Genomic DNA, 57,671 nt, shown 5'->3' with positions numbered 1-57,671 from the left:
GGGCGTACTGCTCGACCTCCTCGACCGAATCCCGTTCGTCGACGTCGAGTCCGGGCTCACCCCGCGCCAGCAGACGATTCTGTGGGAAGTACGGATGCCGCGTGTGGCGCTGGGAGCGCTGGTCGGTGCGATGCTCGCGGTCGCGGGTGCCGCCTACCAGGGCGTCTTCCGCAACCCGCTCGCCGATCCGTACCTCCTCGGTGTCTCCAGCGGTGCGGGACTCGGCGCGACGGTCGCGATCGTCGCAGGCGGCGCGGCGGGCACGCTCGGCCTGCCGCCCGCGGCGTTCCTCGGCGGCATCCTGGCCGTCGCCGCGACCTACGCGTTGGGTCGCACCGTCGGCGGTGGCCGCACCGAGGTCGTCATCATCCTCGCCGGTGTCGCGGTCGCCGCGTTCGCCAACGCCATCCAGACCTTCCTCATGCAGCAGCACGACGACACACTGCGCCAGGTCTACAACTGGATGCTCGGCCGCCTGGCCACCGACGGCTGGTCGGAGGTCGTCACCGTGCTGCCGTACGTGCTCGCCTGCGTGGCCGTCATCGTGCTGTTCGGGCGCACACTCGACGTCATGGCGGTCGGCGACATCGAGGCGTCGAGTCTGGGGATTCGACCCGAGCGCGTGCGGTTGCTGCTGGTCTGCGTCGCGACGCTCGGCACTGCGGCCGTGGTCTCGGTGAGCGGTCTGATCGGCTTTGTCGGCATCGTGATCCCGCACGCGGTGCGGCTCCTCGTCGGCCCGGGGCATCGGTTGCTGTTGCCGTTGTCGTTGCTGGTGGGCGCGGCCTTCCTGGTCCTTGCGGATGTCGTGGCACGGACCGCGATGTCGCCTTCGGAGTTGCCGATCGGCGTGGTCACCGCGGCCATCGGTGCACCCTTCTTCCTCGTCGTCCTCCGACGCAGCGGACGGAGCGTCGCATGACCGCCTCGATCATCTGTCGCGGTGTCTGCGCGTCCCGTGGGGGAGTGGAGGTCCTCCACGACGTCGACCTCGAGATCGGGTCCGGCACCTGGGTTTCGCTCGTCGGGCCGAACGGTTCGGGGAAGACGACGCTCCTGCATGCCCTCGCCGGGCTGGTGGCCTCGACGGGGCAAGTCGATGTCGCGGGCGTCGACCCGGGGCGTGCGCGCCGTCGCGAGATCGCCCGCGCCGTGGCGCTGATGCCGCAGCGGCCGATCGTCCCGGAGGGCACGTCGGTGCGCGAGCTCATCGGCCTCGGCCGCACCCCGCACATCACCCGGTTCGGCAGCGAGACCCGCTCGGACCGTGAGGTCGTCGACGATGTCATCGAGCGGCTCGACCTAGAGGAGTTCGCCAACCGTTCCGCGTCGGCTCTGTCGGGTGGTGAGCTGCAGCGGGTGGTGCTCGCCCGTGCGCTGGCCCAACAGCCGCGCGTGTTGCTCCTCGACGAGCCGACCAGCGCCCTCGACATCGGCCATCAGCAGCAGGTGCTCGACCTCGTCGACTCCATGCGCCGCGCCAGCGAACTGACCGTGATCGCTGCGATGCACGACCTGACGTCGGCGGCACAGTACGGACAACGTCTCGTACTGCTCGACCGGGGACGCATCGTCGCCGACGGGCCGCCCGCCGAAGTGCTCACCGCCGAACGACTCCGGGACGTCTACGCCGCGAAGGTCGAGGTGCTCGACCGCCGTGACGGCCCGGCGGTGCTGCCGGTGCGAGATCCGGGGCCCGGCGAACGGTGAAGGTCACGCTGCTCGGCACCGGAGCCGCTGACGGTTGGCCGAATGCGTTCTGCCGCTGCACTTCATGTGCCGATGCGCGGCGCCTGCGCGACTTCCGTGCCCAGACGGCGGCGCTCGTCGATGACGGGTTGATGCTCGACTTCGGGCCTGATGTCATGAGTTCAGCCGTACGCCAGGGTGTTTCGCTCGCCGACGTGCGGCACGTCCTGATCACGCATGCACACGCCGATCATCTTGCACCGCAGTCGTTGCTGTTCCGGTCGTGGGTCGAGGGGGCTGGTGACCTCGAACTGATCGGTCCGGCCGATGCGCTCGATGCGTGCCGCCCGTGGGTGGGGCCCGACGCCGCGGTGCGGTTCACGCCGGTCGTCGCGGGCGAGTCGTTACGGGTCGGTGAGTACGACGTGCGTGTTCTTCCCGCGCAGCACAAGGTCTTCCGCGACGGTGACGCCGTGCTCTACGACGTCACCGGTGCCGACGGCACCCGACTGTTGTGGGCGACGGACACCGGTGTGTGGCCGTCTGATTGGTTTGATCGGCTCGAGGGAGCGGCGTTCGACGCGGTCTTCCTCGAGGAGACCTTCGGTGATCGCGGAGAGCTGTCCGCCGGCCATCTCGGGCTGGACGGTTTCGGGGCGATGGTCGAGCGGATGCGCGGCGTCGGTGCGATCGTCGACGCCACCGAGATCGTCGCTGTTCACCTGGGACACCACAATCCGCCGATCGGCGAACTGCGCCGGCGGCTCCGGACATTGCGCGCACGGCCGGGACGAGATGGGGAGGTGCTCGCCATGGGCGAGCCGGTCGGGCACCGGATCTTCATCACCGGCGGCGCGAGGTCGGGGAAATCGCGGTACGCCGAAGGCCTCCTGGGCGGAGTCGACGACGTCGTCTATGTCGCCGCGGGCGGTCCGCGAACCGGTGATCCCGACTGGGACCGTCGCGTCGAAGCCCACCGTGACCGTCGCCCCGCATCGTGGACGACGGTCGAGGACACCGACGTGGCGGGCATTCTGCGTTCGGCGCGCCGGCCGGTCCTCGTCGACTGTCTCGGCACCTGGCTGACCGCCCGGATCGATCACCACAATGCCTGGGAGAACGTCGAACTCGACGCTGTTCGGGCCGAGGTCGACGACCTGCTCAACGCCTGGCGAACATGCACCGTGCCCGTCATCGCCGTGAGCAACGAGGTCGGCAGCGGCGTCGTCCCGGCGACCGCGTCGGGCCGGATGTTCCGGGACGAACTCGGCCGGCTCAACGCCGCGGTCGCCGAACTCGCCGACGAGGTCGTGCTCATGGTCGCCGGGCAGCCACTGGCCGTGCGGTAGCCCGGCGCCTACTCGAGGTCACTGGATGACGAACGTCCTGGAATCCCGGGCGCCCATCCCGGACATGTTCTCGTAGGCGGTGATCGTGAAGGTGCCCGGCTTGTTGTAGAAGGGGTCGGTGAACGTGGCGCTGCCCTCGCAGACCGTTGCGTGGTACGTAGGAAGGCTCGTGCCCAGGAAGGTGATGTCGACCCGACAAGGGATGTCCCTACCCTGGCCGCCGAAGACGCGCGCCGACCACTTCACCCTGGGAGCGAACGGTCTGCTGTAACGATTCGGCCCGAGTGCGCTGCCGAGAGAATTCTCCACCGACATGCTGATACTCGGGAGCACCACGCCGAGGCCGGGCGCCGACAGGCTTCCGGAGTCGATGCCGTGCCACGACAATCCGGGGGCGGCGGAAGCGGGTGTCGTGATCATGGTGGCGGCGGCCGCCGCGGTCAGTGCGGCTATTCCCAACGTGCGTCTCATTTTCGTGCTCCTCCTCGAAGTGCATGGTGCGGCGAAACGCAAGTTGCGGCAGCAATGCCCTCGACCGACTGGAAATCACGGTACGTGGGACGGTGTCCGATTTGCGTCATCTGGTCGAAGGTATTTCACGTCTGGTAAAGATCTCCGGACCTTCTCGTGATCGGTGGCAGCTCAGTTCAGCCAGTCGTTACCGGCAAGGCCCAGCTGTCGGACATCGAGGGTGGGTGTGACCCCCGACGCAGGAGCGAGGTCATGAGCCTCGAGGACCGACCGAAGTGTCTCGGCCGCGTCGATGTTGAGCGGGCTCGACACCCACATCGCGTAGGGCAGGTTCACGAAGCGGTTCTCGCGCACCGCCTTCAGGTTGCGGCTGGCGGGATTGGTGCGCAATGCGTCGATCTTCTGATCAACGGACTGACCGGGGTAGTCGACGAAGACGATCAGATCGGGGTCGGCGGTGGTGATGCGTTCCCAGCTGACCGCGGTCCAGGTGTCCTGGACGTCCTCGGTTGCGTTGCGTGCGCCCGCCGCGTCGATGATGCCCTGTGGGCCACCGAAGGAGCCCGACGAGAAGATCGTGTCGGAGACGCTGTCGAACACGAAGACCGTCGGCTTGGTCGCCGGTTGCGGTGCAGCACGGAGCTTTTCGAGGCGGCCGGATATGTCGTCGGCGACCGCCGCACCCCGCTCGGGATTGCCGGTGATGGTGCCGATGTTCCGCAGGTCGGTGTCCAGCGCGACCCAGGGGTCCATCGTGCCGCGCTGTGCCTGTCCGTCGACCTGACGGCAGGCCTCGGACAGCTGGTAGACGTCGATCCCGTGGGAGGCCAGGATCTCGGGAGTGATCCCGCGGGATTCACTCATGCCGTAGTTGTAGCCGGCGTAGAGCACCTCGGGTTTGGCGCCGACGATGTTCTCGAGCGTCGGCTGTTCGGTGGCGACCTCGTTCAGGGTGTCGACCTGCGGCCCGTATTCGAGCCGGAGGACGTCCTTGTCGCGGGCGAGTGAGCTGACCGCGACCATCTTGTCGTGTGCACCCGTCGCCAGCGCGATCGCGATCATCCCGCCGTCGTTGACGAACAGGCGATCGAGAGGCTGATCGAAGGTGACGTCGGCGCCGCAGTTGGTGACGGTGACGCTGTCGGTTGCGACGGCGCCGGACTCGGCGCCGCAACCCGCCGCGGTGCCTAGGACGAGAGCGAGAGCGGCGGATCGGGTGATGGTGTGTCTCATCAATTTTCCTTGGTGGTGTAGGCCTGCGGTGCAGGTGAGGTGGGGGAGTCGAGGAGGAGATGCGCGAGGCCGGTCGCGGGATGCGGCACGACGGTGCCGGACACGTCGAAGACCGACGCCAGCAGATCGGGGGTCAGCACCTCGACCGGCGGGCCGTGTGCGGTGATGCCGCCGTCGGAGACAACCGCGACGGCGTCGAAATGGCGGAGGACGAGGTCGAGGTCGTGCATGGCGGCGATGACCGTCGCCTCGAGGTCGTCGAGGATCTGCATCAGCCGCAGCCGCCAGGCCGCGTCGAGGTGGTTCGTCGGCTCGTCGAGCACGAGAATCGGGGTCTGCTGTGCGATCGCGCGTGCGAGGACGACCCGGTGCCGCTCGCCGCCGGACAGCTGCGTGCACGAGCGGTGCTCCCAACCGCCCAGTCCCACCTGCGCCAGGACCGACCGGATGATCTCGTCGTCGTCGGAATTGCGCGTCGCCCATGCAGATCGGTACGGCGTGCGTCCCAGCCCCACGGCTTCTGCGACCGTGAGTTCGGCCGACGGGTGTTCATCCTGGCCGACGACGGCGATCGACAGCGCACGACGCCGCGCCGGTAGTCGACCGAGATCGTCGTCGCCCAACCGGATGTGCCCGCCCGCCGGTTGTTCGAGACCGCACAGGGTCCGGAGCAACGTGGTCTTACCCGCACCGTTGGGGCCGACGATGGCGAGCCGGGTTCCGGCCGGGACGGCGAGATCCACTTCGCGCAGTATGGATCGGCCACCTCGGCGACAGCTGATGGCGTTCGCGCGCAACGACATCGATCGCTTCACGGCGCCCATCAGGAACCGCCGCCGAACACATACTGGCGTCGTCCCATCAGGAACAGGAAGATCGGTGCGCCGATCAGTCCGGTGACGATGCCCAGTGGCATCTCGCGGGGGGACGCGGCCACTCGTGAGATGACATCGACCCACACGAGGAACAACGCACCGCCGCAGGCCGCGACGGGGATCATCGCCCGGTGGGTCGCACCGACGAGCAGGCGTGCAGCGTGGGGAACGATCAAGCCGACGAACCCGATCCCGCCCGCGACCGCGACCAGAACGCCGACCAGGACTCCCTGGACCGCGAACAACGCATTTCGCATGGCGCGCACCGGGACACCGAGGGACGTCGCGGTGTCGGTCCCGGCTGCGTAGGCGTCGAGCCAGGAGTGGATCGCGACCATGGCGAACACCGTGACCACGACGACGACCCCCGCGATCTGCACTTTCGCCCAGGTCGCGCCGGCGACGCTGCCCAGCATCCAGAACATCACGTTGTCGGCGGCATGCGGGTCGGCGGCGGTGAAGACCAGAAGTGAGGACATCGCCATGAACGCCGACGACAGCACCACTCCGGAGAGGATCAGGCGCAGGGCGGTCAGTCCGCCCTGCGCCCGGGCTACGGCGTAGACCGTGACCGAGGCCGCGAGCGCGCCGATCAGCGCGCCGCCGGACAGCGCCCAGACACCCAGCGCAGCAAACGATCCGAGGGTGATGACCGCCGTCGCGCCGACCGCGGCGCCGGCCGACACGCCCAGCAGGTACGGTTCGGCGAGTGGGTTGCGGACCAGGGCCTGCATGACGGCGCCGGCGAGGGCCAGACCGGCGCCGACGATGGCCGCGAGAATCGAACGCGGCAAACGGAGATCCCAGATGATCACCGAGTGCGCGGCGTCGAGCTCATCGCCGTGTAGGCGGCCGGCGACGGTTCGCCAGACGTCGCCGATGGGGATGGTCTCGGCGCCGAAAGCGGTGGCGATCGCGATGCTCACCAGGGTGAGTGCGAGAAGGATCAGGGCAAGAGGCAACGACGGAAGTCGCCGTACCGACATGGCGGTGGCGAGCATCGTCCTGCCGTCGGGAGGACGGGACACGTGTGGAACTGCCTTTGGTCTGGGCATCTGTGCGCGAGACGCCGGGTGGACTCGACGAGAACGGCAGGTATTCGGACTCGGGTTCGTCCGTACCCGACGCCTTCCCGGGTTGCCCCAGTGGCCTGATGTCGGGTCCGTCCCCCATACCGCTGCGCGCCAGTCCTGGATTCGCACCAGGTTCCCTGGCACCCGCGTTGTGCAGGTGCGACCGCTCTCATCGGTCAGGTTAGCAATTCGGGCACCGAGGACCACCGTCCCGTGCGCGCATCGTCGCGCGAGGGTTGCCCGGAGGTTCTAGGCTGGGCGCTGACAGGCAACGGACAGGTGCGAATCGAACCGAGGCGGACGGTGATCCGATGGACGGACGACCCACGAAACTGGCCATCATCGGGGCGGGCGCGGTCGGTACCGCGATCGCCTATTCGGCGCTGATCCGCGGAGTCGCGCGCACCGTCGCATTGCTGGACATCAAGGCCGCCAAGGTCACCGCCGAGGTGCTCGACCTCTCCCACGGTCTGGAGTTCGTGCCGCGCGCCGACGTCATCGGCTCCGACGACGTATCGGTGTGCGCCGACGCCGACGTCGTCGTCTTCACCGCCGGGGCGAAACAGAAGCCGGGACAGTCCCGACTCGAATTAGCCGATGCCACAATAGGTTTGACCCGTAACATCCTGCCGAGCGTGCTCGAGGTGGCACCGAACGCGATCTACCTGATGGTGACCAATCCGGTGGACATCGTCACCCACGCGGCCCAGAAGATCACCGGCCTGCCGTCGAATCAGCTGTTCGGATCGGGAACCGTGCTCGACTCGTCGCGGCTACGGTTCCTCGTCGCGCAGCACTGCGGGGTCGCGGTGCAGAGTGTCCACTCATATGTCGTCGGCGAACACGGCGACAGTGAGATCCCGCTGTGGTCGTCGGCGACGATCGGCGGGGTGCCCCTGACGTCGTGGAAACCGCTGCCGGGGCGGCCGGAGATGGATGCGGTTGCGCGCGAACGTATCCGGCACGAAGTCGTGCATGCCGCCTACGCCGTCATCGAAGGCAAGGGTGCCACGAACTACGCCATCGGACTCGCCGCCACCCGCATCGTCGAAGCCGTACTCAACGACGAACATCGGGTGCTGCCGGTCTCGACAGTCGCCCCCGGATTCCCCGGGCTCGACGACGTGTGCCTGTCCCTGCCGACCGTCGTCGCCCGCGGTGGTGCACAGACGCGTCTCGAGGTGCCGCTGTCGCCCGACGAAGAAGCCGGCCTGCTCGCCTCGGCCGAGACGCTTCGCCGGATGCAGGCGCGGTTCGGGTTGTGAGGCACGATCGCCGCTTTCGTGGAAGATTCGCCGGTTTCGAGCCAGTGCCTCTTCCCGGAGATGGCGATTCTGGTCTGGCCCTGTCCGCCAAGCGGACCAATTTCTCTCCTCGGTGCGGGTGCCGACGCCCCGCCGGGGTAGTTTCACCTGGTCACATCGGTGTGGGAGAAGGTTCGACGATGAGTGGTTCGCGCAAGGTTGTTCTGGGATTTGTCGCTGCGGCGTCGATGGCTATCGCGCCGCTGATGGTGGCGGCTCCTGCCTCGGCCGCGACCGACTACGCCAACTGCAAGGCACTCAACGCCGACTACCCGCACGGTGTGGGCCAGCCCGGCGCCGTCGACTCGACATCGGGCACCCCGGTCACCAACTTCACCGTCGACCAAGCCCTCTACGACGCCAACGACGAGAGCGATCGCGACGGCGACGGTATCGCCTGCGAGAAGCGCTGACCGCGAGTCACACTGGGTGACGTGTTCACCCCGCGCGAGGACGAGAATCGTCGACTCCTGCGTGCCCGCGACCTGATCGACCGGTCGTACGCCGAGCCGCTGGACACCGCGGCCCTCGCCCGCGTCGCCCACATGTCGCCGTCGCACTTCATCCGGCGATTCCGCGCAGTCTTCGGGGAGACGCCGCGTCACTACCTGCAACGACGCCGCGTCGAACGTGCCTGCGCGTTGCTGCGCACCACGACGACGCCGGTCACCGACATCGCGCGCGGCGTCGGATACGAGAGCCTGGGCACCTTCGGGCGCACCTTCACCGCGATCATCGGCTGCAGCCCGACCGCCTACCGCCGGCGCGTCTCCCCGGTCCCCGTGCCGGGATGCTTCGTGCGCCGCTGGACGAGGCCGATCGGGGCGGCCACCTTGATCAATTCCGGAGAAGCGCCGGCCGCCACCACGGTCGTATCGTCGGGCTCATGATCACCGGCATCGGCATCCACTCCGTCTACGTCCTGGACCAGGACGCCGCGCTCGACTTCTACGTCGGCAAGCTCGGCTTCACCGTCGACACCGACGTCGACATGGGTTTCATGCGGTGGCTCACCGTCGCCCCGCCCGGACAACCCGACCGTCTCATCCTCCTCGAGAAGCCCGGACCTCCAGCGCTTTCCGAGGAGGCCGCGGCCAAGGTTCGCGACCTGGTGACCCAGGGCGCGATGCCGGTCACGATCTTCGCGACCGACGACTGTCGCGGAACGCATGCCGCTCTCGTCGCGAAGGGCGTCGAGTTCAGCCAGGACCCCGAGGAACAGCCGTACGGCATCGACTGTGCCTTCCGCGACCCGTTCGGCAACAACCTCCGGATGACGCAGCGCGCCGCACAGGAGCGGCCGGTCGACGCCGACGACATCGCCCGCTGGGCGCCCGAGAGCTGATTCGTCCGCGGGTTGAGTTGCTCCGACCTGCGTTTTCCGGCCGACCTGCGGTTCGATGGAACCGATCGGGCGCGCCGATAGTCTGAACTACATGCGCGACGACAAGCTGCTCACCCGGATCTCCGCCCTCCTGCGCCAGGCGGAGAACACCGACAACGAGCATGAGGCCGAGACGTTCATGCAGGCTGCCCAGCGCTTGGCGACGGCGTCGTCGATCGATCTCGCCGTGGCGCGCGCACATGATCCGGCTGCGCGCAAAAAGGTCACCCCGATCTCGCGGCAGATCAAGATCGGCGAGCCGGGCAAGCGTGGCCTGCGCACCTACGTGCAGTTGTTCGTGGCGATCACCATGGCCAACGACGTGACCGTCGACGTCGCGAGCAACTCGACCTTCGTCCTCGCCTACGGCTACGAGGCCGACATCGACGCCTGCGAGGCGCTGTACACGTCGCTGATCATCCAGATGGTCGCCGCGAGCGACGCCTACCTGCGGTCGGGGGCGTACAAGGGCGAGACGTTCGCGCGGGTCGTCACGAAGGGCAGCGGCTGGCGGGCGCGGCGGGTGATCGAGGAGAAGCCGCTGTCGCCGATCACCGCGCGACTCAACTTCCAGTCCGCCTTCGCCGAACGCATCGGCAAACGTCTCGCCGAGGCCCGCGACGCCGCTCGTGAAGAAGCGCTCGCCGCCGAACGGAAGTCGGGGGAACCGGAACGCTCGACGGCGCTCGCGCTGCGCAACAAGGAACTCGAGGTCACCGACTTCTACAAGACCGAGTCCACCGCGCGCGGCACATGGCGGGCGTCGAGCGCGTCGGCCGGCTACTCGGAGGCCGCCCGCAAGGCGGGGGACCGGGCGGGGCGTCGGGCCAAGATCGGCGCCGACCGTGAATTCGGCGGTGCCCGAGGCGCTCTCGAGGCCTGACCAGCGGTCGGTCGCTGGGCTCAGTCGGTCCGGTCGTACCAGGCGACCGACGGGGACGGGATGAACGGGGTCGGGGCCCCCGCCCACCGTCGAACCCGGGTGCCGACACGTCCGGGGTCGGTGGCCACACCATGTACGACGATGGCCGTGATCACCAGGATCGCGGCGAACACGAACAGCCAGCTGATCGCGACGAACACGATGCCGAGCGTGCCGAAATAACGGATCGTTCCCGACGCCAGCATGGGCAGTGCAATCCGGCTGCCTGCCAGCAGTGCGGTGATCAGCAGGCCCGTGACCACCCCGTTCAACGCGAGGAGCCGCAGCGGGACCTGGGTGGACACCAACAGTCGGGGGATCGCGGTGCAGGTCGCCGACCAGATCGTGACGGTCACGAGAAAGACCAGCACGATCCCGAGGAGACCACTGCCGCCGAGGTAGATGCCGAACAACGTCTCGGCGTGCAGGCCGGTCGACAACCCCTGGGCGGTGACCGCGGCCGGGATGAGGAACAGCACGATCACCCAACGCCAGAAGGCTCGCCACGGCAGTTTGGTGACGCCCCAGATCGCGACATACATTCGGCCCAGAGCACGTGACAGGGAGGTGGCGCCGGCGATGGTCATGAGTGCGCCGATGATCCCGAAGGTGGCGAACGACTGCGGGTTGTCGACCGAGTTGTGGTCGAGCTTGCTCACCGGGATGCCGAGCCCGCTCAGGGCGTCGTCGACGACGTCGCTGCCCGGGAGCGTGAGCAGCAGGATGACGATGGGCAGGATCGAGGTGAAGGCCTGCGCGGCGAGGGTCATCGCACGGTCGGTGATGTCACCGCGCGCGATGTCGGTGAGGATGCGCAGGCTCAGCGTGGCGCCGGGCAGTCGCAGCACGCGTTGGCCGAACGCGTGCAGGTCGGGACGGCGCATGAAGACTCCCATCGGCTACAGCGGACCCTCATCATCATTGGTGATGCCGTGAGTCCGCGTGACACCGGGCGTGCCCGGTACTACGACGCCGAGCGTCTCGTCTTCCGGCTCTTCGACACCGCGTCCTCCTCGCGCACCGTGCAGCTGGCCGGGACCGAGCTCACGCTGCCCGCCGAGGCCCGGTTCGCCTCGATCGACGCGGTGCGCGACTACGTGGGACGGGTGCTGGAGCTGCCGAGCGTGCGGTCGAGGTTCCCGCGCGCAGCCGAGCCGGTATCGGTGCGGGAGCGACGCGGCCAGAGTTCGGCGCACTACGCGCGGTCCACGACCGCAGCCGGTGACAGGTTGCTCAGTGCGGAGATCGCGATCCCGTCGTCTGCGGAGGGACGGTGGGCGCTTCGAGAGCTCGTGGTCCTGCACGAACTCGCCCACCACCTCGACGACTCCAAGGGGTCGGGTCACGGACGCGGCTTCGTGCTCACCCTCATCGAGCTCGTGGGTCTCGTCCTCGGGCCCGAGGCGGCGTTCGTGTTCCGTGTGGTGCTGGCCGATTCCGGGATCGGCTGAGAACCTCTCCGGGACGCAGAACTCAGTGCCCGGTGATCTTCTTCGCCGAGTGCCCGATCGTGGCCTCGCCGCCGGTCATGATCCTCATGAACTCGCGTTGTTCGGCGGCGCCGCGGAGCGCCGCGCGTTCGCGCCCGCCCGGGCGTTGCGCCTGAATCGATCGGATGATGTTCACCGGGAACCGGATCACCGGATACCAGGGTGGGACGAAGGGCAGGCCCAGTGTGCGCATCGCGGCCGGGCCCAGGAATCCGCTGGTGACCGAGAGGTGTTGTGCGCGAGCGATCTTGCGACGCACCTTCGGGAACCTCGAGTAGTTCCACTGCAACGGATCGTCGGCCATGGGCACCGAGAGCTGCCTGGTCGTCTCGTCGGGCGTGGAGAGGACGTACGAGGTCTGGAGCAGCACGCGGATCGCGTCGCGGAAGCTCGTGGGCAGGAACTCGTCCCGCACCCCGAGCAGCCATCCGGCGTACCGGGTGAGGTGCGCGACGGCGTCGTATTCGCTGGGGCGGTTGACGAGTCCCATCATGACGACGCCCAGGCTCGGGGAGACCAGTGCTCCGACGAGCGTGGCGGCCATGTCGGTCTGGTTGATGGGGAGTCCCCAGGCGTCGGCCTCCCAGTCGGGCAGAGCGGCGACGTGGCGCCGGACCATCGCGTGGATGAGGCGCACACGCAGCGTCGACTGGTAGCCGATGCCGTGTGGGCGCAAACCATTTTCGGTGATGACGTCGGTGGCCCACTGGGTGGTCTCGGCGAACCGGGTGTTCGATCCCTTCTCGAGGGCGCCGGTGCGCAGCAACGTCTGGTTGAAACCGGCGAACTGGTAACCGCCGAGCAGGGCGACGTCGCGCGCCACGTACAGGCCGTCGGCGCCACCGCTGCGCATGACCCGCGCGCCCTTCTCGATCAGGTCGGGGTCGACCCAGTCGGGGACGGTCTCCACCTCGGTGAAGAACTCGCGCAGCGGGGCCGGGGCGTCGTCGATCGAGTCGATGCCGTCGACGAGGGCACGCTCGAACAACGGGCGCGCCCGGGACATCCCGGCGGTGTGCATCCACTCGACGAGGCGGTCCGCCGGTTCGTCACCGACCGTCAGCAGTTCGCCGAGGTGACGAAAGAGTTCGCGGCCGGGTTTGCGCAGTCCCAGTAGGGGCGCGACGAGTCGCAGGCCGATCGGGATCGTGCACGGACCATCCGGGTGGCGCGACGGGATCTTCGGCGCGACAGTGGGCGGTGCGAGGGTGCCCGGGAGCGCCTGCGGCGGCGTCGTGGCGCCCCGTGCGGTGGTCATCGGTCGTGCACTCCGATCCGGAGGTTCTGGGTGACGGCTGTCCTCCAAAACGTAGGTCGGCGGTGCAACGGTGTCAATGGGACGAACAAAAAGAATCGTCCCAAAGTGCTGGTAGGCGCTGTGGCCGGCTAGATCCTTGCCGCCTCGGACGTGACGGCGCTCAAGCCCTCGCCCGCGAGCAGTGTGAGGTAGCTCGGATGGTCGGGGTCGAGGACAAGGCGCTGTTTACGGCCGCGGGCCTTGATCAGATCGGGCACCACGGTGAGGTAGCGGGGGAGGCTCGCCGCGTAGACGTCGACGCGCAGGCGGTGGCCAGGCTGCAGGACCGCGTCGGTCGGGACCAGGTCGACGTCGATGCGAACGGGCTCGTCGGCGGGCACGGGGAGCTTGCGCTTGCGGGACAGGTAGTGATGCGCCGAGAGCAGGCTGCCGTCGGACGCGTAGGTCGACTTGCTGCGGTCCAGCGCACGATTCGACGCCGAGAGGGCGCCGTTGGTGAGTACCGTCGACGTGCCGTCGGGCGCGACGTCGTTCACGGTCACCGCCCAGATCGCCTCATGGGCGGTGGTGGCCACGTTGAGTCGCAGGTTCATCGCGCCGCTGATCGGCGTGGCCTCGGTGACCGGTGCGGTGGTGAACGACAGTGCGCCACGCTCCTGGAAGCGTGCGTCCTTCGCGTAGTCGGCGCCGAGGATCATGGTGGCGCCGGCGGTCACCTGGGTCATGTCGCGGGATCGGAGTCCGCGGGTGTCGGATCGGACGTGGAGGGACGAGAGACCCTGTGCGGGAGCCGAACCCAACGTCCCGTCGTGTACGGCGTGGTCGGCGGTCGACGACGTGTCGGGCGTCAGGTACAGCCGCTTCGGCGCGACGCCCGGGCGCGGGAAGTTCTGTCCGGCGGTCCAGGCACCGCCCTGCTGCAGCATGGTGACCGGCCCGTAGAACTCGATGCCGTTGCGGTGTCCCTTGAGCCAGCGGTCGAACCAGGCGCGTTCGAGGACGTCGAGACGCGGCGGCGCGAACTTGCCGCCATACCCCGAACCGACGTCGAGGTGATAGCCGTCGCCGACGATCATCTGCTTGCGGCCGGGTTCCATGTTCAACCGCTCGTATACGCCGGTTGCGCTGCGGCCGAACAGATCGTGCCAGGCGCCGACGGTGAACGTGGGAGCCTCGATACGGTCGACGATCGGGTCGCGCTCGTCGAAGTACGGGTCGTCGAAGATGCGTGGATCGCGGGCGGTGAGGAAACCCCAGAGGAGCGAGGGGATCTCGGTGGCCGGCGACTTCACCCGGTCGACGGCCCATTTCAGTGCGTGACCCCTGGCGATGTCCCGAATGATGTTGGCGGGGTTGGGAACCCATTTGAGCATGTTCACCGCCGACAGCCATACGGGGATGAACGCCGACGGCATGCCGCCGGTGATGTAGATGTCGCGCACGATGTCGTCGCAACCCTCCACGGCGAACACGGCTTTGAGTTGCGGCGGGCGCTTGTCGGCGGCCTGCAGCGAGTTGATCGCCGAATACGACCAGCCGGCCAGGCCGACAGTACCGTCGCACCATTCCTGCTCACTGACCCAGTCGATGATCTCGACCGAGTCCTCTTGCTCGCGCGGGCCGAGGATCTGCCACTTGCCGTGGCTCGCACCGGTACCGCGGACGTCGACGACCACCTGCACGTAGCCGCTGCGTACGAGATTTCGGTTGATGCCGAAGACGTCGAAGACGCCGCCCGACAGCGTCTGGGTGAGGGTGGTGAGGCCCTCGAGTGCGGTGCCGGTCGCATCGATCGACGCCGACGCGGTGTGCAGCGCCTTGCCGAGCACGGGTGCGTGCAGCGCCTGGTCGATGAAGTCGATGGCCGCCCGGTTGTACGGGTTGATGTTGACGATCGCGGGGTAGGGGGTGAGGACCGTCTGCCCGAACCGGTTGGCGGGGCGGATCACGGTGGCGCGCAGAATCACCCCGTCGCTCATGGTGATCGAGACGTCGCGGTCGATGGCCACACGCGGGTACAACTGCTTGCCGTCGACCTGCTCGCGCCAGCGGATGCCGTCGGCACCTCCGGTCGGGTCGCCGAGGGGGAGGGTGCCGAAATGGGGTGCTTCCGTGGGGCGTCGCGACGGTGAAGGAACCGGCCGCGCACGGCGTTCCGCGGGATCCAGTTGATACGTCATGGTGCACCACCCTGCCTGGGGTGAGAGGTGTCGCACCGGGAGTGCTGCTGGTCGAGATGGCCGGGTGGACACCGACACCCCTTCGTGTCGGTCGTGGGCGACGGACCCGCTCCGCTGGCGGCGGAAATCAGTGTGTTCCAGGTCACCTCACGCGTTCGCTGAAGAATAGCTCAGCCCCGGTATCGGATGGCTAACCGGGCGGCGTCGGTTTGACCATCGGAGGTCTACGGCCGGTCACATTCCGGTAGCGACAGGTCGATCGCGGCGGCCGCCTCGAGGACCATCCACGCCGACAGTTGCACCGACAGGTCGCGTTCGGGGACCTCCGAGGGCATCACCGCACCCGCCACGAACTGGGCTTTCTTGCCTGCGGCGGTGGGTACGACGGCCTGGCTGCGCCAGTCGCTGGGAAATACGACGCGGCCGCGGACCTCGGTGCGGTTCGACCACGCCGCATCGGCGCTCGAGATCACGATCCGGGCTGCCCGGGCACGCAGTTCATCAGAACCGTCGACATCCGGGAGGTCGGTGGCGATGAGCCCGAGATAGCGGGCGAGCACCCCGTGGAACAGGCCGCCGTCGCCACCACCTCCGCCGTGGATCACCCCGTCGGTGCACGAATGCTTCTCGACGGCACCGAGCAGACGGGCCAGACGGTCCAGATGTCGCTGGTCACCGGTTGCGCGGAAGGCTTCCAGCTCGGCGCCGAGAACGACGCCCTGACAGTAGGTATAGGTACCGGTCTCGGCCTTCAGTGAACCGTCGGGCTGCTTCTTCAGGCCGTCGATGACCAGGTGCGTCTTAGGGTCGATGAGGTTGGCGTCCATCCAATCGCACATCGCCACAGCACGTTCGACGTGACCGGTACGGGCGACCAGGATCGCGGCGGGGCCGTTCGCCGGGGCGTTGAAGAACTGGTCGGTCGTGCGCCAGGGGATGCCGCCGCCGTCCTCGGGGACCCACGCGTCGAGCATCCGTCGCGTCAGGACCTCCAGGCCCCGCCGGTGGTCGAGGTCGAGGTGACGGTCGGCGCGTTCGATCGCCAACCCCAACCAGGCCATGTCGTCGTAGTAGTTGTTCGTCCACCGTCCGAGGTTGCGGACCTTGATCCCGCGCAACACCCGATTCGCGTCGTCGGCGACATCGGGATCGAAGGAACGGTCGCCGTACCCCGAGCCCTCGGGTCGGTGGATCGCGGCGTCGACGAGCAGGTCGACGAGATGCGCATGCCACCAGTAATGCCAGGATCCGAGATGCGCCGCGACGAACCCGATCGGCCACGCGACCGCCGCCGTGCGCGTCGCCGGCAACCAGAAGGCCCGCTGCAGGTGCCGCGCCGTGACAGCGTCCATGGCGGCCTGCGCCCGCTCGTTGGGGTCGTGCACGTCGGTCGATTTGGTTTGTTCCCCCACAAGGACGTAGCCTAGTCGTCGGTGTGATGCACAACCGTGCGTCGTATCGGTTCAACCAGAGACCGTTGGTCGTCGGGAACTCCCGAACGAAGGCGCGACAGAGTCGCCGGCCCACGCAGGATGAACGAGGAATGTGGTCCCACACATCAGTGTGCGTCTTCACGCCCCGTGCCTGCGTGCCGGGGCGTTTGTCATTTCCGCCGTCGATCGCCTCCACGGCCCGTCGCTCAGTTGAACCCGACCAACTCAAGTGACGAGGAGAGGAGGCGAAGTATGGCCAAGTCCGAAAAGGTCGCCGCTGTTGCGGAGATCGCAGAGCAGTTCAAGGGCTCCACGGCGGCAGTGGTCACGGAATACCGTGGACTCACCGTCACCCAGATCTCCCAGCTGCGACGTTCCCTCGGTGAGGGTGCAACCTACTCCGTCGCCAAGAACACCCTGGTGAAGCGTGCCGCAGCTGATGCGGGCGTGGAAGGGCTCGACGAGCTGTTCACCGGTCCGACCGCCATCGCCTTCATCGAAGGTGAGCCGGTTGTGGCCGCGAAGGCGATCAAGACGTTCGCCAAGGACAACAAGGCTCTGGTCATCAAGGGCGGGTACATGGACGGCCGCGCGCTGTCCGTTGCCGAGATCGAGCAGATCGCCGACCTTGAGACCCGTGAGGTCTTGCTGGCCAAGCTCGCCGGCGCCATGAAGGGCAACTTGGCTAAGGCAGCCGGTCTGTTCAACCAGCCGGCATCGCAGGTCGCGCGTCTCGCAGCGGCCCTGCAGGAGAAGAAGAACGAAGCCGGCGAATAACTCGCCGCACCACAGCCAGTCCCCGGACCGTACGGGGATGCACACCAACCCCGTACGGGGACTTACAGGAAGGACGCCACCATGGCGAAGCTCACCGCTGACGAGCTCATCGAGCAGTTCAAGGAACTGACCCTGCTGGAGCTCAGCGATTTCGTGAAGAAGTTCGAAGAGGTCTTCGAGGTCACCGCGGCCGCTCCGGTCGCCGTTGCCGCTGCAGGCGCACCGGCTGCCGGTGGCGCCGAGGCTGCTGCCGAGCAGGACGAGTTCGACGTCATCCTCGAAGGTGCCGGCGACAAGAAGATCCAGGTCATCAAGGTCGTCCGCGAGGTCGTCTCGGGTCTGGGCCTGAAGGAAGCCAAGGACCTCGTCGAGGGTGCTCCGAAGGCTCTCCTGGAGAAGGTCGACAAGGAGGCCGCCGAGGCTGCCAAGGCCAAGCTCGAAGAGGCCGGCGCCAAGGTTTCCGTCAAGTAAGACTCTTTTACTCGACTCCACGAGCCCGGGACAGCGTTTGCTGTCCCGGGTTCGTTGTCGTTCGGGGATCTGGATTGATGTCGCACGAGCGGGGCGAACATGGGTACCGCTCGTCGCGCTCTCGCCCTCGCCGACGCCCGGTCGGAGAGCGTCGGGGAATCGTGGAGTGGTGCGCAGATGATCGCGGCCGGGCTGCCGCTGCCTCGTCTCCAGCACACGTTCCAGATCCCCGGTGGGGAAGCGAGGTCGGACTTCGACTGGGACGGCCGAGTCGTCGGTGAGTTCGACGGCCTGCAGAAGTATGGTCGGCTGCTGCGCCCGGGAGGAGACTGCGGCCGCAGCGTTGATCCGCGAGAAGAAGCGAGAGGACGCGCTACGGGCGCAAGGAATCATGGTGATCCGCTGGACCTGGTCCACTCTGGAACGCGGAGAGTTGGTCGAATCAATTCGGCCTTGGTTGGTGACTGCCGGACTCCTCGCGGCCTGACCGGACCGTACTTCGGGGGATGGTTGGTGCGCTTCGTGGACGTCCGTCTCCCGACGTGAGTCGCGTGCGACTCCATTCCGGCCCAACGACTTCGGTCGATGTCGCACAGTCGAAACGGCGTCCACCCGAGTGACCTGCGACTCTGCGTCGGGCGTCACAGGGGGTGGTTATGTCCGACTTCCCTCACTTCGTTCCATCCGCTAATGTCATCGACGCGGCGGGGGTTACCGGTTGGTAGCTTCCTCGTCGTCAACGCTGAGTAGCTCCGGTCGCGTTGTGGGTGGACTCTGGTCGGTTACAGTGACCCCAACCACAAATGCCACCGGCTGGTGTGCGGCCACACCGTGGCCGCTCTCGGGGGCAGCGAACGTCTGGAGGAAGTTGTGGGTGTAGAGGTCAGTGTCGAGGGGCTCACCAAGTCGTTCGGATCTCAGAACATTTGGCGTGATGTCACTCTGACCCTTCCGGAGGGAGAGGTCTCCGCACTGCTCGGACCGTCGGGTACGGGTAAGTCGGTGTTCTTGAAGACCTTGATCGGTCTGCTGCATCCCGAGCAGGGCTCGGTGATCATCGACGGCACCGACATCACGCAGTGCTCGGCGAAGGAGCTCTACGAGATCCGCAAGCTGTTCGGCGTCCTGTTCCAGGACGGTGCGCTGTTCGGTTCGATGAGCCTGTTCGACAACATCGCGTTCCCCCTTCGTGAGCACACGAAGAAGAAGGAGAACGAGGTCCGCGACATCGTCATGGAGAAGATCGACCTGGTCGGTCTGACCGGTGCCGAGGACAAGCTCCCCGGCGAGATCTCCGGCGGTATGCGCAAGCGCGCAGGCCTGGCCCGCGCCCTCGTTCTCGATCCCCAGATCATTCTGTGCGACGAGCCGGACTCGGGTCTGGATCCGGTTCGTACCGCCTACATCTCGCAGCTGTTGATCGACATCAACGCGCAGATCGACGCGACGATCCTGATCGTGACGCACAACATCAACATCGCTCGTACGATCCCGGACAACATCGGCATGCTCTTCCGCAAGGAACTGGTGATGTTCGGTCCGCGCGAGCAGCTGCTGACCTCGGAGCAGCCGGTGGTCAAGCAGTTCCTCTCCGGTGACCGTTTCGGTCCGATCGGCATGTCCGAGGAGAAGGACGAGGCCGTCCAGAAGCAGGAAGAGGCCATGCAGGCCGCGGGTATCTCCGGTGGTGGCACCAAGGAGGACTTCACCGAGATCATCCCGCAGGTCCAGCCCAATCCGGGTATGCCCGAGCGCAAGGCCGTCGCCCGTCACCGTGAGCGCGTCCACGCGATGCTGCCCGACCTGCCGAAAAATGCGCAGGAGGCGATCCTGCGCAGCCAGGAGCAGGAAGACCAGATCCGCGCCGAGAGCCGCGCGCACGCCGAGGGCATGGCCAACGAGGGCGGCGGGCGCCACGGAAATTCGGGCGACAACGAATGGACCAAGGCCTCGGACGGGAACGTGGCCGTCGCCGACCCCAAGACCGACGTCATCGACTACGGCGGCAGCGATGCGCCGACCGAGCAGTGGCAGACGCCCGGTGGCGGCGACGCACTGACCAAGCCCAGTCATCGTGCTGCTGACGGGAACGAAGGGCGGACCATCTAGGGATGACGAATGCCACCACGCGTGGCGTCGACCGAATCGCGCAGGCCGGAACAGGTGCACTCGCCCAGACCGGCAATATTGTTCAGCTCTTCGTCGATGTTGCACGCCAGACCTTTGTGCGGCCGTTCCAGTGGCGGGAGTTCATCCAGCAGGCGTGGTTCATCGCCAGTGTGACGATCCTGCCCACCGCCCTGATCGCGATTCCCTTCGGCGCCATCGTCTCCTTGCAGACGGGCTCGCTGATCAAACAGCTCGGTGCCGAGTCGTACACCGGTGCGGCCAGCGTGCTGGTCGTCATCCAGCAGGGGTCGCCACTGGTGACCTCGCTGCTCATCGCGGGTGCGGCCGGATCGGCGGTCGCCGCCGACCTCGGTTCGCGCACCATCCGTGAGGAGATCGACGCCATGGAGGTGCTGGGCATCAACCCGATCCAGCGTCTCGTGGTCCCGCGTGTGCTGGCCATGGTCCTGGTCGCGATGCTGCTCAACGGCCTCGTCGCCGTCATCGGCATCGGTGGTGGTTACTTCTTCAACGTGGTGGTGCAGGGTGGCACCCCGGGCGCCTACCTGGCGTCGTTCGGTGCCCTCGCCCAGTTGCCCGACCTCTACGTCTCGACGCTGAAGGCAGCCATCTTCGGTGTGCTGGCCGGCGTCGTCGCCTCCTATAAGGGGCTCAACCCCAAGGGCGGGCCGAAGGGCGTGGGTGACGCCGTCAACCAGAGCGTCGTCATCACCTTCCTGCTGCTGTTCCTCGCCAACCTGATCATCACTGCGGTCTACCTGCAGATCGTTCCGCCGAAGGGGAGCTAGACGTGACCGATGGTGGCGGTGGCGTGACGATCGCCAAGAGCAGGCCCGAGTACTACATGTACGAGGCCCGCAAACAGCTGGGCAAACCACTCAAGGTGCTCGACGGTGCCGGCGAGCAGATGTCGTTCTACGGCCGCACCCTCGCGTGGATGCCGAAGACGCTGGTGCACTACACCCGTGAGGTCATGCGCCTGCTCGCCGAAGTCGCCTTCGGCTCGGGCGGACTCGCGGTCATCGGCGGCACCATCGGCGTGATGGTGCTGATGTCGGGTTTCACCGGCGTCGTCGTCGGCCTGCAGGGTTACGCCGCGCTCGACCAGATCGGGTCGCAGGCCCTGACCGGCTTCCTCTCGGCCTACGTGAACACCCGTGAGGTGGCGCCCCTCGTGGCCGGCCTCGCCCTGTCCGCGACTGTCGGCTGTGGCTTCACCGCGCAGCTCGGCGCCATGCGCATCTCCGAGGAGATCGACGCCCTCGAGACGATGGCCGTGCCGTCGATCCCGTTCCTGGTGTCGACCCGCGTGATCGCCGGCTTCATCGCCGTCATCCCGCTGTACGTGCTGGGTCTGCTGTCGGCGTATCTCGCGTCGCGAGTGGTGACGACTGTCTTCAACGGGCAGTCCGGCGGCTCCTATGACCACTACTTCAACCTGTTCCTGCCACCGGCCGACGTGCTCTGGTCGTTCGGCAAGGTGCTGGTCTTCGCCTTCGTGATCATCCTGGTGCACTGCTACTACGGCTACTACGCATCCGGTGGTCCGGCAGGTGTCGGCGTGGCCGTCGGTCACGCGGTCCGAGCGGCATTGGTCCTCATCGCGGTCCTCGACTTCTTCCTGGGACTCGCCATCTGGGGCACCACCACGACGGTCAGAGTGGGAGGTTAGGCGTGTCGACCCTGCGTAAGAGGCTGCTCGGCCTGGTCTTCTTCATCGTGGTCGCACTGTTCCTGACCGCGACCATCACCAAGTTCAACAAGACGTTCCAGGACTTCACCGACGTCACCCTGCTGACCGACTCCACCGGCAACGCGCTCCCCGCGAACGCCGACGTGAAGGCGCGCGGCATGATCGTCGGCGAGGTCCGCGCGGTCAAGCCCGCCCCCGACGGCTCGGTGGAGGTCATCCTCGGCCTCGATCCGACCAAGGCCTCGGAGCTGTCCGACAAGACCACCGCGCGCATCCTGCCGAAGACGCTCTTCGGTGAGCGGTACGTGGCGCTGCAGGTTCCCGAGGACAACAACGGTCCGACGCTGAAGAATGGCGCGACCATCGAGACCGACAAGAGCGGCAACGCTCTCGAGGTCCAGCAGTTGTTCGACGACCTGCTGCCGGTGCTCGAGGCGATCCCGCCGCAGGATCTCAACGCGACGCTCACCTCGCTGTCGAAGGCGCTGTCGGGTCGCGGCGAGCAGCTCGGCACCACGCTCGAGGAGCTCGACGAGATCTTCGGCGAGGTCAACAAGAACCTGCCCGACCTCGAGGGCACCCTCGAGGGTCTCGCGACCTTCTCGCAGACCTACTCGCAGGCACTGCCCGACGTCGTCGACGCACTGGACTCGTTCCGCACCACGTCGAACACCATCGTCGAACGCCAGGGTGATCTGCGGACACTGATCGCGACCCTCGGTGTGGCCTCGGATGACCTCACCGGTTGGCTCCGCCAGAACCGCACCGACCTGATCGACCTCGCCGTCGACTCCGAGCAGCTCCTCGTCGGGCTGGCCAAGCAGTCCCCGACGTTCGTCTGCACGTTCCGCAACTTCGCGGGTCTGGTCCCCGAATCACGCAACATCGTGGGTCAGGGCACCGAGAACCCCGGCGTGCGCGTGAACCTGCAGTTCGTCAACCCCCGTGGCCGATACCTACCGAACCAGGACGAACCCCGCTTCATGGATCTCGACCCGCCCGCCGTGTGCTACGAGCCCGCCAAGGACGGTCGCCCGTTCCCGCAGTACCCGGGTGGCGGCCTCGCCGACGGCAGCTACCAGCCGCCGTCACGCAACGCCGGCCCGCGCACCGTCAAGTCGCTCCCGCAGCCGCAGTTCAGCGGCATCCCCGCGGGATCGGTCAAGCCCAACCCGTTCGACGACCCGGACTACCGCAAGCAGCTCCAGGTCATCTACGGCGCGACCACCGGTGAGACACCGGAGTCGGTGCCGACCTGGGTCACGATGATCGCCGGCGGCGCCCTCCAGGGAGCGAAGGTCGACATCAAATGAGGTCGATCGTCGCGCCCCTGGTCAAGCTGATCATCTTCGCGGTCGTCACCGTGGTCACCACCAGCCTGCTCGCGCTCACCATCGCGAACGCCGGTGGTGACGGTGACGCGAAGTTCAAGGCCGTCTTCTCCGACGCCACCCTGTTGAACTCCGGAGACGACGTCCGTATCGCCGGTGTTCGCGTGGGACAGGTGGAGAAGGTCGAGGTCTACGACCGCAACCGGGCGATGGTCTCGTTCAACGTCGACCGCGACCGGTTGCCGGACGGCACCCAGCTCTACATCCGCTACCGCAACCTCACCGGTCTGCGGTACCTCGGACTCGAGCAGGGAGCGGGCGACCCGACGAAGACCGTGGGGCAGGGTCACACCTTCGGACTACAGCCGGGCCGGGTCGACACGCATCCGCCGGTGAACCTCACCGAACTGTTCAACGGTTTCCGTCCGCTGTTCCAGCAGCTCTCGGCCGAGGACGTCAACAAGCTGACCGAGCAGATCATCGCGATCTTCGACGGTCAGGGCGGCTCGATCACGCGCCTGGTCAGCGACACCGCGGACCTGACGAACGCGATCGCCGACAAGGACAAGGTCATCGGTGACCTGATCGGCAACCTCACCAAGGTGCTCGACACGGTCAACCGCAACGACGAGCAGTTCACCAGCCTCCTCGACAACACCGAGAAGCTCGTGACCGGCCTTGCGGCACAGCGCGGTTCGGTCGGCTCGGCGATCAGCTCGGTTTCGAACCTGACCTCGGTCACGGCGAACATCCTCGGTGCGACGCGTCCGTCCATCCAGGGCGACATCGCCGGTCTGAAGTCGCTCGCCGACCAGATCAACAAGCGCGACAAGGACATCGAGGAGACGCTGACCAACCTGCCGGTCAAGCTGCAGAAGATCGGCCGGGCCGCGACCTTCGGCTCCTGGTTCCAGTTCTATCTGTGTGGCATCGACGTGGTCGCCGGCACCGGCAAGTCGCCGCTGTTGACGCAGCCGCTGGTACCGCTGCCCGACATCAATCACGTGCTCTACACCAGCGCGGCAACCCGCTGCTGGGCCGACGAGAAGCCAGGGGGGTGACCACGATGGCAGATCAGAACGACAACAAGGACGACGCAGCCGAGGCGGATGCGCCGAAGCAGCACCCCCATCGCCGGTTCGGTGGTCGACGCAGTCCGGTGAGCATCGGTGCCATCGGCATCCTGATCCTGATGATGCTGGGACTCAGCGCGTTCTACCTGACCGACGTCCCGTTGCTGGGTGCGGGAGCCCGCTACACCGCGGAGTTCTCCGAGGCCGCCGGGCTCAAACCCGGCAACGAGGTGCGCGTCGCCGGTGTGAAGGTCGGCGAGGTCGACGACGTCAAGCTCAACGGCGACAAGGTCGACGTCACCTTCAAGGTGGAGAACACCTGGATCGGTGACCAGACACAGGCGTCGATCCAGATCAAGACGATCCTCGGTCAGAAGTACCTGTCGCTGAACCCGCGCGGCAGCGAACCCGCCGATCCCGATGTCCCGCTGACCGACACGGTCGCCCCGTACGACGTCATCGAAGCCTTCTCGGCTGCGGCGAACCAGATCGAGGACTTCGACAACGACCAGCTGGCCGAGTCGATGCGGGTGCTCTCCGATGCCTTCTCCGGCACCGCGGGCACCACCGGTCCGGCGCTCGACGGCCTGGCGCGTCTGTCCAACACGATCGCCAGCCGCGACCAGGAGGTGCAGAAGCTCCTCGCCGCGACCAAGGACACCTCGAAACTGCTCGCCGATCGCAACGAGGAGTTCGTGCGCCTCATCGGCGGCGCGGGACAGCTGCTCGACGAACTGAACAACCGGCAGCAGGCCATCTCCGCGCTGCTGGCCAGCACGACGAGCCTCGGCGACTCGCTCACCGGGATCGTGCGTGACAACGAGGAACAGATCGGACCGGCACTCGACGCGCTGAAGGGCGTCAACGAGCTGCTACAGCGTCAGAACCAGAACCTCAACGATTCGATCAAGTACATGGCGCCGTTCTACCGGCTCTACGCCAACGTGCTCGGCAACGGTCGCTGGTTCGAGTCGTCCGTCGTGAACCTCCTGCCGCCGGCACTGCCGCAGCAGAACACGACACGTCCGCCCAACAAGAAGACGCTCGAACAGAACAACGGCGGAACGGAGGCAGGCTGATGACCGCGCCAGACCTGACACAGACCTCCGGTCCCGGCCGCTGGTTCACCCCGCGCCACATCGTGGCCCTCGTCCTCGGACTGATCCTCGCGCTGGTCGTCGCCGGCGCATTGTGGTGGGTGTTCTCGTCGACGGGGACCACCAAGATCACCGCGACCTTCAAGCGGTCGGTCGGTATCTACTCCGGTTCCGACGTCCGCATCCTCGGCGTCGCCGTGGGCAAGGTCGACTCGGTGACGCCGCAGGGCGACACCGTGAAGGTGACGATGACCGTCGACCGCGGCATCACCCTGCCCGAGGACGTCCGTGCCGTGCAGGTGATCCCCTCGGTGGTCGCCGACCGCTACGTGCAGCTGACCCCCGCCTACTCCGGTGGGCCGAAGGCCGGGCGGGACATCACTCTCGGCGTGGACCAGACCATGGTCCCGGTCGAGGTCGACGAGCTCTATGCCAGCGTCAAGGAACTGTCCGACGCGCTCGGTCCCGACGGTGCCAACAAGACCGATGGCACCGGACGGCAGGGTGCGGTGAGCGAACTCGTCGCGACCGGTGCCGCGAACCTCGAGGGCAACGGCGACAAGCTCGGCGCCGCCATCGAGAACCTGTCGAAGGCCAGCACGACGCTCAGCGATTCGCGGGGGAACCTCTTCGACACCGTCAAGAATCTCAACACCTTCGTCGGCGCACTGCGCGAGAACGACGCCCAGGTGCGCCAGTTCAACACGCAGATGGCGTCGTTCAACAAGTTCCTCGCGGGCGAGCGCGAACAGCTCGCTGCTGCGCTGAACAAGCTGTCCGTCGCTCTCGGCGACGTGGCGGGATTCCTCGACGACAACCGCGAGCAGATCGGTGAGACCGTCAAGGACCTGCAGCCGACGACGCAGACATTGCTCGACCGCAAGGACAATCTCAAGGAGATCCTGACGGTCCTGCCGGTCACCATCAGCAACCTGATCAACGCCTACGACGCGGAGTCGGGGACCCTGGCGATGCGCCTGACCATCCCGGATCTGCAGGACCTGATCGGTGCGCAGTGCCGTCTGCTCGACCTCGGCCAGTTGCTCCCGGGCAATCCGCAGGCCACTCAGTTCAGCAACACGCTTCGTCCGCTGATCAGCCAGTGTGAGGCACTCGGCAAGCAGATCACCGACGGCGTGCTCGAGCCGATGCTGCCCGTCCTGCCCTTCGGCATCATGAGCAACAACAAGCTGCAGAAGGCTCCGGTACCCGGCACGGTCCCCGGTAATCCCGATCCGGAGCTCGGTTCGGCCGCCACGACCAAGCCGAAGCCGACCACGTCGAAGCCGAAGCCGACGACTTCCAAGCCGTCGCCGTCGAGCACTCCGCGTCCCCGGGGAGGCAACTGATGAACCGACGGTCCATGCGAATGGCCCTGGCCGGTGCAGCCCTGTCACTCACGGTTCTCGTGTCGGGCTGTATGTCCAACGGCATCCAGTCGTTGCCGCTGCCCGGTGGCGTCGACACCGGCAGCAACCCGCGCACCTACAAGATCCAGTTCGACGACGTGCTCGACCTGGTGCCCCAGTCGATGGTCAAGCGCGACGGCATCCCCGTCGGCCGCGTGACCAAGGTCGAGGTGCCGAACGATCAGTGGTTCGCCCAGGTCACGGTCGAGGTCAAGAACGAGGTCGACCTCTCCGACGAGTCCGAGGCGAGCGTTCAGCAGACCTCGCTCCTCGGCGAGAAGTTCGTCTCACTGAGCGAACCGGAGGACAGCTCGAAGGCTCCGCGCCAGAACCCGGCCGAGCCGATCCCGGTGACGCGGACGCGTACCGCCACCGACATCGAGCAGGTCCTCGGTGCTCTGGCACTGCTGCTCACCGGCGGTGGTATCAACCAGATCCAGCCGATCGTCACCGAACTGAACAAGGCGCTCGACGGCCGGGCCGGCAAGGTCCGCGACCTGATCGACCAGACCGAGAAGCTGATCGCCGGCCTCAACCGCCAGCGTGACGACATCATCGGCGCGATCGACGGGCTGGCCGACCTGTCCGAACGGACCGCGGCGCAGACCGAACAGATCGACCGCATCCTCAAGCAGCTGCCCGAGGGCATCGAGGTGCTCGAGGAACAGCGCCCGCAGTTCGTCGACCTGCTGACCAAGCTCGACGAGCTCGGCCAGGTCGGCACCGACGTGCTCGGCAAGTCGCGCAAGGCCCTGATCAACGACCTCAAGGCGCTGCGCCCGGTGCTGACCCAGCTCGCCGCGGCCGCCCCGGACGCGATCACCGCTGCACCGCTGATCCTCACCCATCCGTTCCCGGACTGGCTGCTGCCCGGCGTCAAGGGCGATGCGACCAACCTGTTCATGACCCTGGACCTGCGCATCCTCAACCAGATCGAGGCACTCGGCGTGGGGCAGGGGACACCGAAGTACTCGCCCCCGGCCCGCGTGAAGGTGCCCGTCGACAAGCGGAACCCGTACTACGGCGGTAACGGACCTCGCTACGGCTGGCCGACCATCACGCTGTTGCCGCCCGGCCCGAACTGGCGGCCGGGACCGAACACGCCGCCGTCCGGCGGGCGCTACCCGGCGGCATCGTTCTCACGATCGGCCGAGGGTGCCGGCCCGATGCCCGCGCCTGCGAAGCCGGGACAGGGCATTCTCGACGGCCCGCTCGCGGCGTTGGGTATCGCACCCAAGTCGCAGGCACCTACAGGAGCAGGACGATGACCAGCAGACTCGTCAAGATCCAGCTGATCGTGTTCGTCGTCGTCGGCCTGATCGCGCTGGTGTATGTCGGGGCCAAATACGCGCGGCTCGACAAGCTCGCCGGTGTCGGCATGTACACGGTCACCGCGGAGCTGCCCGATTCCGGCGGCATCTTCACCAACGCCGAGGTCTCGTACCAGGGCGTGCCGGTCGGACGCGTCGGCGGGATGACGCTGACCAAGACCGGCGTCGACGTGAAGCTCGACATCGACTCCGGCGGCCCGGACATCCCGGCGTCGGCGACCGCGGTCGTCGCGTCGCGTTCGGCGATCGGTGAGCAGTACGTCGACCTCCAGCCGACCTCCGCGGAGGGGCCGTACCTGAAGGACGGCGACGTCATCACGAAGTCCAAGCTGCCCGAGCCGCTGGAGGACGTCGTGAAGTCGGCGATCGACTTCACCTCGTCGATCCCGGTGGACGACCTGAACATCGTGATCACCGAGCTCGGGAAGGCGTTCAACGGTCAGAGCGAGAACCTGACCCGCCTCGTCGACTCGCTGGGGAAGCTGTCGCGTGCTGGCGTCGACAACCTGCCCCAGGTCGTGTCGCTGATCCAGGACTCGAACGTCGTCCTCGAGACGCAGGCCGACCAGTCGGATGCGATCCTCACGTGGTCGCGGAACCTCAACCTGGTCACCGCGACTCTCGCGACCTCCGATCCCGACCTGCGTCGTCTGCTCACCACCGGCACGCTGTCGGCGACGGAGATCTCCGAGCTCATCCAGAAGAACGGGAACGACATCTCCAAGGTGGTGAAGGACCTCGCCGAGGTCTCCCGCACCATCGAGCCGGCGACCTACAACATCTCGACGACCGTCGCGATGCTGTCCGCGCTGTCGGCCGGTAGCCACTCGCCGGCGCCCGGTGACGGCCAGATCCACTTCGGCGTCGTCCTCGAGACCAACAACCCGGCCGCATGTACCCGGGGCTACGAGAGCACCGACGCGGTCATGGCCGAGATGCGACGCAAGAACCCGAACTTCGACAAGCACTACGACGAATTCCCGTTCAACACCGAGGCCAAGTGCACCGTGCCGCTCGGCAATCCGACGGGTGTGCGCGGTGCGGATCGTGCGCAGTACGCGAATCCCGCGTACCCGCAGCCGTGGGACTCCACGCCGAAGAAGGACCCCGACAAGCTGAACCTCAACCCGTTGGCCCAGCAGCTCGCAGCGCTGCTCGGCGTGCGGCCCAAGTAGACGAACGCAGGCCGTCCAGGGCCCGGACTCCGCCCCCTGGCGGACTCTCGGCCTTGGCCTGCGCTCAGGAGCGATCTATACAGTGTCTTCTGCTATGACCGGCACCCCCGAACCCTCAGACTCAGCACACTCGGACACTGATCCGACCGAGAAGAGCACCCGACCCGCGTGGACGCGGATCGCCGGTGTCGCGCCGCTCGCCCTGGCGATCATCGCGGTGATCGCGGCGACGGTCTGCGTGGTCGTGTTCGGAGTGCGCGCCTACGACGTCTACGCGAACCAGTACCCCGCGCAGCAGACGCGTGACGACGCCACCCAGGCGGCCGAGCAGGCCGTACTGAACGTCACCACGATCGATCCCACCGATCTCGACGGCTTCAAGAAGCGTGCCGAGGCCTCGCTGACCGGCAAGGCCAAGGAAGAGGTGCTCGGCGGCAAGGACGGCAGCGTGCTCGACATGCTGTCGCAGGCGGGACCCGAGGCCGCCAAGCTCAGCGCGCGCCTGGTGCGCAGCGCACCGACCGAGGTCAACCCCGACGAGAAGAAGGCCAAGGTCCTGGTCTACGTCGTCACGACCCTCGAGCGGCCCGGCCAGCCCGGCGTCGACGAGACGCGCGGATTCGACGTGAGCATGGTCAAGGACGGCGACCTCTGGAAGGCCGAGAACCTCCTCGGCCTGGAAGGCATCGCCTACGCAGACGCGGGTCAGGCCGGAAACGGTCAGGCGCCCGCGCCGGCACCGGGAGGCGGAAACTGATGGCCCAGAACCCGAGGAAGCCCGCAGGAAAGCGTCGTCCGACGCCGAAGGTCGCCGGACACACCCGTCCCGTCCGTCCGGAATCCGATGAGGTCACCACCGACACCGGTGTCACCCCGTCGACGTCCGACGAGGCGACCACCGACGCCGGCGTCTCCATGTCGAAGTCCGGCGAGGTCACCACCGACGCCGAGTCGCCCGCCACGCCGGACCTCACCGAGTCCGATTCCAGTAAGCCCGACCTGACCAAGCCGAAGAGGCCGGTCTCCCGGGTCTCGACCCTGCGTCCCAGCTCGGCCGACCCGACGGCGGCGGACGCGGCGGCCGACACCTCAGCGGACGCCCCTCGAGGCCGGCGGGGGAGCGGTGTGGGCGAGAAGGTGCGGTCGACCCCGCTCGCGGCGATCCTCGCCGCGGTCGCGGTGGTCCTCGGCATCGTCGCCCTGGTCCTGGCCTTCCACCCCGGTGCGAGCATCGGTCCGAACAAGGCCTTCATCGAGCGTGAGGCCACCTCGGAACTGACCGGGCAAGCGCAGCAACGGATCTGCGCGGTGTTCGGTTACGAGCACACCGAGCTCGACGACTGGCAGAAGCGCGCACAGGATGCCCTGACGGGGCAGGCCCGCGAGGAGTTCGACAAGACCTTCAAGGCGCAGAAGGACCTGATCACGCAGACCAAGACCGGTGCCGAGTGCCGGGTCGACGCCTTGGGCGTCAAGGACCTGGCCGGCGACCGTGCGACCGTGATCGCCAACCTGATCATCAGCGAGACGCAGAACAGCATGGCCACCAACAGCGGCGCACCGCGCGCGCAGTTCGCCATGGTCAGGGAGGGCGACACGTGGCGGATCCAGGGCGTCGAGCCCTTCTGATCGCCAGGTCACCGGGTGAGTCCCGGGACAAGTTCGCCAAATTGGCGCGTACCGCTTGACGTTTGGGCGTTGTCGGGCCAGGCTGTGACCAGCGATTGAGTGCAGGCAGCCACCCGTGCGAAATCGTTTCTTGACGGGCTTGACAAAGTGCGTCTATTTTCTGCTACAGTTGGACGTTGCGCTGGCTGCCTCCTGTCCATCAATCGATCCTTCTACGGCCACTCTTAGTTGTGTGTGCTGCGGTGATCGCCGATCTCAGGGTGTCACCAGCGAACGGCCCATCAAGCCACCGCACATCTAGGTTGTGAATAACGTCGTGTTGGAAGGACGCATCTTGGCAGTCAACCGCCAGTCCACCTCAACAATCCCCGGCGCGCCGCATCGCGCGTCGTTTGCAAAGATCAGCGAGCCGCTGGAGGTCCCCGGCCTCCTCGACCTCCAACTCGATTCCTTCGAATGGCTCGTCGGGTCCCCGGAGTGGCGCGCCAAGGCGATCGCCCGCGGAGAAGAGAACCCGACGGGCGGGCTGGAGGACATCCTCCACGAGCTGTCCCCGATCGAGGACTTCTCCGGGTCGATGTCCCTGTCGTTCTCCGAGCCGCACTTCGACGAGGTCAAGGCCTCCGTCGAGGAGTGCAAGGACAAGGACATGACCTACGCGGCGCCGCTGTTCGTCACCGCTGAGTTCATCAACAACAACACCGGTGAGATCAAGTCGCAGACCGTCTTCATGGGCGACTTCCCGATCATGACCGACAAGGGCAGCTTCATCATCAACGGCACCGAGCGTGTCGTGGTGAGCCAGCTGGTCCGCAGCCCCGGCGTGTACTTCGACGCGTCGATCGACAAGGCCACCGAGAAGACCCTGCACACCGTCAAGGTGATCCCGGGTCGCGGTGCGTGGCTGGAGTTCGACGTCGACAAGCGCGACACCGTGGGTGTGCGTATCGACCGCAAGCGCCGTCAGCCGGTCACCGTGCTGCTCAAGGCCCTCGGTTTCACCACCGAGGAGATCACCGAGCGCTTCGGCTTCTCCGAGATCATGATGTCGACCCTGGAGAAGGACAACACCGCCAACCAGGACGAGGCGCTGCTCGAGGTCTACCGCAAGCTGCGTCCGGGTGAGCCGCCGACCAAGGAGTCCGCGGAGAACCTCCTGGAGAACCTGTTCTTCAAAGACAAGCGCTACGACCTCGCCCGCGTGGGCCGCTACAAGGTCAACAAGAAGCTGGGCCTGACGGACAACCCGATGTTCGGCGAGTCGACCCTGACCCGCGAGGACATCATCGCGACCGTCGAGTACCTGGTGCGTCTGCACGAGGCCGACCCGCACACGACCACCTACATGACCGTGCCCGGTGGTGTGGAGGTTCCCGTCGAGGTCGACGACATCGACCACTTCGGCAACCGTCGTCTGCGTACCGTCGGCGAGCTGATCCAGAACCAGATCCGCGTGGGCCTCTCGCGTATGGAGCGTGTCGTGCGTGAGCGCATGACCACCCAGGACGTCGAGGCGATCACCCCGCAGACCCTGATCAACATCCGTCCCGTCGTGGCGGCGATCAAGGAGTTCTTCGGAACCAGCCAGCTGTCGCAGTTCATGGACCAGAACAACCCGCTGTCGGGTCTGACCCACAAGCGTCGTCTGTCGGCGCTGGGCCCGGGCGGTCTGAGCCGTGAGCGTGCCGGCCTCGAGGTGCGCGACGTCCACCCGTCGCACTACGGCCGTATGTGCCCGATCGAGACCCCTGAGGGTCCGAACATCGGTCTGATCGGTTCGCTCTCGGTGTACGCGCGGGTCAACCCGTTCGGCTTCATCGAGACCCCGTACCGCAAGGTCGTCGACGGTGTCGTCACCGACGAGATCCAGTACATGACCGCCGACGAGGAGGATCGCTTCCTCATCGGTCAGGCCAACACCAACTTCGACGGCAGCGGCCGGATCACCGACGAGCGTGTGCTGGTGCGCAAGAAGGGCTCCGAGGTGGAGTTCGTGGGCGCCACCGATGTCGAGTACCTCGACGTCTCCCCGCGCCAGATGGTGTCGGTCGCGACCGCGATGATCCCGTTCCTCGAGCACGACGACGCGAACCGCGCCCTGATGGGTGCGAACATGCAGCGTCAGGCCGTGCCGCTGGTGCGCAACGAGTCGCCGCTGGTCGGTACCGGCATGGAGCTCCGTGCCGCCGTCGACGCCGGTGACGTCATCGTGTCGTCCAAGACCGGTGTGGTGGAAGAGGTCTCGGCCGACTACATCACCGTCATGTCCGACGAGGGCACCCGTGACACCTACCGGATGCGCAAGTTCGCGCGTTCGAACCACGGCACCTGCGCCAACCAGCGTCCGATCGTGGACGAGGGCCAGCGCGTGGAGGCCGGCCAGGTCCTCGCCGACGGCCCCTGCACCGAGAACGGTGAGATGGCGCTCGGCAAGAACCTGCTCGTGGCGATCATGCCGTGGGAGGGCCACAACTACGAGGACGCGATCATCCTGTCGCAGCGCCTCGTGGAAGAGGACGTCCTCACCTCGATCCACATCGAGGAGCACGAGATCGACGCCCGCGACACCAAGCTCGGTGCCGAGGAGATCACCCGGGACATCCCGAACGTCTCCGACGAGGTCCTCGCCGACCTCGACGAGCGCGGCATCGTGCGCATCGGTGCCGAGGTCCGCGACGGCGACATCCTGGTCGGCAAGGTCACCCCGAAGGGCGAGACCGAGCTGACCCCGGAAGAGCGTCTGCTGCGTGCCATCTTCGGTGAGAAGGCCCGTGAGGTCCGCGACACCTCGCTGAAGGTGCCCCACGGCGAGACCGGCAAGGTCATCGGCGTGCGCGTGTTCAGCCGGGACGACGACGACGATCTCGCGCCCGGCGTCAACGAGCTGGTCCGCGTCTACGTGGCCCAGAAGCGCAAGATCCAGGACGGCGACAAGCTCGCCGGTCGCCACGGCAACAAGGGCGTCATCGGCAAGATCCTCCCGCAGGAGGACATGCCGTTCCTGCCCGACGGCACCCCGGTCGACATCATCCTGAACACCCACGGTGTCCCGCGTCGTATGAACATCGGTCAGATCCTGGAGACCCACCTCGGGTGGATCGCCAAGGCCGGCTGGAACATCGACGTCGCCAACGGTGTTCCGGAGTGGGCCGAGAACCTGCCCGAGGACATGTACTCGGCGGAGCCCGACACCAACACCGCCACCCCGGTGTTCGACGGTGCGCGCGAGGAGGAGCTGACCGGACTGCTGTCCTCGACGCTGCCCAACCGCGACGGCGAGGTCATGGTCAACGGCGACGGCAAGGCGACGCTGTTCGACGGTCGTTCCGGCGAGCCGTTCCCGTACCCCGTGGCGGTCGGCTACATGTACATCATCAAGCTGCACCACCTGGTCGACGACAAGATCCACGCTCGCTCGACCGGTCCGTACTCGATGATCACCCAGCAGCCGCTCGGTGGTAAGGCGCAGTTCGGTGGTCAGCGCTTCGGTGAGATGGAGTGCTGGGCGATGCAGGCGTACGGCGCCGCATACACCCTGCAGGAGCTGCTCACCATCAAGTCGGACGACGTGGTGGGCCGCGTGAAGGTCTACGAGGCGATCGTCAAGGGCGAGAACATCCCGGAACCGGGCATCCCCGAGTCGTTCAAGGTGCTTCTGAAGGAACTTCAGTCGCTCTGCCTGAACGTCGAGGTGCTCAGCTCCGACGGTGCCGCCATCGAGATGCACGACACCGACGACGAGGATCTGGAGCGCGCTGCTGCCAACCTCGGAATCAACCTGTCGCGCAACGAGTCGGCGACCGTCGACGACCTCGCCAACTGATCCTCACCACTGACAACAGAGCTCTGGAAAGGTAACAAGTGCTCGACGTCAACTTTTTCGACGAACTGAAGATCGGCCTGGCCACGGCCGACGACATCCACAACTGGTCATACGGTGAGGTCAAGAAGCCGGAGACGATCAACTACCGCACGCTCAAGCCCGAGAAGGACGGCCTGTTCTGCGAGAAGATCTTCGGACCCACCCGCGACTGGGAGTGCTACTGCGGTAAGTACAAGCGCGTCCGCTTCAAGGGCATCATCTGTGAGCGCTGCGGCGTCGAGGTGACCAAGGCCAAGGTGCGCCGTGAGCGCATGGGCCACATCGAGCTGGCCGCACCGGTCACGCACATCTGGTACTTCAAGGGTGTGCCGAGCCGGCTGGGCTACCTGCTCGACCTGGCGCCGAAGGATCTCGAGAAGATCATCTACTTCGCCGCCTACGTGATCACCGCTGTCGACGACGAACTGCGTCACAACGAGCTCTCGACCCTCGAGGCCGAGATGGAGGTCGAGAAGAAGGCCGTCGCCGATCAGCGCGACGCCGACCTGAACGAGCGTCAGCAGAAGCTCGAGCAGGATCTCGCCGAGCTCGAGGCCGAGGGTGCCAAGGCCGACGTGCGCCGCAAGGTGCGCGACGGTGCCGAGCGCGAGATGCGTCGTATGCGCGACTCCGCTCAGCGTGAGCTCGACGGTCTCGAGGAGATCTGGGACAAGTTCGTCAAGCTCGCCCCGGGCGACCTCATCATCGACGAGAAGCTGTACCGCCAGCTCGAAGAGCGCTACGGCGAGTACTTCCAGGGTTCGATGGGTGCCGAGGCGATCAAGAAGCTCCTCGAGAACTTCGACATCGACGCCGAGGCCGAGTCGCTCCGCGAGACCATCCGCAGCGGCAAGGGCCAGAAGAAGCTCCGTGCTCTCAAGCGCCTGAAGGTCGTCGCCGCGTTCCAGCAGTCGGGCAACTCGCCGCTGGGCATGGTCCTCGACGCCGTGCCGGTGATCCCGCCGGAGCTGCGTCCGATGGTTCAGCTCGACGGTGGCCGCTTCGCGACCTCCGACCTGAACGACCTGTACCGCCGCGTCATCAACCGCAACAACCGCCTCAAGCGTCTGATCGACCTCGGTGCTCCCGAGATCATCGTGAACAACGAGAAGCGGATGCTGCAGGAGTCGGTCGACGCCCTGTTCGACAACGGCCGTCGTGGTCGTCCGGTCACCGGGCCGGGCAACCGCCCGCTGAAGTCCCTGAGCGATCTGCTCAAGGGCAAGCAGGGTCGTTTCCGTCAGAACCTGCTCGGTAAGCGCGTCGACTACTCGGGCCGTTCGGTCATCGTCGTCGGCCCGCAGCTGAAGCTGCACCAGTGCGGTCTGCCGAAGCTGATGGCTCTCGAGCTGTTCAAGCCGTTCGTGATGAAGCGTCTGGTCGACCTGAACCAGGCCCAGAACATCAAGTCGGCCAAGCGCATGGTCGAGCGTCAGCGCCCCGCGGTGTGGGACGTCCTCGAAGAGGTCATCTCCGAGCACCCGGTTCTGCTGAACCGTGCGCCCACGCTGCACCGCCTCGGCATCCAGGCCTTCGAGCCGCAGCTGGTGGAGGGCAAGGCCATCCAGCTGCACCCGCTGGTGTGTGAGGCCTTCAACGCCGACTTCGACGGTGACCAGATGGCCGTGCACCTCCCGCTGTCCGCGGAGGCGCAGGCCGAGGCACGCATCCTGATGCTGTCGTCGAACAACATCCTGTCGCCGGCATCGGGCCGCCCGCTCGCCATGCCGCGTCTGGACATGGTGACCGGTCTGTACTTCCTGACCACCCTCAAGGAGGGTGCGGCAGGCGAGTACACCCCGGCGTCCGGCGAGGACATCGAGCGCGGTGTCTACTCGAGCCCGGCCGAGGCCATCATGGCCGTCGACCGCGGTCAGCTCACCGTGCAGTCGCGCATCAAGGTGCGTCTGACCGGTCAGCGTCCGCCGGCCGAGATCGAGGCCGAGCTGTTCCCCGAGGGATGGCGTTTCGGTCAGCCGTGGACCACCATCACCACGCTGGGCCGCGTGCTCTTCAACGAGCTGCTGCCGATCGAGTACCCGTTCGTCGACGAGCAGATGCCGAAGAAGCGTCAGGCCGCGATCATCAACGATCTCGCCGAGCGCTACCCGATGATCGTGGTCGCGCAGACCGTCGACAAGCTCAAGGACGTCGGCTTCTACTGGGCCACCCGTTCGGGCGTCACCGTGTCGATGGCCGACGTGCTCGTGCCGCCGCAGAAGGCAGAGATCCTCGACCGCTACGAGGAGCGTGCCGACGGTCTGGAGCGCAAGTTCCAGCGCGGTGCTCTCACGCCGGACGAGCGTCGCGACGCACTGGTGGAGATCTGGAAGCAGGCCACCGAAGAAGTCGGTAAGGCCATGGAGGAGTTCTACCCCGAGGACAACCCGATCATCATGATCCCGAAGTCGGGTGCCACCGGTAACCTGACGCAGGTTCGTAACCTGTCGGGCATGAAGGGTCTGGTGACCAACCCGAAGGGTGAGTTCATCCCGCGTCCGATCAAGTCCTCGTTCCGCGAGGGTCTGACCGTCGCCGAGTACTTCATCAACACGCACGGTGCCCGTAAGGGTCTGGCGGACACGGCTCTCCGTACCGCCGACTCGGGTTACCTGACCCGTCGTCTGGTCGACGTGTCGCAGGACGTCATCGTTCGCGAGACCGACTGTGGCACCGAGCGCGGCATCAACGTGCCGCTGGGTGAGAAGCAGCCCGACGGCTCGATCATCCGCGACGCGCATGTCGAGACCTCGGCGTACGCACGCACCCTGGCCGCAGACGCGGTCGACGCCGACGGCAACGTCATCGTCGAGCGCGGCCACGACCTCGGCGACCCGGCCATCGAGGCTCTCCTCGCTGCCGGTATCGCACAGGTCAAGGTTCGTTCGGTCCTCACCTGTGCCACCGGCACCGGTGTGTGTGCGCACTGCTACGGCCGTTCGATGGCCACCGGCAAGCTCGTCGACATCGGCGAGGCCGTGGGTATCATCGCGGCCCAGTCGATCGGTGAGCCCGGTACCCAGCTGACGATGCGTACGTTCCACCAGGGTGGCGTCGGTGACGACATCACCGGTGGTCTGCCGCGTGTCCAGGAGCTCTTCGAGGCTCGCGTCCCCAAGGGCGTCGCGCCGATCGCAGAGGTCTCCGGCCGGATTCGCCTCGAGGACGACGACCGCTTCTACAAGATCACGATCATCCCGGACGATGGTTCCGAAGAGGTCGTCATCGACAAGATCTCGAAGCGTCAGCGTCTGCGCGTGTTCAAGCACGAGGACGGCTCCGAGCGTCTCCTGGCCGACGGTGACCACGTCGAGGTCGGCCAGCAGCTCATGGAGGGCTCGGCCAACCCGCACGAGGTCCTGCGTGTCATGGGTCCCCGTCAGGTGCAGATCCACCTGGTAAACGAGGTCCAGGAGGTCTACCGCAGCCAGGGTGTGTCGATCCACGACAAGCACATCGAGACGATCGTTCGTCAGATGCTGCGTCGCGTGACGATCATCGATCACGGTGCGACCGAGTTCCTGCCCGGTTCGCTCGTCGAGCGTGCCGAGTTCGAGGCGGCCAACCGTCAGGTGGTCACCGAGGGTGGCGAGCCCGCAGCCGGACGTCCGGTGCTCATGGGTATCACCAAGGCCTCGCTCGCGACCGAGTCGTGGCTGTCGGCGGCGTCGTTCCAGGAGACCACGCGTGTCCTGACCGACGCGGCGATCAACAGCCGCAGCGACAAGCTGATCGGTCTGAAGGAGAACGTGATCATCGGTAAGCTGATCCCGGCCGGTACCGGTATCAACCGTTACCGCAACATCCAGGTTCAGCCGACCGAAGAGGCACGTGCCGCGGCCTACGCGGTGCCGTCGTACGACGACACCTACTACAGCCCGGACGGCACCTTCGGTGCCCCGGCCGGCGCTGCGGTGCCGCTGGACGACTACGGTTTCTCCAACGAATACCGGTAAGCCGTAAGACAGCTGAAAAGCCCTCGCACTCGTTGAGTGCGAGGGCTTTTCGCTGTCCGGGCCATCTCAGCGCACGGGGAGCGTGGTGTCGGTGGCCGTTGAGAGGAGGAGGTCGTAGTAGCGTCCGCCGGGGTAGTAGGTCCGAGTCATGGTGTCGGCCACCATGTCCGACGACCATCCGGTGGCCAGGGTGTGGATGACCCGACCGTTGCGTGGACGCGGCACGGCGAGCTCGGACAGTTCACCGATCAGGTCGGTGGACTCGCCTTCGGCGTCGATGTGCACGCCGGTGACCAGTCGCGAACCGAGAAAATCCTGCCTCGTCGTCCGCTGGAGGATGGACACGCCGGATTCGAACGTGTTGGACACCGACGGTTGCGATGCGATCACCCGGATCGGAAGTCGGTCGGACCCGAGAGATGCTGCGGCGGAGGCGAAGTGGGCGCCGAGGAACGAGTTGACGGGATCGAACAGCATGAGGCCGGCCAGGCGCCGGTAGGCAATCGGGTCCGAGTGGCGGAGTGCGTCGGCCGCCACCACGACGAATTCGCCGCCGGCCGAATGCCCGGCGAAGACCATCCGGTACGGCATCGTCGCGTCGGGCCGATGTGCCGCCTCCCGCGCCCGACCAAGACTCATCGCGAGTGGGCTGCCTTCGTCCCGGCCAGAGCCGAACACCCCGCCGATGGTCCGGGCGAAGGCCGAGTTGTCGGCGATGTTGTACGCGACCGCACAGCCGGTGAGATTGACCGAGTCCAGTGTCGGACTCACGACGAGGAAACCCGAGTTCGCGTAGGCGCGCGCCAGCGCGTCGAGATTGGCTGCGCTACGGGAGAAGCCGTGCTGGAGCCAGACCAGAGCGGTGGGCCGGCCGGCGGGGAAGTACCAGCGGGCGTCGACCCGGACGGGTTTGCCCGCGCATTCGGTGGCAACCGGGGACGACGACACCTCCACGGACTGCTGTGTGACCGGGGTGGCCCGTACGGCTGCCGGGGTCACTCCGAAGAGCACGGCGACGACGGCGAGGGCCGCGACCCATCGCACGCGGAACCGCTTCGGCCTCCTCATTACTCGTCGGTGTCCTCGTCGTCCGGTCCCTCATCCATGAGTTGGTTGGGGTCCTCGATGGTGGTGTCGTATTCGTCCTCGAGTCGTTTCGCGATTTCGCGCAGCAGCCCTCGGGCGGCGTCGTCCATGACGCGGACGTGGGTGAGGTCGATGACGACCTTGTCGGTCGAGAAACCCTCGCACGCACGGCTTGCGATGATCTCCGCACCCGCGAAGCGCACGTCGCCCTGGAGTTCGACGACGGTCGCACCATTGTCTTCGTGGACCGAGCGCAATGCCGGCATGCCTGACGGCGCGACGTGCATCATGTGCAGTTCCATGTCGCGGGAGAGCCTTTCGAACACGGCGACGCCGCGCACGCTGTTGCCCTGCTCGTCGAGTCGTGGCGACCACACCGCGACTCCGACCTGACCGGGGAGAACCCCCAGGATCGCCCCGCTCACACCGCTTTTCGCGGGTATCCCGACCTTGGCCATCCAGCTGCCGCTGCCGTCGTACATGCCGCAGGTGGCCATCACCGACAGCAGGTGCCGGGTGATCCAGCCTTCGAGGAGACTTTCGTCGTCATTGGTGGTGGACAGCCCGCCGTTGGCGAGGACCGACCCCATGACCGCGAGGTCGCGGCAGCTGACCTTGATCGCGCATTGTGCGGCGTATCCGTCGACGACCTCGTCGGGTTCGTATTCGAGCTTGCCCGCGGATCGCAGCAGGTAGGCGAGGGCGGTGTTGTGATCGTCGGAGGCGAGTTCGGCGGAGTGGACGTCGTTGTCGATGGACAGCTCGCGCCCGGCGAGGGTGCTCACCAGGTCGGCGATGCGGTCGACCCGTTCGGTGGCGCTGTCGCCGTCGACCATCCCGTGGACTGCGATGGCGCCGGCGTTGATGAGTGCGTTGCGGGGGCGGCCGGTCTCGGCTTCGAGGGAGATCTCGTTGAAGGCATCGCCGGACGGTTCGGTGTCGACGCGGTCGAGGACGCCGTCGAGTCCCCGGTCCCGCAGCGCGAGGGCGTAGGCGGGCAGCTTGGCGATGGACTGCATGGAGAACTCGTGGTCGGCGTCGCCGGCGGTGTAGACGGTCCCGTCGACGGTGGCCAGGGCGATGCCGAAGGACGACGGATCCGCCCGTTCGAGTTCACGATTGCCGGACATGACGTCCCCGGCGTCGTCGTCACGACAGTCCTGGAGAACCTGATGGAGATAGTCGTCGATGGGGGATCGCATATCCCACCGTATCCACGACCGCCCGCGGCGCGGCAGTCAGTTGTCGCGATACGGCATGTACTGCACCGACCACTGGTTGCCGTCGGGGTCGGCGAAGTACACGAAATGCCCCCACGGCTGCACGTCGACCTCGCCGGGATCGACACCGGCGGCGAGCAATTGGTCGCGCGCGGCGTTGATGTCGGTGACGACCACCTGCATTCCCTTCACCGACCCGGGCTCGGCGTCGGTGAGGCCCTTGCCGAATGCGATCGAGCAGGCGGAACCGGGCGGCGTCATCTGGACGAAGCGAACGTCCTCGGAGACCGTGTGGTCGTGGTCGGCGTTGAACCCGATCTTCGCGTAGAAGTCGCGGGCGCGGTCGACGTCGCTGACCGGCAGGATGACGAGTTCGAGTGTCCAGTTCACGGTTCCTCCTGATGTTGTGGTCTTTCGGTGTGACACCACGATCCCAGGCATTGCGGACGATTTCGGTCCTCTTTCTGTCACAGCTCTCGGATCGGTGGAAATCTCGTCCTCGTCAGCGCGGTCGAAGGGCGTTATGCCCTTCGGTGGTGTTCAGATGGATGAGTTCTCGCGTCGGCGCGGGTCGTTGTCCCGGCGGATGCGGTGCCGGTCGCTTCGCGTGACCGCACGAATGTCTTCGAGTACTTCTTCCCAGTTGTAGAGGACATCGTCGTAGGTCAGGCGCATGGTCATCCACCGGTCGATCATCGTCATCCGATCGCGTCGGCGGTCGTTGCGGAACGCCTCCGCATCGGAGTGATACGCCCGACCGTCGCATTCGATCAGGAGTGCGCCGACACGCAGGTCCGCGTGCTCGTGCGTGCCGATATCGGGCTGCACCTGCACCTCGAAACCTGCGGCGATCAGGCGGAGCCTGGCGATCGATTCGGTTCCGGATTGGGAGCGGTCATCGCACCGGGCGAACATCCCGGTCACGGCTTTGGCCACGCGACCCATCTCGGCCTGGATGTCGGGGATGGTCCATTCGGTCGTACTGAGGACGGAGTCGACGGTCGCGATCCATTCTTCGGGCGTGAGACATCGTGCCGCGCAGTTGAGGGCGAGCGGGATCGAGTCGACGGCGGTGACGACGGGTAGCGGCTGGCCGTAGCCCTGACACCATCGAAAGGGGCCGCTGGGGCGGGGCTTGCCCTTCATGTGCTTACTCCGTCGGACGTGGGTCTCGTTGTGCCCGGGCGGAACCCAGATCCCACTCGAATCGTGCGCTTGGTGAAATCGCAGCGCTCCCACGCACGACAGCGCGCCACCTGCTTTCACTGCGGCGACGACCCGGGGGTCGGCGGTCGCCGACCGAACCCACCCACGCGCCACCGGGATCAGCGTTTCCGACTGACGGCCGCGCTTGATGTCGTCAGGTGACCAGCCCATGGCCGCCAGTTTTTTGAGCGTGTAGACGCCAGAGTCCGAAGTCATACAGCTTTGGACGCATGCAGAGGCGAAGAGGTTTCCCGAACGGGAAATTCGCGTCCATCTCACGCGATCCAAGGGGCACATTGCCCTCCGAGACAGCTCAGATGGACGAGTTTTCGCGCTACCCGCGGGGTGCGACGGGTCAGACCGCCGAGAACCGCACCGCCGCTTGTACCTGAGCGGCCACGGCGCGTCCGACGCCGAGCGGCCAGCGGTACATGACGTATTCGGCGGCCTGGTCGACGCTGAGCTGCCGGCTGGAGTTGCCTGCGCGCACCCAGAATTCGGGTACGGCGTTGTTCTTCGTGCCCCGCAGATAGACCGGGCGGGGCGATGGGGTGCACTCCACCCGGCACACCAGGACCTCGGCCGGGCCCTCGGCGTCGGCATCCCCGGCGGGGCGCGGAACCTTCTCGAAGGAGATGCCCACCTCGGCGGCGGTGCTCTGTCCGAGCATCGTGGTGAGGAGGTCCCGCAACCACAGTTCGAACCGGTCGGCGTCGGGCTGGCGGAGCAGGGTGAAATCGGCGTCGAGACCCAGGGGAGTGCCGTCGTCGTCGACACCGATCAGCAGGTTTCCGCCGTCGGAGTTGAGGAATGCGGCCACCGTCTTGACGATCACCGCCTCGAGCGCGGGGTCGCGCTGCTTGGTGCGCAGGTTCATGCGGGCGGTCGACTTGAACTCGACCCGTTCGGATTCTCCGGACTCCAGGAGTTCGGCGACCGAGATGTCGGTCGGGGTCTGCAGCCGAGCCGCGATCAACGCGTAGGCGCCGACCGCGACGATCGAACTGACCAGTCCGAGCACGATGGTCACCGGACTCCAGATGTCCATGCGGTGGTCGACGGCGCCGGCGATGAACAGGCCGACGGCGGTGCCGACGATCGAGAGCACCATGCAGGTGGTCGTGTTCAGCCGTGCCCGTCGGCGCAGCAGCCACTTCGCGACGGAACCGAAGAGCCAGGCCACGATCAGGACGAGCACCAGCGCGGTGGCGGTCGCCCACACCGGTATGGCGAACTCCAGGGATCCGATGTTTCCGCGATCGGGGTCGGCCAGCTTGCTCAGGTCGGTTCGCACTCGGACAGTCTAGAAAGGGCGAAACCCCGGCCGCGATGCGCGACCGGGATTTCTCGAAGGAGTGGACTGTCAGACCGCGTCGCCGCCGTCGATGCTGCCGAAGTCGCCGACCTCGACATTGCCCTCGTCGTCGACGGCGGTGTCGAAGGTTCCGTCGCCGTCGGTGTCGGCGACCGCGAGGTCGGTGTAGCCGTCTCCATCGGTGTCGGCCTCGATGACGTCGATCTCGCCGTCGGCGTCGGTGTCGTAGGCGATGGAATCGGCCTGGCCGTCACCGTCGGTGTCGAGGACGGCATCGGTGACGCCGTCGCCATCCACGTCGGTCAGGGCGGCGTCGATGGTGCCGTCGCCGTCGGTGTCGACGAGTACTGCGTCTGCGGGGATCTCGCTCATGGGGTTTCCTTCCAGGGAATCCTGTGGGTGGTGGTTGTTCGTGCTCTGGTTACTTGGAGAGGAACCGGGCGGTGTTTGTTCCCTGGGCGGAGTCGGTCATCCGATGAGATGATCTGGGCCGCCGGTTGAGCACGAGGATGAGCGTAACCGCGTGACGAGTGGCCGCCCATAATTCGACTGGCTGAAACATCGCTCGGCAGAACGCAATCCGTTAACAAGAAGCAACGACTGCTAACGCAGGTCTGCGAGCAACTCCGAGAGGATGGACCGTGCGCGCGAGATGCGGCTGCGAACGGTCTGCAGGCCGATGCCTTGTGCCTCGGCGATCTCGGAGTAGCTCAGCTCGCCGTAGACCCGCAGCACGAAGGTGGCCCGGTAGGCGTCCGGGACCTGCGACAACGCCTCCTGGATGCGGTCGGAGACGACGACCTGCTGTGCGACGTCGAGGGAACTCACCGGGTCGTGATCGTCGATGTCGTCGGCGTCGGATCGTTTGCGGATACGCGCGAGTGCCGCATTCGATCCGATCCGGTACAGCCACGTCGACAATTGCGCGTCGCCCCGGAAGTTATCGATCGCGCGCCAGGCGGCGACCAGTGCGTCCTGAAGAGCGTCCTCGGCGTCGTGCTGGTTGCCGGTGATGCGTAAACAGATGGCCCACAACCGATCCCGATGCTGTTCGACGAGCATGGCGAAGGCCTGCTGATCGCCGGAGCGCGCACGTTCGAGAAGGTCTGCGCCCGATTCGGATTCGTCGGTCAACGAATACACCTCCGAAGTGTCCATCCTCAGAAGTCGTCGCCGAGGGTCGAGTCGTCGAAAGTCGACTCACCGAATGACTCGTCGCTGACGTCGTCGTCGCTGCCGAAAACGTCTGGGGTGTCGAAGGTGTCGTCCGGGCCCGGACCGAGATCGTCGTCGTGATCACTGGTGAACCCGACGAGTTCGGGCACGTCGGCAGATTCCTCGTCGAGAACATCCGGGCCGGACGCAACGGTGAGGTCCTCGGTCAGTTCGTGAGATGGGTCAAAGGCGTTCTCGACCGCGGAATCCCAGGTCGCAGCCGGTACGGCCAGCCCGCTCGGCGGGTCGCTCTCGCGCACCCAGGACTCGAAGTCGTCCCCCTCGAGGGGGTCGTCCCAGCTGGTGTCGTTGTCGGTCATCGTGTTCGGCTCCTGCTCGAATCTGTGACGGGTGCGGCGCCGACCCGGATACCGTCATCCGGCCGACTGTCAGGGCGTCGACGGTCGTGGACAATTCTCGTCACGTGACTAGGAGTGTCGACGACGCGGAAATGTTCCCGGCGCCGACGATACGACGCAACGTCACGAGGCGATGTCCGTGAACTGGAGGACCGATCAGTGGAGCAACACATGACCGTGCGGGGTCGCGTGGAGCAGTTGCTCGACGAGGTAACCCCGCTCGCGCCCGATCCCACGCTGATCGGTTCCCTGCGTGCGCAACTGGCGAATCCGCTCACCGTCGCCCTCGTCGGACGTGTCAGCGCCGGCAAGTCGACGCTGTTGAACGCACTCGTCGGCGACCGTGTCGCACCTACCGACCGTGCCGAGTGCACCAAGGTCGCCGCCCTGTACACCGAGGGCAACCCGCAGCGCGTCGAGGTCGTCGGCCTCGACGGCACGGTCACCGAGATCCCCGGAACCATGCGCGGCGATCTCGGGCGCAAACCGGAGGACATCGACCACGCCGTCGTGTACACCCCGTCCCGCCTGCTCCGAGAGCGGTTCCGCGTCATCGACACCCCCGGGCTGTCCGGCTTCACCGACACCGCCGAGATCGCCACCCGCCGTGTCTTCTCCGGCGACGGTCGCCTCCCACGACCCGACGTCATCCTGTTCCTGCTCGACGACGCCGCGGGTCCCAAGGCCGACGAGGTGCAGTTCCTCTCCGATGCCGGGGCGTCGGCGCAGAACACGATCCTGGTCATCTCCCACGCCGACCTCATCGCCGCCGACAACCCGATGCTCAAGGCGCAGGAGATCGCCCGACGCGTCTGGCGCCGCTTCCCGGCGATCGCGGGTGCCGTGGTCGCGGTGTCGGGGCTCATGGCCGAGGCCGGGGTCTGCGGGGTCACCGAACGCGAGACCGCACAGATCTCCCGACGTGGACTCCTCGAACCCTGGGAGCTGCTGACCATCCTCGACGGCGCCGCACCGCCACCACCGGGACTCGACGTCGACCTGCTCGGGCGACTGGAGGAACTGGTCGGTACCTACGCCATGGATGCCGGGGCCGACGCCGCCCGCCAGGGTGCGCGAGCGTATTGCGAGTGGTTGCACCGGGTCTCGGGCATCGACGAACTGCGCCTCGCGATCGGACGGCGCTTCCTCGCGGTCGGTGACATCCTCAAGGCCCGCACCGTACTGGCCGAACTCCGCGAAGCCGCGTATCGCAGCGCGCGACGCGACGTCTTCCTGGAGGCGATCGAGGAGGCCGAGACCGCGCCCGAGCTGCACCGGCTGCGCGAGGTCGCCGCCCTCGAGGCGCTCGCCCGCTGGCAACCCGACAGTGACCTCATCGGCGAGTTGAACCTCGTCGTCGCGAGTCGCGATGTGCGCCTGCTGTTGTCGCTGCCGCCCGACGCCGCGCCACCGCAGATCGCCGACGCCGCCAAGGAACGCGCCACCGACTGCCGCACGCGACGCGCCTTCGTCGCCACGTCGGCCGAGAAGGAGGCGTTGCTGGTGCTCGAACAGACCTATCAGCTGGTGCGCCGTGGGCGGTGGACCGCGTGAGCAAGTCGGTTGCCCCCACCCCCGATGACACGCTGCGAGCCGCCGTCGACATGCTGCGCAAGCACGGCGAGGACGCCATCGCCGACCGCGCTCTGCGCGTGCGGGATCGGCCCGCACCGCAGGGCACCGTCGTGGTGATCGGCGAGGTCAGCCGCGGCAAGAGCTCCCTGGTCAACACCCTCGTCGGCGTGAGCGGACTGGCACCGGTCGACACCGAGATCACCACCTCGGTCTACGTCCGGTTCACCCCCGCGACCGAGGATCTGCCCGTCGGATCGGCACTCATCGAGTTCCCCGGTGCCACCCACCGCATCCCGGTCGCCGACCTCGCCGACTGGATCACCGTCGGTGGGCATCATGCGGCGGGCGTCCCCGCCGAACGCCTCGCACCCGGAACTGCGGTCGATTCCGTTCTCGTGCCCCCGGTCTCGGCGCGCGTCGCCGTCGATTCGCCACTGCTCCCGGGCGTCACCATCGTCGACACTCCGGGCGTCGGATCACTGGTCCCCGAACACGTCGAAGCCGCGGTGAGCGCGGCCCGCGGCGCGTCGGTGCTCGTCATGGTGTGTGATGCGACGGCCCCGCTGTCGGCCCCCGAACTCGCGTTCCTGAGCAGCGTCAGCGAGGAGGTCGCCTCGGTGGTCCTGGTGGTCACCAAGACCGATCTGGTGATGCGGCAGTGGCGCACCATCGTCGTCGAGAACCGGAAACTGATCGGCGCCAACGCCCCTCGCTTCGCACATATCCCGATCATCGGCGTCTCCAACCGCATCGCCGAACAGGCCGCCGCCATCACCGACCCCGAGCGCCGCGACCGCGCCCTCGCCGCGTCGGGCATCCCCGAACTCGTCGACGCACTCAGCCCGCTCGTCGCCGACGGCGCGGCGTCGCCGGAACGCAATGCGTTGCAACTGGCCTTCACCGGCCTCGACGACGTGCGCAAACGCCTCGTCCTCGAGATGAAGGCCGCCACCGCGACCCCCGCCGAACGCGCCGACATCGAGGCCGAACGAGATCGCCTGCAGCGCCTCAAGGATCGACGACGCGAGTGGCGCGCCCGGCTCAACCAGGACATCACCGCCGCGTCGTTGCAGACCGAGGACCTGATCCGCGACCGCTTCGACAAACTCCTCGGCCAATGGTCGACGCGCATCGACAAGCTCCGCTTCTACGAACCCCACCGCGCCGGACAGGAACTGATCGGACAGATGACCGTCGACCTCGAGGCCGCAGCCCGCGAGGTCAGCGCATTCTTCGTCGCCGGGATCGAGCGGATCGCCGACGATCTCTTCGCCGACGCCACCCTCTCCGGCGAGCTCGTCGACCGGATCTCCGGCAACGTGAACGACCTCAAACTGCGTGAGCAGGAGAAGATCTCGCCGTGGAAGAACATGGTCGACCCGGTGCTGCTGTCGATCGTCGCCGCCGGTGGACCGCTGGCCATCATCCCGGTGGTCAACGTGGTGGCCGTGCCGGTGTGGGCGGGTGTGGTGGTCGGTTTCCGGGCGTCGAAGGTCGGCAAGGAGAACCACCGAAAGTGGCTGACCAAGGCGGTCAACGACATGAAGGCCGACGTGCGGTCACAGCTGCAGTCGATCAAGTCCGATGCGAGCGCCGACCTGCAGATCGCCTACAACGAACTGCTCGAACGACTCCTCGCCGAGTCGACGAAGATCATCAACGACGCCGCGGTCGAGGCCAAGAAGTCGGCTGCCGACCGGGAGAAGACCGCCGCCGATCTGCGTACCCAGATCGTGGCGGTCGACAACGTCCGCAAAGCGATCGCCCGAGTCCTTCGGGCGCCCACCGGATGAACGCCGGTCGGATGTATAACCATGCGCCGCAGGGCGGATGGTGGGAGGTGGTCAGGTGACACAGGAGAGCCGCCGTCGACTCTGCATCGACTTCGGTACCAGCAACACGGCGGCCGCGTACCGCATCGGACTGGCCGAACCGGTCATCGTGCCCCTGGGGGCAGGCGGTCCGGCGATGCCGTCCGCGGTGTTTGCCGACGACAGCGGGATCGTCGTCGGGCACGACGCCGTGCATCGCCGCGTACAGGCACCCGACGCCTACGAGGACTCCCCGAAGTCGCGGATCGACGAGGGCGAGATCGAACTCGGCGACCGGTTCTGGCCGATCGAGGACCTCATCGGCGCGGTCCTGCGGCACGTGCACCGGACCGCGCTGCGCCACAGCGGACTCCCGGAGTTCGACTCGATCATCCTGACCCACCCCGACAAGTGGAGCGAACGCCGCAAAGGTGTGCTCCGACGCGCCGCCGAGCGCGCGGGCATCTCCGCCGGCCGGCTGCGCATCGCCTCGGAATCCCTGGCCGCCGCGTGGTATTACGTCTACCGCGGACACGACGTCGCGGGCGACGAACGGATGTGCGTCTTCGACTTCGGCGCCGGCACCTGCGATGTCGCCGTCCTCATCCGCGCCGGGGCCGACGACTTCACCGTCACCGGGTCCGGCGGCGACAACAACCTCGGCGGCCGCGACCTCGACGCCCGCATGACGCGGTGGGTGCTCGAGGAGGCCGCCGAGATCGATCCCGAACTCCCGGCCCGCCTCCGCGCCCCGGCTGCCGCCATCGCTCTCGCCGACCATGTCCGTTCGGCCAAGGAAGCCCTCTCCGACACCGCGCAGGCCGCCATCGAACTGCCCGGCACCCGGCACACGCTGCTGTTGACCCGCCGCGAGTTCGAGTCGATGATCGCGCCGTTCGTGGACCGCGCCGTCGAACTGACCCGCGACGCCATCGCCCGCGCCGACGCCGCCGGCACCGGACCGAAGGGGCCGGTCATCGTCTACGTCACCGGCGGGACCAGCAGCATCCCGATGCTGCAGTCGGCCCTGTCGTCGGTGGGCCGGGTCGCCCGGATCGGCGACCCCAAGGTCGTCGTCGCCCAGGGTGGTCTGCTGCGATCGACCAACGTCGACGTCCACGACGCCGCCGGTGCCCAGCAGTACGCGGCCCGTCCCGCCGATCCGCCGAGGCCGGCGACGGTTGATGCCTCCGCACGCCGGATCGCGTTCCCGACCGTCCCGTCGGGCGCCGTCATCTCCGGTGTCCTCGCCCGCAGCGGTCAGGTCGTGCGCGCGGGAGAGCCCCTCGCCACGCTCGACTCCCCGTCGGGCCGACTGACGCTCGACGCCCCGATGGCGGGCACCCTGCACGGGCTCGACTTGCGTCCCGGCGTCGTCGCCCAACCGGGCGTCGTCTTCGGCGCCGTCGGTCCGGCCGACCTCCGGCCCGAACAGTGGTCGCAGCTCCACCGTGCCCCCGCCGGCATCAGCGCTACTCAGCCGGCGGCGCCGCCCCAGCCGGCGTACGCGCCACCGCAGGCGATACACGGCCAACCCCAGCCTTCGTATCCGCCCGGGCGGCAACCCGGTTATCCGCCAGTGAGTCCCGCCGGGGCGCAACCGATTCCGGCGTCGTCGTCGGGCATCAACACCTACGGTCTGGTGGGACTGATCCTCGGCATCCTGGGGTTCCCGATCTGTCTCGGCACGATCGTGGGCATGGCGGTCACCCTGATCGGCATCAACCGGGCGGAGGGGCAACGCGGCCCGCTGCTGATGACGGCTCTCGGCGTGAACATCCTCGGCACCATCGCGTGGATCGCACTTCTCATCTGGAGCTTCGCCTCCGGCTGACGGCGCCCCGGACTCTCACGGCGGCGGGACCTTCGGATCGGCCGCGATGACCTTCGACTCACGTTCGACGCGGGCTCCGCGACGACGATGGGAGGTGCCGGAGGTGTTGGCGTCGCCGCCGTACGAAGGAGTTCACCATGACCGATTCGACCGCACCGATCGTCGTCGGAGTCGACGGCTCCGACTGTGCACTGATGGCCGTCCGCTGGGCTGCGGCGGCCGCCTCCCGCGAGAAGCGTCCGCTGCGTGTGCTGTCCGCGGTCGGCATCATCCCGGGGGCGTACGCGCCGACCGCGATGATGACGTCGGATGTCGTCATCGAGGCGATGCAGTCCGATGCCCGGCGCGCGGTGGAGTCCGGGACGGCGGTGGCGAAGGAGACTGCCCCCGACGTGCCGGTCGATGGCAAGGTGGTCGGCGGTTCACCGTTGCTCGCGCTCCGACACGCATCCGGCCAGGCGCACCTCCTGGTCGTGGGCCGTCGCGGCGTCGGCGGCGTCCGTGGGCTGCTGCTCGGCTCCGTGAGCAACGACGCGGCGATCCATGCCGAATGTCCGGTCGTAGTCGTGGGCGGCCCATCACCCACCGCCGGGCCGGTGGTCGTCGGCGTCGACGGTTCACCGACCTCCACCGCCGCGATCGGCCACGCCTTCCGGCAGGCCGACCTGCTGCAGACGTCTCTGCTCGCGGTGCACACGTTCGGCGGGTTCTCCGGCACCGCGTTCTACGGTGACCAGCACCAGATCATCCGCCAGCTCCGGGATGAGGGGGAGGAGTTGCTGGGCGAACAACTCGCCGGCTATCCGGAGGATTATCCGGACGTCAAGATCGAACGCCGTGTCGAGATCGGTTCGCCCGCAGATGCTCTCGTCGATGCCGCGGAGACCGCCCAGCTGGTCGTCGTGGGCACGCGTGGCCGCGGCGGAATCCGCGGTCTCCTGCTGGGATCGACCAGCCGGGCGGTCCTGCAGGTCGCGCGGTGCCCGGTGATGGTCACCCACACCGCCCCGTGACGCGGAGACCGTGGTGAAGCCGGAGCGCATCGTGGTCTGGCGGGGGGTCGGGCCCGACAGATCGTTGACGACGATCGGTGAGCCAGGGTCGGATCAGACGGGTCGCCACCACGATCCGTCTGGTCCGCCGTGCGCACCGTCCAACAGCAACTCCCGCGTGCTGGCGCCGACGACGTGAAAGCGGATGGAGTCCCGTCGGCTCACGACCATGAGCGGCCACCAGAGGGCCCGCACGTAGTCGACCGCGCTGTCGTAGCCGTCCCACTCGTAGATGCCCCGGTACACGTGGTGGGCGTCGGCCGTCATCCACAGCTTCGACACGAATCCGTCGAAACCGGCGAACAGGACGGTGTTGCAGGCACTTTCGAGCCGGAACAGTCGATGCGCGAGCCGGTTGCCACCCACCCAGCGCAATCGAAACGCGACGATGAGGCTGACCGGTTCGGTGACCGGGCCGTTGCTGCGGACGGTCTCCCGGTAGACGGTGGCCCGTGTTCCGTCGGCGAAGGCGATGACGCGACCGAGGCTCGCCGACGGCTGATGCAGTCGCCGCTGCCGTAGCGCTCTCGCGACGTCCACCAGGCATCGTCCGAAGGCGGCGAACGCCTGCGGCCACGGGAGCGGTTGTGGGGTGGACATCTTCTGCACCGTTTTCTCGTCGACGTCTCCGCGGGGACCCGACACAGCCATTCGACGCCACGAACGCACCACGACGAAGAGACCTTGGTCATCACGGTCATCGCCGTTGGTCACTAGGGCTCGCGCCGCGAGAAGAGAATCGTGAGCGTATGAGGCACGTACTGACCTTCGCCGAGGTGGGACTCGAGCAGGTGATGATGGTCGGCGGCAAAGCCGCGAACCTGGGCGAACTCGGCACGGCCGGACTGCCGGTACCCGATGGCTTCGCGCTGACCGCCGACGCGTTCGCGGAGTCGATGCGCGACGGCGGGGTGTACGACGACCTGGTCGCCACCCACCGCGAGGCCCTGTCGGCGGTCGGCGACGATGCCCGGCTCGCCGACCTGAGCCACCGGATGGCCGAGATGGTCATGAAAGTCGGCATCACCCCGCGGGTCGTCGACGAGGTGCTGGCCGCATACCGGAACCTCGACACCGATTCCGATGGGCCCGGCGCCAACGTGGCGGTGCGGTCGTCGGCGGTCGGCGAGGACGGCAAGGACGCATCGTTCGCGGGCATGAACGCGTCGTTCACCAATGTCGGTTCAGCCGAGGAACTCCTGAGCGCGATCGTGCGGTGCTGGGCGTCGCTGTTCTCGCCGCGGGTCGTCTCCTATCGCGCCGAGAAGGGGCTGTCCTCGGATCCGCTCATGGCGGTGGTGGTGCAGAAGATGGTGGCGTCGGAGGTCGCCGGGATCGTCTTCACCGCCGATCCCGTCACCGGCGACCTCGACCATCTCGTCGTCGAGGCTGTCGAAGGACTCGGCGAGGCGGTGGTGTCCGGCGCGGTCACCCCCGACACCTTCCTGGTGGCGAGGTCGGACTGTTCGGTGCTCGAGACCAGCATGGGTAACCAGGAGTTCCGGATCGTGCGGGGCAGCGACGGTCACGACCGCCGCGAGCCGGTGGCGCCGGGGAGGACGACTCCGGTCATCGACACCACGACCGTCCAGACGATCGCGCGGATGGCATTGCGGGCCGAACGTCACTATGCGCGCCCGCAGGACATGGAGTGGGCCATCGATCCGCAGCACCGGATCTGGATCGTCCAGTCCCGGCCGATCACCACCGGCGTGGACACCGCCACGGACGAGTCGCCGAAGCCGGTCCTGGTGCGCGGTCTCGCCGCTGCCCCGGGCATCGCGAGCGGCGAGGTCCGCGTACTGCATTCCCCGCGCGACGGACACGAACTCGTCGACGGCGAGGTGCTCGTCGCGCCGATGACCGACCCCGACTGGCTGCCGACCATCCGCCGCGCCTCGGCCGTGGTCACCGACCGCGGCGGCATCACCTGCCACGCGGCGATCGTCGCCCGCGAGGTCGGGGTCCCGTGCATCGTCGGAACCCGAACGGGCACCAAGGTTCTCACGGCCGGCTCGGTGGTCACGGTCGACGGTGGCTCCGGTGAGGTCCGGTCCGGTCGGGTGGCACCGCAGCGGGCCACGGTCTCCGAGGCCCCGGCATCATCCCCGACCCAGGGGCAACCGGCCGTGGTGACGGCGACAAAGGTCTACGTCAACCTCGGGTCGCCCGAGCACGCCGCAGAGGTCGGCGCGACCGACGTCGACGGTGTGGGCCTGCTCCGTGCCGAGTTCATGCTCACCGAGGCGTTGTCGGGGCGTCACCCGCGCGCGGTCATCGCCGCCGGCGAGACCGAGGCGGCCGTCTCGGCCATGGCGGACGCCCTGGGACGCATCGCGGGACCGTTCGGCACCCGGCCGGTGGTGTACCGCACAACCGATCTGCGCACCAACGAGTTCCGCGGACTCGAGGGCGGAGCGGAGTTCGAACCCGAGGAACGCAACCCGATGATCGGCTTCCGCGGCTGCTACCGCTATGTGTCCGAACCCGAGGTATTCCGGCTCGAACTCACTGCCCTCGCGCGGGCCCGGGAGAGGCACCCCAATCTGCATGTGATGCTGCCGTTCGTCCGGACCCGCTGGGAACTCGAACGCTGCCTGGAACTCATCGACGAGAGTCCGCTCGGCCGCCAGCGCGGCCTGCATCGCTGGGTGATGGCCGAGGTGCCGTCGGTGATGTACTGGCTCCCTCAATACGTCGAGGCCGGCATCGACGGGGTGTCCATCGGCAGCAACGACCTCACCCAGCTGATCCTCGGCGTCGACCGCGACTCCGAATCGTGTGCCGAACTGTTCGACGGCAGCGACCCGGCCGTCCTCGACGCGATCGCGACGATCATCTCCACCGCCCGCCGATGCGGGATCACCTCGTCGCTGTGCGGGCAGGCGCCGTCGACCGACCCCGACTTCGCCGAACGCCTCGTGCGGATGGGGATCACCTCGGTGTCGGTCAATCCCGACGCCATCGCGACCACCCGTGTACACGTCGCCCGCGCGGAGCAGCGACTGCTCGTCGAGGCCGTCCTCGACCGACCCGGACGGTAAGCCTCGGCGGGTCGTTCCCGCAGTTCTGGGCATTGCGACCCTGTTATCCGGGGGTCGTGAAGAGGATCGTGGATCTCACCGGCGCGTGAGCAGGCCGACGTGCCCGATCTCGTCTGCCCCGCGCGGCGGTCTCCTGAGTGAAGGGAGGATGGCAGATGAGAGCTGTTGAGCGCGCCGCCATTCGTGTCCACATCCTGGGTATCGGTCTGAACGAGCACGCGTCAGACCATCTGATACTCGACGAACTCCAGCGCCGCGGCTATCGCCTCCAACCGGGCGAGCTCAAAACGGTTCTCGACGAACTCGTCGGGCGCGGGCTCGTCGGCATCTGTGAGGCGCCGGCGGGGTATCCGGGGCGTCGGACCTACGAGACCACCCCGGCCGGCCGGATGTCCTGGGCGCAGGAATGTCGGGCCTTGAGCAAACTCACGCACGAGGTGTTCGGGACCCGCCTACCTCCGCTGCCGCCGCACGTCGGCATCGACGACTCGCAGGCCTGGTTGTCGACGCGGGACCTCGAGGACGCCGAGGACAGCTGAGCAGGAGGTTCCGGGGGATCTCACCGGTGGCTGTCGATGTCGAGCTCGCGCCACTCGGCCTCCCACCGCCGCATCCGGTGCCGGTCGGCGGCTGCGCGGACGAGCAGGACCAGCCCCCACCAGCCCATCGCGGTCAGCATCACGACGCCTAGTCCGGCCATGACACCTTCGACAACGGCGTCGGTGTGGGTGACCGGCGGGTCCGCGACGTGCTGTTCGTCGTCGAGCCAGATGATGCGGACCCGGCCCACGCGGTCGTGCCGCTCGGTGTCCACCTCCGCGGTCAGGCGGGCGCCGTCGGGCCGCCGCCACGCGACGACCGTCGGATCGTCGTCCTGCCGCGGTGTCGCGATGACGGTCGCACTCACCGAGTGTCGCGGACCCTGAACCTCCGCGACCGCTTTGTGCGCGGCGTAGGTGTTGCCGCCGATGGTCAGGGCTACGAGTACGCCCGCCAGCGCAGAAACGAGCAGCGCCACGAGCACCAGTGATTCCACCCGGTCCGTCGGTCTGACGAGCCGGTTCGACGAGGCGTGCATGAGCCGCCAGCTGTGCAACTCGCGGGAGAGGAAGCGCAGCATGAAGAGTCCCTCCGTCGAAGCCCTCTGCATCGAGTGAAACCCGTCCGCCGCGCGAAGGGAAGGGTCTTCCGTCGCGGATTGTCTGCGACACCTTTTCCGGCCTTCAGTCGATCGACTCACACTTTTCCGTAATTCAAGCTATGGTGATCGTGCGCTTCGTTAACGGCATCGAAGGGGGTGCTCGAAGCGTAGGGGGTCAACACCGGGGTGGGCAGATTCCACACCGGAGCATTTGCGGTCTACGTGTGTGGAGGGCTCAGTTGACCAGTACTCTCTCGGCGCGCGCATCCAAGCGCAGCACCAGAAAATTTCTCGAACCGTCGGCAATCGCCGAAGCCATCGCCATCGAGCGGCACATCGTGTTGGCCGGATATCAGGCGCTGACCCATTACTCGTCCACTTTCGGACTGACCGAACATCTGGTCCGGGAGATCGACGACGCGGCGCGACGCCACCAGGCGATCGTCTCCCAGTTGCGGCGGATGCATGCGGATGCGCTTGCCGCCGAATCCATCTCGTCTGCACATAAAGAAGCCCTGGCCGCGCTGGGGCTCCTCGAGCCCAGCCGGGCCGAGGCTGTCGGCGTCACCCCGCCGCGCCCGGTGCAGGTGTGCCACATCATCCAGTCGCATCCGGGTCGCCTCGGGGATCCCGCCTCGCGAGCGATCGTCTCGCTGGCCTTCCTGCTCGTCGCGGTGCATGCGCTGACCGATCCGACGAACTGCGGAACCGCTTCTCCGTCACTGAATCTCGTGCCGCCGCCGCTGCACCGCGACCGGGCGCTGCTCGAGAAGGTGCTCGTCCACGCGGTGGCCGCTTTCGATGAGGCGTCGACCACGGAGCTGACCGGGTACATCTGTGAGGCCAGTGCGTCATTCGCCGGCTGGTCGACGGAGACCCAGCGCGGATTGTCGGTGCTGCGGTACAACCCGCATTCGCTGCGTTCGTCGTGCCGAAGCGTTGGACTCGGCGAGGTCGACGCCCGTATCGTCGGCTGACGCCGCCGTCTGACCGCACCGTCTGAGCGCCGGTCCGTGGTTACCCTGGCGGGGTGACCACGTCGGTTTCGCAACGCTACCGGTGGCTGTTGCACGTCGACCTCGACCAGTTCCAGGTCTCGGTCGAGCGACTGCGCAGTCCGGAGCTCGTCGGTGTCCCGGTCATCGTCGGGGGCAACGGCGACCCGACCGAGGCCCGCAAGGTCGTGACCTGCGCGTCCTATGAGGCGCGGGATGTCGGCGTGCGGGCCGGGATGCCGCTGCGTGCCGCATACAAGAAGTTGCCCGATGCGGTGTACCTTCCCCTGGACATGGGAGCGTACGACGCTGCCTCGGCCGACGTCATGGACGTGCTGCGCGGAACCGGTCACCCCGTCGAGGTGTGGGGCTGGGACGAGGCGTACCTCGGCGTCAGCGTGCGGGGCGCCGAGGTCGACCCGTACGACGACGCCGCCATCGTCGAGTTCGCCGAACGGGTACGGCACGAGATCCTCGAACGGTGCGGTCTGACCAGCTGCGTTGGTATCAGCGACAACAAGCAGCGCGCGAAGATGGCCACCGGTTTCGCCAAGCGGCCGCCCGGAGCCGCACCCGACGACGGCGTCGGCGCGCCACGCGTGTTCCTGCTCGATGACCGCAACTGGCTGGACCTGATGGGTCAGAGGCCGACTCGCGACCTGTGGAGCGTCGGGCCGAAGACGTCGGCCAAACTCGCTGCCAACGGTGTGGAGACCGTCAACGACCTCATCGCGACACCACGCGACGACCTGATCGCCACCTTCGGTCCGCACCAGGGCAATTGGCTGTACGTCCTGTGCCGGGGCGGCGGCGACTCGACGATCACCGCCGAACCGTGGCTCGCCCGTTCGCACTCCAAGTCGCGGACCTTCGCCACCGACATCGCAGATCCGTCCGAGATGCGCACCGCGGCTGCCGAACTGCTGCGTGAGCTGCTCGACCAGGTCGTCGCCGAGGAACGCCTACCGTTCCGCGTCGCGGTGACCGTCCGCACCACGACCTTCTACACGCGCACCAAGTCTCGAAAACTCCCCGCGCCGAGCCTCGACTTCGACCAGCTCGAAGCCGTGGTCGCCGACCTGCTCACCAAGTTCGACATCGACCGCCCGGTCCGCCTCCTCGGTGTCCGCCTCGATCTGGTGACCGACGAGGAGGCCCCTGCTGGTTGAGTAGGCGAGGAGCTTGCGACGAGCCGTAACCCTCCGCTGGTTGAGTAGGCGAGG

At 67.2% G+C, this 57,671-nt stretch carries 50 protein-coding genes, 1 pseudogene and 1 riboswitch (1 of these 52 running past the window's edge); of the genes and pseudogenes, 33 read left to right on the top strand and 18 right to left on the bottom strand.

Annotated elements, in window-relative coordinates:
* The 3 genes in view from GONAM_RS02570 to GONAM_RS02560 are tightly spaced (each overlapping or abutting the next) and all read left to right on the top strand, a layout consistent with a single transcriptional unit that may run on beyond the window.
* Window positions 1-922, top strand: partial view of a FecCD family ABC transporter permease gene (locus tag GONAM_RS02570; protein WP_006865218.1) — the 3' portion only. The gene continues 101 nt to the left of window position 1, outside the view; the window shows 922 of its 1,023 coding nt (coding positions 102-1,023); its start codon lies off the left edge, out of view; its stop codon occupies window positions 920-922.
* A complete protein-coding gene (locus tag GONAM_RS02565; protein WP_006865217.1) occupies window positions 919-1,710 on the top strand; it encodes an ABC transporter ATP-binding protein in 792 nt (263 codons plus the stop codon). Before GONAM_RS02570 ends, GONAM_RS02565 begins: the two co-directional genes overlap by 4 nt.
* Window positions 1,707-3,038 carry a bifunctional adenosylcobinamide kinase/adenosylcobinamide-phosphate guanylyltransferase gene (locus GONAM_RS02560; protein ID WP_006865216.1) on the top strand — a complete coding sequence of 444 codons (1,332 nt, stop codon included), beginning with the start codon at window positions 1,707-1,709 and terminating at the stop codon, window positions 3,036-3,038. The genes GONAM_RS02565 and GONAM_RS02560 overlap by 4 nt, the downstream gene beginning before the upstream one ends.
* An 18-nt stretch (window positions 3,039-3,056) precedes the next feature.
* Here the strand turns inward: GONAM_RS02560 and GONAM_RS02555 are convergent, their stop codons facing one another.
* The 4 genes from GONAM_RS02555 to GONAM_RS02540 form a co-directional block, all read right to left on the bottom strand.
* Window positions 3,057-3,509, bottom strand: a complete 453-nt coding sequence (locus GONAM_RS02555) for a hypothetical protein (protein ID WP_006865215.1) — start codon at window positions 3,507-3,509, stop codon at window positions 3,057-3,059.
* A gap of 171 nt (window positions 3,510-3,680) precedes the next feature.
* Window positions 3,681-4,742, bottom strand: a complete 1,062-nt coding sequence (locus tag GONAM_RS02550) for an ABC transporter substrate-binding protein (protein WP_006865214.1) — start codon at window positions 4,740-4,742, stop codon at window positions 3,681-3,683.
* Window positions 4,742-5,566 carry an ABC transporter ATP-binding protein gene (locus GONAM_RS02545; RefSeq protein ID WP_006865213.1) on the bottom strand — a complete coding sequence of 275 codons (825 nt, stop codon included), beginning with the start codon at window positions 5,564-5,566 and terminating at the stop codon, window positions 4,742-4,744. The genes GONAM_RS02550 and GONAM_RS02545 overlap by 1 nt, the downstream gene beginning before the upstream one ends.
* Window positions 5,566-6,618, bottom strand: coding sequence for a FecCD family ABC transporter permease (locus GONAM_RS02540; protein ID WP_006865212.1), 1,053 nt, complete (start codon window positions 6,616-6,618; stop codon window positions 5,566-5,568). The genes GONAM_RS02545 and GONAM_RS02540 overlap by 1 nt, the downstream gene beginning before the upstream one ends.
* A gap of 72 nt (window positions 6,619-6,690) precedes the next feature.
* Window positions 6,691-6,873: riboswitch (cobalamin riboswitch) on the bottom strand.
* Window positions 6,874-7,001: 128 nt separating this feature from the next.
* Here GONAM_RS02540 and GONAM_RS02535 point away from each other — a divergent pair.
* The 5 genes from GONAM_RS02535 to GONAM_RS02515 all read left to right on the top strand — a co-directional run bounded on the left by GONAM_RS02535 (window position 7,002) and on the right by GONAM_RS02515 (window position 10,261).
* Window positions 7,002-7,955, top strand: a complete 954-nt coding sequence (locus GONAM_RS02535; protein WP_006865211.1) for an L-lactate dehydrogenase — start codon at window positions 7,002-7,004, stop codon at window positions 7,953-7,955.
* A gap of 179 nt (window positions 7,956-8,134) precedes the next feature.
* Window positions 8,135-8,407, top strand: a complete 273-nt coding sequence (locus tag GONAM_RS02530) for an excalibur calcium-binding domain-containing protein (RefSeq protein WP_006865210.1) — start codon at window positions 8,135-8,137, stop codon at window positions 8,405-8,407.
* 21 nt (window positions 8,408-8,428) lie between these two features.
* Window positions 8,429-8,884, top strand: coding sequence for a helix-turn-helix domain-containing protein (locus GONAM_RS02525; RefSeq protein ID WP_006865209.1), 456 nt, complete (start codon window positions 8,429-8,431; stop codon window positions 8,882-8,884).
* On the top strand, window positions 8,881-9,339 hold the full coding sequence (locus GONAM_RS02520; protein ID WP_006865208.1) for a VOC family protein: 459 nt from the start codon (window positions 8,881-8,883) through the stop codon (window positions 9,337-9,339). The genes GONAM_RS02525 and GONAM_RS02520 overlap by 4 nt, the downstream gene beginning before the upstream one ends.
* A gap of 91 nt (window positions 9,340-9,430) precedes the next feature.
* Window positions 9,431-10,261 carry a DUF2786 domain-containing protein gene (locus GONAM_RS02515; RefSeq protein ID WP_040535223.1) on the top strand — a complete coding sequence of 277 codons (831 nt, stop codon included), beginning with the start codon at window positions 9,431-9,433 and terminating at the stop codon, window positions 10,259-10,261.
* A gap of 20 nt (window positions 10,262-10,281) precedes the next feature.
* Here the strand turns inward: GONAM_RS02515 and GONAM_RS02510 are convergent, their stop codons facing one another.
* Window positions 10,282-11,184, bottom strand: coding sequence for a YhjD/YihY/BrkB family envelope integrity protein (locus tag GONAM_RS02510; protein ID WP_006865206.1), 903 nt, complete (start codon window positions 11,182-11,184; stop codon window positions 10,282-10,284).
* Between the two features lie 48 nt (window positions 11,185-11,232).
* On the opposite strand from GONAM_RS02510, the gene GONAM_RS02505 reads away from it, so the two are divergent.
* Window positions 11,233-11,751 carry a TIGR04338 family metallohydrolase gene (locus GONAM_RS02505; RefSeq protein ID WP_006865205.1) on the top strand — a complete coding sequence of 173 codons (519 nt, stop codon included), beginning with the start codon at window positions 11,233-11,235 and terminating at the stop codon, window positions 11,749-11,751.
* 22 nt (window positions 11,752-11,773) lie between these two features.
* On the opposite strand, the gene GONAM_RS02500 is transcribed toward GONAM_RS02505, so the two are convergent.
* From GONAM_RS02500 to GONAM_RS02490, 3 genes are all read right to left on the bottom strand, one after another.
* Window positions 11,774-13,048, bottom strand: a complete 1,275-nt coding sequence (locus tag GONAM_RS02500; RefSeq protein WP_006865204.1) for an oxygenase MpaB family protein — start codon at window positions 13,046-13,048, stop codon at window positions 11,774-11,776.
* A 128-nt stretch (window positions 13,049-13,176) separates the two neighbouring features.
* Window positions 13,177-15,228 (bottom strand): CocE/NonD family hydrolase, encoded by a 2,052-nt coding sequence (locus GONAM_RS02495; protein WP_006865203.1) that lies wholly within the window; start codon window positions 15,226-15,228, stop codon window positions 13,177-13,179.
* Between the two features lie 224 nt (window positions 15,229-15,452).
* Window positions 15,453-16,640, bottom strand: coding sequence for a glycoside hydrolase family 76 protein (locus GONAM_RS02490; RefSeq protein WP_006865202.1), 1,188 nt, complete (start codon window positions 16,638-16,640; stop codon window positions 15,453-15,455).
* A gap of 273 nt (window positions 16,641-16,913) precedes the next feature.
* Between GONAM_RS02490 and rplJ the strand changes: the two genes are divergently transcribed.
* The 16 genes and pseudogenes from rplJ to GONAM_RS02410 all read left to right on the top strand — a co-directional run bounded on the left by rplJ (window position 16,914) and on the right by GONAM_RS02410 (window position 38,595).
* Complete coding sequence (gene rplJ / locus GONAM_RS02485; RefSeq protein ID WP_006865201.1) at window positions 16,914-17,438, top strand: 50S ribosomal protein L10; 525 nt, start codon at window positions 16,914-16,916, stop codon at window positions 17,436-17,438.
* An 81-nt stretch (window positions 17,439-17,519) separates the two neighbouring features.
* Window positions 17,520-17,909 carry a 50S ribosomal protein L7/L12 gene (gene rplL / locus GONAM_RS02480; RefSeq protein WP_006865200.1) on the top strand — a complete coding sequence of 130 codons (390 nt, stop codon included), beginning with the start codon at window positions 17,520-17,522 and terminating at the stop codon, window positions 17,907-17,909.
* 102 nt (window positions 17,910-18,011) lie between these two features.
* Window positions 18,012-18,396: pseudogene (locus GONAM_RS22890) on the top strand (hypothetical protein); the annotation flags it as partial.
* Between the two features lie 383 nt (window positions 18,397-18,779).
* Complete coding sequence (locus tag GONAM_RS02470) at window positions 18,780-20,018, top strand: ABC transporter ATP-binding protein (protein WP_006865198.1); 1,239 nt, start codon at window positions 18,780-18,782, stop codon at window positions 20,016-20,018.
* A gap of 2 nt (window positions 20,019-20,020) precedes the next feature.
* Window positions 20,021-20,827 (top strand): MlaE family ABC transporter permease, encoded by an 807-nt coding sequence (locus GONAM_RS02465; RefSeq protein WP_006358237.1) that lies wholly within the window; start codon window positions 20,021-20,023, stop codon window positions 20,825-20,827.
* 2 nt (window positions 20,828-20,829) lie between these two features.
* Window positions 20,830-21,711: an MlaE family ABC transporter permease gene (locus tag GONAM_RS02460; protein ID WP_006865197.1), complete on the top strand. Its 882-nt coding sequence runs from the start codon at window positions 20,830-20,832 to the stop codon at window positions 21,709-21,711.
* 2 nt (window positions 21,712-21,713) lie between these two features.
* Window positions 21,714-23,045 carry an MCE family protein gene (locus GONAM_RS02455; protein ID WP_006865196.1) on the top strand — a complete coding sequence of 444 codons (1,332 nt, stop codon included), beginning with the start codon at window positions 21,714-21,716 and terminating at the stop codon, window positions 23,043-23,045.
* Window positions 23,042-24,124, top strand: a complete 1,083-nt coding sequence (locus GONAM_RS02450) for an MCE family protein (protein ID WP_006865195.1) — start codon at window positions 23,042-23,044, stop codon at window positions 24,122-24,124. The genes GONAM_RS02455 and GONAM_RS02450 overlap by 4 nt, the downstream gene beginning before the upstream one ends.
* 5 nt (window positions 24,125-24,129) lie before the next feature.
* Window positions 24,130-25,215, top strand: a complete 1,086-nt coding sequence (locus GONAM_RS02445; RefSeq protein WP_006865194.1) for an MCE family protein — start codon at window positions 24,130-24,132, stop codon at window positions 25,213-25,215.
* Window positions 25,215-26,582 (top strand): MCE family protein, encoded by a 1,368-nt coding sequence (locus tag GONAM_RS02440; protein ID WP_006865193.1) that lies wholly within the window; start codon window positions 25,215-25,217, stop codon window positions 26,580-26,582. The genes GONAM_RS02445 and GONAM_RS02440 overlap by 1 nt, the downstream gene beginning before the upstream one ends.
* Complete coding sequence (locus GONAM_RS02435) at window positions 26,582-27,910, top strand: MCE family protein (RefSeq protein WP_006865192.1); 1,329 nt, start codon at window positions 26,582-26,584, stop codon at window positions 27,908-27,910. Before GONAM_RS02440 ends, GONAM_RS02435 begins: the two co-directional genes overlap by 1 nt.
* Window positions 27,907-29,148, top strand: a complete 1,242-nt coding sequence (locus GONAM_RS02430; protein WP_006865191.1) for an MCE family protein — start codon at window positions 27,907-27,909, stop codon at window positions 29,146-29,148. The genes GONAM_RS02435 and GONAM_RS02430 overlap by 4 nt, the downstream gene beginning before the upstream one ends.
* A gap of 94 nt (window positions 29,149-29,242) precedes the next feature.
* Complete coding sequence (locus GONAM_RS02425) at window positions 29,243-29,905, top strand: hypothetical protein (protein WP_006865190.1); 663 nt, start codon at window positions 29,243-29,245, stop codon at window positions 29,903-29,905.
* Window positions 29,905-30,777, top strand: a complete 873-nt coding sequence (locus GONAM_RS02420; protein WP_006865189.1) for a hypothetical protein — start codon at window positions 29,905-29,907, stop codon at window positions 30,775-30,777. The genes GONAM_RS02425 and GONAM_RS02420 overlap by 1 nt, the downstream gene beginning before the upstream one ends.
* A 316-nt stretch (window positions 30,778-31,093) precedes the next feature.
* Entirely contained in the window at window positions 31,094-34,600 is a 3,507-nt protein-coding gene (gene rpoB / locus GONAM_RS02415; protein WP_157159129.1) for a DNA-directed RNA polymerase subunit beta, read from the top strand.
* 38 nt (window positions 34,601-34,638) lie between these two features.
* Entirely contained in the window at window positions 34,639-38,595 is a 3,957-nt protein-coding gene (locus GONAM_RS02410) for a DNA-directed RNA polymerase subunit beta' (RefSeq protein WP_006865187.1), read from the top strand.
* A 66-nt stretch (window positions 38,596-38,661) separates the two neighbouring features.
* Here GONAM_RS02410 and GONAM_RS02405 read toward each other — a convergent pair whose 3' ends face one another.
* From GONAM_RS02405 to GONAM_RS02370, 8 genes are all read right to left on the bottom strand, one after another.
* Entirely contained in the window at window positions 38,662-39,663 is a 1,002-nt protein-coding gene (locus GONAM_RS02405; RefSeq protein WP_006865186.1) for an alpha/beta fold hydrolase, read from the bottom strand.
* Window positions 39,663-40,883 carry a glutaminase A gene (glsA, locus tag GONAM_RS02400; RefSeq protein WP_006865185.1) on the bottom strand — a complete coding sequence of 407 codons (1,221 nt, stop codon included), beginning with the start codon at window positions 40,881-40,883 and terminating at the stop codon, window positions 39,663-39,665. Before glsA ends, GONAM_RS02405 begins: the two co-directional genes overlap by 1 nt.
* Window positions 40,884-40,919: 36 nt before the next feature.
* On the bottom strand, window positions 40,920-41,291 hold the full coding sequence (locus GONAM_RS02395; protein ID WP_006865184.1) for a VOC family protein: 372 nt from the start codon (window positions 41,289-41,291) through the stop codon (window positions 40,920-40,922).
* Between the two features lie 150 nt (window positions 41,292-41,441).
* On the bottom strand, window positions 41,442-42,323 hold the full coding sequence (locus GONAM_RS02390; protein ID WP_006865183.1) for an endonuclease domain-containing protein: 882 nt from the start codon (window positions 42,321-42,323) through the stop codon (window positions 41,442-41,444).
* A 139-nt stretch (window positions 42,324-42,462) separates the two neighbouring features.
* The gene (locus tag GONAM_RS02385) at window positions 42,463-43,401 is read right to left on the bottom strand and encodes an AlbA family DNA-binding domain-containing protein (RefSeq protein ID WP_006865182.1); all 939 of its coding nucleotides are present in this window, start codon (window positions 43,399-43,401) and stop codon (window positions 42,463-42,465) included.
* 69 nt (window positions 43,402-43,470) lie between these two features.
* Entirely contained in the window at window positions 43,471-43,794 is a 324-nt protein-coding gene (locus GONAM_RS02380) for a hypothetical protein (RefSeq protein ID WP_006865181.1), read from the bottom strand.
* A gap of 231 nt (window positions 43,795-44,025) precedes the next feature.
* Window positions 44,026-44,580, bottom strand: a complete 555-nt coding sequence (locus tag GONAM_RS02375) for an RNA polymerase sigma factor (RefSeq protein WP_006865180.1) — start codon at window positions 44,578-44,580, stop codon at window positions 44,026-44,028.
* 2 nt (window positions 44,581-44,582) lie between these two features.
* A complete protein-coding gene (locus tag GONAM_RS02370; RefSeq protein WP_006865179.1) occupies window positions 44,583-44,957 on the bottom strand; it encodes a hypothetical protein in 375 nt (124 codons plus the stop codon).
* A gap of 210 nt (window positions 44,958-45,167) precedes the next feature.
* Between GONAM_RS02370 and GONAM_RS02365 the strand changes: the two genes are divergently transcribed.
* From GONAM_RS02365 to GONAM_RS02350, 4 genes are all read left to right on the top strand, one after another.
* Window positions 45,168-46,550 carry a GTPase gene (locus tag GONAM_RS02365; protein WP_006865178.1) on the top strand — a complete coding sequence of 461 codons (1,383 nt, stop codon included), beginning with the start codon at window positions 45,168-45,170 and terminating at the stop codon, window positions 46,548-46,550.
* Between the two features lie 50 nt (window positions 46,551-46,600).
* Complete coding sequence (locus GONAM_RS02360; RefSeq protein ID WP_051992451.1) at window positions 46,601-48,364, top strand: dynamin family protein; 1,764 nt, start codon at window positions 46,601-46,603, stop codon at window positions 48,362-48,364.
* Between the two features lie 55 nt (window positions 48,365-48,419).
* Window positions 48,420-50,216, top strand: coding sequence for an Hsp70 family protein (locus tag GONAM_RS02355; RefSeq protein ID WP_006865176.1), 1,797 nt, complete (start codon window positions 48,420-48,422; stop codon window positions 50,214-50,216).
* A 137-nt stretch (window positions 50,217-50,353) separates the two neighbouring features.
* Window positions 50,354-51,229: a universal stress protein gene (locus tag GONAM_RS02350; RefSeq protein ID WP_006865175.1), complete on the top strand. Its 876-nt coding sequence runs from the start codon at window positions 50,354-50,356 to the stop codon at window positions 51,227-51,229.
* Between the two features lie 93 nt (window positions 51,230-51,322).
* On the opposite strand, the gene GONAM_RS02345 is transcribed toward GONAM_RS02350, so the two are convergent.
* Entirely contained in the window at window positions 51,323-51,868 is a 546-nt protein-coding gene (locus GONAM_RS02345; RefSeq protein ID WP_245548560.1) for a hypothetical protein, read from the bottom strand.
* A 149-nt stretch (window positions 51,869-52,017) separates the two neighbouring features.
* On the opposite strand from GONAM_RS02345, the gene ppsA reads away from it, so the two are divergent.
* Window positions 52,018-54,312 carry a phosphoenolpyruvate synthase gene (gene ppsA / locus GONAM_RS02340; RefSeq protein ID WP_006865173.1) on the top strand — a complete coding sequence of 765 codons (2,295 nt, stop codon included), beginning with the start codon at window positions 52,018-52,020 and terminating at the stop codon, window positions 54,310-54,312.
* A 155-nt stretch (window positions 54,313-54,467) separates the two neighbouring features.
* Window positions 54,468-54,851, top strand: coding sequence for a helix-turn-helix transcriptional regulator (locus GONAM_RS02335; RefSeq protein WP_006865172.1), 384 nt, complete (start codon window positions 54,468-54,470; stop codon window positions 54,849-54,851).
* A 20-nt stretch (window positions 54,852-54,871) separates the two neighbouring features.
* Here GONAM_RS02335 and GONAM_RS02330 read toward each other — a convergent pair whose 3' ends face one another.
* Window positions 54,872-55,432: an Rv1733c family protein gene (locus GONAM_RS02330; protein WP_006865171.1), complete on the bottom strand. Its 561-nt coding sequence runs from the start codon at window positions 55,430-55,432 to the stop codon at window positions 54,872-54,874.
* 260 nt (window positions 55,433-55,692) lie between these two features.
* Here GONAM_RS02330 and GONAM_RS02325 point away from each other — a divergent pair, with 260 nt between their 5' ends.
* Both GONAM_RS02325 and GONAM_RS02320 read left to right on the top strand, forming a co-directional pair.
* Entirely contained in the window at window positions 55,693-56,430 is a 738-nt protein-coding gene (locus GONAM_RS02325; RefSeq protein WP_006865170.1) for a hypothetical protein, read from the top strand.
* Window positions 56,431-56,483: 53 nt separating this feature from the next.
* Window positions 56,484-57,617, top strand: a complete 1,134-nt coding sequence (locus GONAM_RS02320; protein WP_006865169.1) for a DNA polymerase IV — start codon at window positions 56,484-56,486, stop codon at window positions 57,615-57,617.
* Window positions 57,618-57,671 lie beyond the last annotated feature (54 nt).

It is taken from the genome of Gordonia namibiensis NBRC 108229 (assembly GCF_000298235.1).
Lineage (GTDB): Bacteria > Actinomycetota > Actinomycetes > Mycobacteriales > Mycobacteriaceae > Gordonia > Gordonia namibiensis.
This window is presented reverse-complemented; position numbering and strand designations above follow the sequence as displayed.

Bases quoted from the DNA above. Each gene is read 5' to 3' on its own strand.
- GONAM_RS02565 (WP_006865217.1), top strand. From the start codon at position 919: ATGACCGCCTCGATCATCTGTCGCGGTGTCTGCGCGTCCCGTGGGGGA.
- GONAM_RS02555 (WP_006865215.1), bottom strand. From the start codon at position 3,509: ATGAGACGCACGTTGGGAATAGCCGCACTGACCGCGGCGGCCGCCGCC.
- GONAM_RS02550 (WP_006865214.1), bottom strand. From the start codon at position 4,742: ATGAGACACACCATCACCCGATCCGCCGCTCTCGCTCTCGTCCTAGGC.
- GONAM_RS02545 (WP_006865213.1), bottom strand. From the start codon at position 5,566: ATGGGCGCCGTGAAGCGATCGATGTCGTTGCGCGCGAACGCCATCAGC.
- GONAM_RS02540 (WP_006865212.1), bottom strand. From the start codon at position 6,618: ATGCTCGCCACCGCCATGTCGGTACGGCGACTTCCGTCGTTGCCTCTT.
- GONAM_RS02535 (WP_006865211.1), top strand. From the start codon at position 7,002: ATGGACGGACGACCCACGAAACTGGCCATCATCGGGGCGGGCGCGGTC.
- GONAM_RS02530 (WP_006865210.1), top strand. From the start codon at position 8,135: ATGAGTGGTTCGCGCAAGGTTGTTCTGGGATTTGTCGCTGCGGCGTCG.
- GONAM_RS02520 (WP_006865208.1), top strand. From the start codon at position 8,881: ATGATCACCGGCATCGGCATCCACTCCGTCTACGTCCTGGACCAGGAC.
- GONAM_RS02515 (WP_040535223.1), top strand. From the start codon at position 9,431: ATGCGCGACGACAAGCTGCTCACCCGGATCTCCGCCCTCCTGCGCCAG.
- GONAM_RS02510 (WP_006865206.1), bottom strand. From the start codon at position 11,184: ATGCGCCGTCCCGACCTGCACGCGTTCGGCCAACGCGTGCTGCGACTG.
- GONAM_RS02500 (WP_006865204.1), bottom strand. From the start codon at position 13,048: ATGACCACCGCACGGGGCGCCACGACGCCGCCGCAGGCGCTCCCGGGC.
- GONAM_RS02495 (WP_006865203.1), bottom strand. From the start codon at position 15,228: ATGACGTATCAACTGGATCCCGCGGAACGCCGTGCGCGGCCGGTTCCT.
- rplJ (WP_006865201.1), top strand. From the start codon at position 16,914: ATGGCCAAGTCCGAAAAGGTCGCCGCTGTTGCGGAGATCGCAGAGCAG.
- rplL (WP_006865200.1), top strand. From the start codon at position 17,520: ATGGCGAAGCTCACCGCTGACGAGCTCATCGAGCAGTTCAAGGAACTG.
- GONAM_RS02465 (WP_006358237.1), top strand. From the start codon at position 20,021: ATGACGAATGCCACCACGCGTGGCGTCGACCGAATCGCGCAGGCCGGA.
- GONAM_RS02450 (WP_006865195.1), top strand. From the start codon at position 23,042: ATGAGGTCGATCGTCGCGCCCCTGGTCAAGCTGATCATCTTCGCGGTC.
- GONAM_RS02445 (WP_006865194.1), top strand. From the start codon at position 24,130: ATGGCAGATCAGAACGACAACAAGGACGACGCAGCCGAGGCGGATGCG.
- GONAM_RS02440 (WP_006865193.1), top strand. From the start codon at position 25,215: ATGACCGCGCCAGACCTGACACAGACCTCCGGTCCCGGCCGCTGGTTC.
- GONAM_RS02435 (WP_006865192.1), top strand. From the start codon at position 26,582: ATGAACCGACGGTCCATGCGAATGGCCCTGGCCGGTGCAGCCCTGTCA.
- GONAM_RS02430 (WP_006865191.1), top strand. From the start codon at position 27,907: ATGACCAGCAGACTCGTCAAGATCCAGCTGATCGTGTTCGTCGTCGTC.
- GONAM_RS02425 (WP_006865190.1), top strand. From the start codon at position 29,243: ATGACCGGCACCCCCGAACCCTCAGACTCAGCACACTCGGACACTGAT.
- GONAM_RS02420 (WP_006865189.1), top strand. From the start codon at position 29,905: ATGGCCCAGAACCCGAGGAAGCCCGCAGGAAAGCGTCGTCCGACGCCG.
- GONAM_RS02405 (WP_006865186.1), bottom strand. From the start codon at position 39,663: ATGAGGAGGCCGAAGCGGTTCCGCGTGCGATGGGTCGCGGCCCTCGCC.
- glsA (WP_006865185.1), bottom strand. From the start codon at position 40,883: ATGCGATCCCCCATCGACGACTATCTCCATCAGGTTCTCCAGGACTGT.
- GONAM_RS02390 (WP_006865183.1), bottom strand. From the start codon at position 42,323: ATGACTTCGGACTCTGGCGTCTACACGCTCAAAAAACTGGCGGCCATG.
- GONAM_RS02380 (WP_006865181.1), bottom strand. From the start codon at position 43,794: ATGAGCGAGATCCCCGCAGACGCAGTACTCGTCGACACCGACGGCGAC.
- GONAM_RS02375 (WP_006865180.1), bottom strand. From the start codon at position 44,580: ATGGACACTTCGGAGGTGTATTCGTTGACCGACGAATCCGAATCGGGC.
- GONAM_RS02370 (WP_006865179.1), bottom strand. From the start codon at position 44,957: ATGACCGACAACGACACCAGCTGGGACGACCCCCTCGAGGGGGACGAC.
- GONAM_RS02365 (WP_006865178.1), top strand. From the start codon at position 45,168: ATGACCGTGCGGGGTCGCGTGGAGCAGTTGCTCGACGAGGTAACCCCG.
- GONAM_RS02360 (WP_051992451.1), top strand. From the start codon at position 46,601: ATGCTGCGCAAGCACGGCGAGGACGCCATCGCCGACCGCGCTCTGCGC.
- GONAM_RS02350 (WP_006865175.1), top strand. From the start codon at position 50,354: ATGACCGATTCGACCGCACCGATCGTCGTCGGAGTCGACGGCTCCGAC.
- GONAM_RS02345 (WP_245548560.1), bottom strand. From the start codon at position 51,868: ATGTCCACCCCACAACCGCTCCCGTGGCCGCAGGCGTTCGCCGCCTTC.
- ppsA (WP_006865173.1), top strand. From the start codon at position 52,018: ATGAGGCACGTACTGACCTTCGCCGAGGTGGGACTCGAGCAGGTGATG.
- GONAM_RS02335 (WP_006865172.1), top strand. From the start codon at position 54,468: ATGAGAGCTGTTGAGCGCGCCGCCATTCGTGTCCACATCCTGGGTATC.
- GONAM_RS02330 (WP_006865171.1), bottom strand. From the start codon at position 55,432: ATGCTGCGCTTCCTCTCCCGCGAGTTGCACAGCTGGCGGCTCATGCAC.